At 57.1% G+C, this 42,389-nt stretch carries 57 protein-coding genes and 1 tRNA gene; 44 read left to right on the plus strand and 14 right to left on the minus strand.

The annotated features are described in order from the left end of the window. Positions 1 to 66: 66 nt before the first annotated feature. The 3 genes from JHD62_RS12445 to JHD62_RS12455 form a co-directional block, all read right to left on the minus strand. Positions 67 to 663 (minus strand): ATP-dependent Clp protease proteolytic subunit, encoded by a 597-nt coding sequence (locus JHD62_RS12445; RefSeq protein ID WP_233160900.1) that lies wholly within the window; start codon positions 661 to 663, stop codon positions 67 to 69. A gap of 24 nt (positions 664 to 687) precedes the next feature. Continuing rightward, the gene (gene tig / locus JHD62_RS12450) at positions 688 to 1,995 is read right to left on the minus strand and encodes a trigger factor (RefSeq protein ID WP_199103167.1); all 1,308 of its coding nucleotides are present in this window, start codon (positions 1,993 to 1,995) and stop codon (positions 688 to 690) included. A gap of 863 nt (positions 1,996 to 2,858) precedes the next feature. Continuing rightward, positions 2,859 to 4,097 (minus strand): HEPN domain-containing protein, encoded by a 1,239-nt coding sequence (locus JHD62_RS12455; RefSeq protein WP_199103168.1) that lies wholly within the window; start codon positions 4,095 to 4,097, stop codon positions 2,859 to 2,861. Between the two features lie 517 nt (positions 4,098 to 4,614). Between JHD62_RS12455 and JHD62_RS12460 the strand changes: the two genes are divergently transcribed. Beyond that, entirely contained in the window at positions 4,615 to 4,986 is a 372-nt protein-coding gene (locus tag JHD62_RS12460; protein WP_199103169.1) for a hypothetical protein, read from the plus strand. 42 nt (positions 4,987 to 5,028) lie between these two features. Here the strand turns inward: JHD62_RS12460 and JHD62_RS12465 are convergent, their stop codons facing one another. The 3 genes from JHD62_RS12465 to JHD62_RS12475 are packed head-to-tail and all read right to left on the minus strand — an operon-like array spanning position 5,029 to position 8,354. Beyond that, positions 5,029 to 5,568 carry a hypothetical protein gene (locus JHD62_RS12465; protein ID WP_199103170.1) on the minus strand — a complete coding sequence of 180 codons (540 nt, stop codon included), beginning with the start codon at positions 5,566 to 5,568 and terminating at the stop codon, positions 5,029 to 5,031. 39 nt (positions 5,569 to 5,607) lie between these two features. After that, on the minus strand, positions 5,608 to 6,672 hold the full coding sequence (locus tag JHD62_RS12470; RefSeq protein WP_233160902.1) for a phage portal protein: 1,065 nt from the start codon (positions 6,670 to 6,672) through the stop codon (positions 5,608 to 5,610). Further along, a complete protein-coding gene (locus tag JHD62_RS12475; RefSeq protein ID WP_199103171.1) occupies positions 6,591 to 8,354 on the minus strand; it encodes a terminase ATPase subunit family protein in 1,764 nt (587 codons plus the stop codon). Before JHD62_RS12475 ends, JHD62_RS12470 begins: the two co-directional genes overlap by 82 nt. A 162-nt stretch (positions 8,355 to 8,516) precedes the next feature. Between JHD62_RS12475 and JHD62_RS12480 the strand changes: the two genes are divergently transcribed. From JHD62_RS12480 to JHD62_RS12565, 18 genes are all read left to right on the plus strand, one after another. Next, the gene (locus JHD62_RS12480) at positions 8,517 to 9,314 is read left to right on the plus strand and encodes a GPO family capsid scaffolding protein (RefSeq protein ID WP_199103172.1); all 798 of its coding nucleotides are present in this window, start codon (positions 8,517 to 8,519) and stop codon (positions 9,312 to 9,314) included. A 54-nt stretch (positions 9,315 to 9,368) separates the two neighbouring features. Further along, positions 9,369 to 10,382 (plus strand): phage major capsid protein, P2 family, encoded by a 1,014-nt coding sequence (locus JHD62_RS12485; protein ID WP_199103173.1) that lies wholly within the window; start codon positions 9,369 to 9,371, stop codon positions 10,380 to 10,382. Beyond that, positions 10,382 to 11,050, plus strand: a complete 669-nt coding sequence (locus JHD62_RS12490) for a terminase endonuclease subunit (protein ID WP_199103174.1) — start codon at positions 10,382 to 10,384, stop codon at positions 11,048 to 11,050. The genes JHD62_RS12485 and JHD62_RS12490 overlap by 1 nt, the downstream gene beginning before the upstream one ends. Positions 11,051 to 11,144: 94 nt before the next feature. Then, the gene (locus JHD62_RS12495; RefSeq protein ID WP_199103175.1) at positions 11,145 to 11,615 is read left to right on the plus strand and encodes a head completion/stabilization protein; all 471 of its coding nucleotides are present in this window, start codon (positions 11,145 to 11,147) and stop codon (positions 11,613 to 11,615) included. Further along, positions 11,615 to 11,830: a tail protein X gene (locus JHD62_RS12500; protein WP_199103176.1), complete on the plus strand. Its 216-nt coding sequence runs from the start codon at positions 11,615 to 11,617 to the stop codon at positions 11,828 to 11,830. Before JHD62_RS12495 ends, JHD62_RS12500 begins: the two co-directional genes overlap by 1 nt. Before the next feature lie 3 nt (positions 11,831 to 11,833). Further along, entirely contained in the window at positions 11,834 to 12,208 is a 375-nt protein-coding gene (locus tag JHD62_RS12505) for a phage holin family protein (protein WP_199103177.1), read from the plus strand. A gap of 2 nt (positions 12,209 to 12,210) precedes the next feature. Beyond that, positions 12,211 to 12,519: a phage holin family protein gene (locus JHD62_RS12510; protein WP_199103178.1), complete on the plus strand. Its 309-nt coding sequence runs from the start codon at positions 12,211 to 12,213 to the stop codon at positions 12,517 to 12,519. Then, positions 12,510 to 13,319: an N-acetylmuramidase family protein gene (locus JHD62_RS12515; RefSeq protein ID WP_199103179.1), complete on the plus strand. Its 810-nt coding sequence runs from the start codon at positions 12,510 to 12,512 to the stop codon at positions 13,317 to 13,319. The genes JHD62_RS12510 and JHD62_RS12515 overlap by 10 nt, the downstream gene beginning before the upstream one ends. A gap of 342 nt (positions 13,320 to 13,661) precedes the next feature. Further along, complete coding sequence (gene lysC / locus JHD62_RS23075; protein WP_370541057.1) at positions 13,662 to 13,874, plus strand: Rz1-like lysis system protein LysC; 213 nt, start codon at positions 13,662 to 13,664, stop codon at positions 13,872 to 13,874. Beyond that, entirely contained in the window at positions 13,867 to 14,079 is a 213-nt protein-coding gene (locus tag JHD62_RS12525; RefSeq protein WP_199103181.1) for a TraR/DksA family transcriptional regulator, read from the plus strand. The genes lysC and JHD62_RS12525 overlap by 8 nt, the downstream gene beginning before the upstream one ends. Next, positions 14,076 to 14,486 carry a phage tail protein gene (locus tag JHD62_RS12530; RefSeq protein WP_199103182.1) on the plus strand — a complete coding sequence of 137 codons (411 nt, stop codon included), beginning with the start codon at positions 14,076 to 14,078 and terminating at the stop codon, positions 14,484 to 14,486. Before JHD62_RS12525 ends, JHD62_RS12530 begins: the two co-directional genes overlap by 4 nt. Beyond that, the gene (locus tag JHD62_RS12535) at positions 14,483 to 14,944 is read left to right on the plus strand and encodes a phage virion morphogenesis protein (protein ID WP_199103183.1); all 462 of its coding nucleotides are present in this window, start codon (positions 14,483 to 14,485) and stop codon (positions 14,942 to 14,944) included. The genes JHD62_RS12530 and JHD62_RS12535 overlap by 4 nt, the downstream gene beginning before the upstream one ends. Positions 14,945 to 15,018: 74 nt before the next feature. Continuing rightward, positions 15,019 to 15,687 carry a phage baseplate assembly protein V gene (locus tag JHD62_RS12540; RefSeq protein ID WP_199103184.1) on the plus strand — a complete coding sequence of 223 codons (669 nt, stop codon included), beginning with the start codon at positions 15,019 to 15,021 and terminating at the stop codon, positions 15,685 to 15,687. Continuing rightward, positions 15,684 to 16,040, plus strand: a complete 357-nt coding sequence (locus JHD62_RS12545) for a GPW/gp25 family protein (protein WP_199103185.1) — start codon at positions 15,684 to 15,686, stop codon at positions 16,038 to 16,040. Before JHD62_RS12540 ends, JHD62_RS12545 begins: the two co-directional genes overlap by 4 nt. A gap of 1 nt (position 16,041) precedes the next feature. After that, on the plus strand, positions 16,042 to 16,929 hold the full coding sequence (locus JHD62_RS12550) for a baseplate J/gp47 family protein (protein WP_199103186.1): 888 nt from the start codon (positions 16,042 to 16,044) through the stop codon (positions 16,927 to 16,929). Next, positions 16,926 to 17,489, plus strand: a complete 564-nt coding sequence (locus JHD62_RS12555; protein WP_199103187.1) for a phage tail protein I — start codon at positions 16,926 to 16,928, stop codon at positions 17,487 to 17,489. The genes JHD62_RS12550 and JHD62_RS12555 overlap by 4 nt, the downstream gene beginning before the upstream one ends. Positions 17,490 to 17,504: 15 nt before the next feature. Then, the gene (locus tag JHD62_RS12560) at positions 17,505 to 18,845 is read left to right on the plus strand and encodes a hypothetical protein (protein WP_199103188.1); all 1,341 of its coding nucleotides are present in this window, start codon (positions 17,505 to 17,507) and stop codon (positions 18,843 to 18,845) included. 12 nt (positions 18,846 to 18,857) lie between these two features. Continuing rightward, positions 18,858 to 19,412 (plus strand): hypothetical protein, encoded by a 555-nt coding sequence (locus JHD62_RS12565; protein ID WP_199103189.1) that lies wholly within the window; start codon positions 18,858 to 18,860, stop codon positions 19,410 to 19,412. Positions 19,413 to 19,464: 52 nt separating this feature from the next. Here JHD62_RS12565 and JHD62_RS12570 read toward each other — a convergent pair whose 3' ends face one another. Both JHD62_RS12570 and JHD62_RS12575 read right to left on the minus strand, forming a co-directional pair. Then, entirely contained in the window at positions 19,465 to 19,683 is a 219-nt protein-coding gene (locus JHD62_RS12570; RefSeq protein WP_199103190.1) for a hypothetical protein, read from the minus strand. After that, positions 19,673 to 20,134 (minus strand): helix-turn-helix transcriptional regulator, encoded by a 462-nt coding sequence (locus tag JHD62_RS12575; protein WP_199103191.1) that lies wholly within the window; start codon positions 20,132 to 20,134, stop codon positions 19,673 to 19,675. The genes JHD62_RS12570 and JHD62_RS12575 overlap by 11 nt, the downstream gene beginning before the upstream one ends. 185 nt (positions 20,135 to 20,319) lie before the next feature. Here JHD62_RS12575 and JHD62_RS12580 point away from each other — a divergent pair, with 185 nt between their 5' ends. The 15 genes from JHD62_RS12580 (at position 20,320) to JHD62_RS12650 (ending at position 31,861) form a co-directional block, all read left to right on the plus strand. Then, entirely contained in the window at positions 20,320 to 21,492 is a 1,173-nt protein-coding gene (locus JHD62_RS12580; RefSeq protein WP_199103192.1) for a phage tail sheath protein, read from the plus strand. Between the two features lie 18 nt (positions 21,493 to 21,510). Continuing rightward, on the plus strand, positions 21,511 to 22,023 hold the full coding sequence (locus JHD62_RS12585; RefSeq protein WP_199103193.1) for a phage major tail tube protein: 513 nt from the start codon (positions 21,511 to 21,513) through the stop codon (positions 22,021 to 22,023). A gap of 61 nt (positions 22,024 to 22,084) precedes the next feature. Further along, complete coding sequence (locus JHD62_RS12590) at positions 22,085 to 22,357, plus strand: phage tail assembly protein (protein WP_233160904.1); 273 nt, start codon at positions 22,085 to 22,087, stop codon at positions 22,355 to 22,357. A 38-nt stretch (positions 22,358 to 22,395) separates the two neighbouring features. After that, a complete protein-coding gene (locus JHD62_RS22865) occupies positions 22,396 to 22,506 on the plus strand; it encodes a GpE family phage tail protein (RefSeq protein WP_370541058.1) in 111 nt (36 codons plus the stop codon). Continuing rightward, entirely contained in the window at positions 22,503 to 25,046 is a 2,544-nt protein-coding gene (locus tag JHD62_RS12600; RefSeq protein ID WP_199103195.1) for a phage tail tape measure protein, read from the plus strand. The genes JHD62_RS22865 and JHD62_RS12600 overlap by 4 nt, the downstream gene beginning before the upstream one ends. Continuing rightward, positions 25,046 to 25,489 carry a phage tail protein gene (locus tag JHD62_RS12605; RefSeq protein WP_233160905.1) on the plus strand — a complete coding sequence of 148 codons (444 nt, stop codon included), beginning with the start codon at positions 25,046 to 25,048 and terminating at the stop codon, positions 25,487 to 25,489. The genes JHD62_RS12600 and JHD62_RS12605 overlap by 1 nt, the downstream gene beginning before the upstream one ends. Then, a complete protein-coding gene (locus tag JHD62_RS12610; protein WP_233160906.1) occupies positions 25,486 to 26,673 on the plus strand; it encodes a phage late control D family protein in 1,188 nt (395 codons plus the stop codon). Before JHD62_RS12605 ends, JHD62_RS12610 begins: the two co-directional genes overlap by 4 nt. 41 nt (positions 26,674 to 26,714) lie before the next feature. Next, positions 26,715 to 27,002 (plus strand): type II toxin-antitoxin system HigB family toxin, encoded by a 288-nt coding sequence (locus JHD62_RS12615; protein ID WP_199103196.1) that lies wholly within the window; start codon positions 26,715 to 26,717, stop codon positions 27,000 to 27,002. Beyond that, the gene (locus JHD62_RS12620; protein WP_199103197.1) at positions 26,999 to 27,415 is read left to right on the plus strand and encodes a type II toxin-antitoxin system HigA family antitoxin; all 417 of its coding nucleotides are present in this window, start codon (positions 26,999 to 27,001) and stop codon (positions 27,413 to 27,415) included. Before JHD62_RS12615 ends, JHD62_RS12620 begins: the two co-directional genes overlap by 4 nt. A 10-nt stretch (positions 27,416 to 27,425) precedes the next feature. Beyond that, positions 27,426 to 27,662 carry a helix-turn-helix domain-containing protein gene (locus JHD62_RS12625; RefSeq protein ID WP_199103198.1) on the plus strand — a complete coding sequence of 79 codons (237 nt, stop codon included), beginning with the start codon at positions 27,426 to 27,428 and terminating at the stop codon, positions 27,660 to 27,662. Between the two features lie 632 nt (positions 27,663 to 28,294). Continuing rightward, entirely contained in the window at positions 28,295 to 28,642 is a 348-nt protein-coding gene (locus tag JHD62_RS12630) for a hypothetical protein (protein ID WP_199103199.1), read from the plus strand. Between the two features lie 283 nt (positions 28,643 to 28,925). Continuing rightward, positions 28,926 to 29,303: a hypothetical protein gene (locus tag JHD62_RS12635; protein WP_199103200.1), complete on the plus strand. Its 378-nt coding sequence runs from the start codon at positions 28,926 to 28,928 to the stop codon at positions 29,301 to 29,303. Positions 29,304 to 29,314: 11 nt separating this feature from the next. Next, positions 29,315 to 30,370 carry an ATP-binding protein gene (locus JHD62_RS12640; RefSeq protein ID WP_199103201.1) on the plus strand — a complete coding sequence of 352 codons (1,056 nt, stop codon included), beginning with the start codon at positions 29,315 to 29,317 and terminating at the stop codon, positions 30,368 to 30,370. 264 nt (positions 30,371 to 30,634) lie between these two features. Beyond that, positions 30,635 to 31,156 (plus strand): hypothetical protein, encoded by a 522-nt coding sequence (locus JHD62_RS12645; RefSeq protein ID WP_199103202.1) that lies wholly within the window; start codon positions 30,635 to 30,637, stop codon positions 31,154 to 31,156. 15 nt (positions 31,157 to 31,171) lie between these two features. Beyond that, positions 31,172 to 31,861 (plus strand): hypothetical protein, encoded by a 690-nt coding sequence (locus JHD62_RS12650; protein WP_199103203.1) that lies wholly within the window; start codon positions 31,172 to 31,174, stop codon positions 31,859 to 31,861. 112 nt (positions 31,862 to 31,973) lie between these two features. On the opposite strand, the gene JHD62_RS12655 is transcribed toward JHD62_RS12650, so the two are convergent. Beyond that, entirely contained in the window at positions 31,974 to 32,438 is a 465-nt protein-coding gene (locus JHD62_RS12655; protein ID WP_199103204.1) for a BRCT domain-containing protein, read from the minus strand. Between the two features lie 113 nt (positions 32,439 to 32,551). Next, complete coding sequence (locus JHD62_RS12660) at positions 32,552 to 32,872, minus strand: helix-turn-helix domain-containing protein (RefSeq protein WP_199103205.1); 321 nt, start codon at positions 32,870 to 32,872, stop codon at positions 32,552 to 32,554. An 85-nt stretch (positions 32,873 to 32,957) separates the two neighbouring features. Between JHD62_RS12660 and JHD62_RS12665 the strand changes: the two genes are divergently transcribed. From JHD62_RS12665 to JHD62_RS12710, 10 genes are all read left to right on the plus strand, one after another. Further along, positions 32,958 to 33,197 carry a hypothetical protein gene (locus tag JHD62_RS12665; RefSeq protein ID WP_199103206.1) on the plus strand — a complete coding sequence of 80 codons (240 nt, stop codon included), beginning with the start codon at positions 32,958 to 32,960 and terminating at the stop codon, positions 33,195 to 33,197. 54 nt (positions 33,198 to 33,251) lie between these two features. After that, positions 33,252 to 33,413, plus strand: a complete 162-nt coding sequence (locus JHD62_RS12670; RefSeq protein ID WP_199103207.1) for a hypothetical protein — start codon at positions 33,252 to 33,254, stop codon at positions 33,411 to 33,413. 34 nt (positions 33,414 to 33,447) lie between these two features. Then, positions 33,448 to 33,903, plus strand: a complete 456-nt coding sequence (locus JHD62_RS12675; RefSeq protein ID WP_199103208.1) for a YmfL family putative regulatory protein — start codon at positions 33,448 to 33,450, stop codon at positions 33,901 to 33,903. Beyond that, the gene (locus JHD62_RS12680; protein WP_199103209.1) at positions 33,900 to 34,190 is read left to right on the plus strand and encodes an ogr/Delta-like zinc finger family protein; all 291 of its coding nucleotides are present in this window, start codon (positions 33,900 to 33,902) and stop codon (positions 34,188 to 34,190) included. The genes JHD62_RS12675 and JHD62_RS12680 overlap by 4 nt, the downstream gene beginning before the upstream one ends. A 93-nt stretch (positions 34,191 to 34,283) precedes the next feature. Continuing rightward, positions 34,284 to 34,454: a hypothetical protein gene (locus tag JHD62_RS12685; protein ID WP_199103210.1), complete on the plus strand. Its 171-nt coding sequence runs from the start codon at positions 34,284 to 34,286 to the stop codon at positions 34,452 to 34,454. Between the two features lies 1 nt (position 34,455). Continuing rightward, the gene (locus JHD62_RS12690) at positions 34,456 to 34,881 is read left to right on the plus strand and encodes a hypothetical protein (protein WP_199103211.1); all 426 of its coding nucleotides are present in this window, start codon (positions 34,456 to 34,458) and stop codon (positions 34,879 to 34,881) included. Continuing rightward, positions 34,881 to 37,265: a replication endonuclease gene (locus JHD62_RS12695; RefSeq protein ID WP_199103212.1), complete on the plus strand. Its 2,385-nt coding sequence runs from the start codon at positions 34,881 to 34,883 to the stop codon at positions 37,263 to 37,265. The genes JHD62_RS12690 and JHD62_RS12695 overlap by 1 nt, the downstream gene beginning before the upstream one ends. 2 nt (positions 37,266 to 37,267) lie before the next feature. Then, positions 37,268 to 37,492, plus strand: a complete 225-nt coding sequence (locus JHD62_RS12700) for a hypothetical protein (RefSeq protein WP_199103213.1) — start codon at positions 37,268 to 37,270, stop codon at positions 37,490 to 37,492. Continuing rightward, a complete protein-coding gene (locus JHD62_RS12705) occupies positions 37,492 to 37,692 on the plus strand; it encodes a DUF4224 domain-containing protein (protein WP_199103214.1) in 201 nt (66 codons plus the stop codon). The genes JHD62_RS12700 and JHD62_RS12705 overlap by 1 nt, the downstream gene beginning before the upstream one ends. Positions 37,693 to 37,705: 13 nt before the next feature. Next, complete coding sequence (locus JHD62_RS12710) at positions 37,706 to 38,758, plus strand: tyrosine-type recombinase/integrase (protein ID WP_199103215.1); 1,053 nt, start codon at positions 37,706 to 37,708, stop codon at positions 38,756 to 38,758. Between the two features lie 71 nt (positions 38,759 to 38,829). Here JHD62_RS12710 and JHD62_RS12715 read toward each other — a convergent pair. From JHD62_RS12715 to JHD62_RS12730, 4 genes are all read right to left on the minus strand, one after another. After that, positions 38,830 to 38,905 (minus strand) — tRNA-Thr (locus JHD62_RS12715). Positions 38,906 to 38,949: 44 nt separating this feature from the next. After that, positions 38,950 to 39,360, minus strand: a complete 411-nt coding sequence (locus JHD62_RS12720) for a hypothetical protein (protein ID WP_199103216.1) — start codon at positions 39,358 to 39,360, stop codon at positions 38,950 to 38,952. Between the two features lie 478 nt (positions 39,361 to 39,838). Then, entirely contained in the window at positions 39,839 to 40,618 is a 780-nt protein-coding gene (locus JHD62_RS12725; protein ID WP_199103217.1) for a class I SAM-dependent methyltransferase, read from the minus strand. A gap of 230 nt (positions 40,619 to 40,848) precedes the next feature. Then, on the minus strand, positions 40,849 to 42,389 hold a 1,541-nt coding region (locus tag JHD62_RS12730; RefSeq protein WP_199103218.1), incomplete at its 5' end, for a S1 RNA-binding domain-containing protein.

The raw sequence follows: 42,389 nt of genomic DNA on the forward strand, positions 1-42,389 counted from the left end.
CCCCCCCCCCCCCCCCCCCCCCCCCCCCCCCCCCCCCCCCCCCCCCCCCCCCCCCCCCCCCCCTTTTTAATGATACCGCCACCACCGACATCTACACATCTTACTGTTCGTCGGCAGCGTCAGATGTGTATAAGAGACAGCCATGGTCTGGCCGGAATGCTTGGCCAGCAACTCATTCATCTTGGCCTTCACCTTCACCAGCTCACGGGCATGGATTTCAATATCAGTTACCTGGCCGCTCAGACCACCACCATACAGCAAGGGCTGGTGAATCATCACACGACTGTTAGTCAGCGCAAAGCGCTTGCCTTGCGTACCTGCCGACAGCAAAAAGGCGCCCATGCTGGCAGCCTGGCCAATACACAGGGTGGAGATGTCCGGCTTGATGAAATTCATCGTGTCATAGATGGACATGCCAGCGGTAATCGAACCACCTGGTGAATTGATGTAGAAGTAAATGTCCTTGTCGGGATTTTCCGACTCCAGGAACAACATCTGCGCCACAACCAGGTTGGCCGATTCGTCGGTGACGGGCCCCACCAGGAACACGATACGCTCCTTGAGCAGGCGCGAGTAGATGTCATAGGCACGTTCGCCACGACCACTCTGCTCCACCACCATGGGCACAAGGCCCAGCCCTTGCGGTTCAATCATCGATTTCATCGACCAACTCCGTTTGTATCGTTATCAGGCGTTGTTACCCATCAGGGCATCAAAGGACAGTTCTTCCACTTCAACCTTGGCCTTGGACAGAACAAATTCCACGACATTATCTTCCAGCACCATGGAGGTCGGGCCTTCCAGGCGATCCGCACTGGCGTAATACCAGCTCAGAACCTCTTCCGGATGCTCGTAGCTGTCAGCAAACTCTTCGATCATGGCCTTCACTTGTTCCGGCTTGGCTTCCAGCTTGTTCGCTTCCACCACTTCAGCCAGGATCAGACCCAGTGCCACGCGACGCTCTGCTTGCTGGGCAAACAGTTCCGGCGGGAAAGGCATGTCTTTCACGTTCATGCCGCGTTGCTGCATGTCGCGTTGTGCCTGCTCGATCAGACGACCGATTTCCAGCTGAACCAGCGCCTTCGGCAGGGTGATTTCAGTCGCATCCAGCAGCGCCTGCATCACGGCCTCCTTGGTGCGGGCTTGCAGGCGACGCTTTACTTCACGCTCAACATTCTTGCGAATTTCAGCGCGCATCTTTTCTACGTCGCCATCTGCGATACCCAGCAGCTTGGCGAACTCTTCATTCACTTCCGGCAGGGTTGCTTCAGCAACGTTCTTCACGGTGATTTCAAATACCGCGGTCTTGCCGGCCACATCCTTGCCATGATAGTCAGCCGGGAAGGACACTTCCACATTCTTGACTTCGCCTTCCTTCAGGCCAGTCACACCTGCCTCGAAGTCAGCCAGCATCTGACCCTGGCCAATGACAAAGGGGAAGTTTTCAGAAGAACCACCTTCGAACAGCACGCCATCGATGCTGCCCTTGAAGTCGATGATCACGCGATCACCTTCAGCAGCGGCACGCTCAACGCGGTTGTAGCGGGTACGTTGCTTGCGCAGGATGTCGATGGTTTTTTCGATTTCAACTTCGGTAACCGGAGTGGAAGGCTTCTTGATTTCCTTGTCGGCCAGCTCGCCAACCTTAACTTCCGGATACACTTCAAAAGTAGCGGCAAACTTGAAGTTTTCAGCATCACCTTCAGCGGCAACCGGCTCGAAGCGCGGGTAGCCAGCAACACGCAATTTCTGCTCGCTGACAGCACTGTAAAAACCTTGCTGAACCTGCTCGCCCAACACTTCTTCACGCACCTGGGCACCGTAGTTGGCTTCAACAATCTTCAGCGGAGCCTTGCCCGGGCGGAAACCTTGAATCTTGGCAGTGCGAGCCACGCGCTTCAGGCGCTCGGTCACTTGGGCATCAATGGCAGCCATCGGCAGAGCGATGTTCATGCGACGCTCAAGATTGCTCAACGTTTCCAGTTGTACTTGCATGTTCAATCCTTAAACTAGTCAGCTGAATACGAGTTCGGCTCTTGCACGAACAATTCGTATCTTGGAAAACAGGTGAAACCCTCCAGGGCTTCGGCTCTATATGGGGCCTCAAGCCCCAGCTACAAGTGCAGTTCATACACTGCCAGCGCAACAACCTTGACAGGACAGCACTACATTGCGAAGACGCGCAGTATAGCATGCGCCCTGTTTTGTATGCAGCCGAATCACTGCCACCGGCAAGCATGCTGGGCACACCAGGATGAAAAGGGAAAAATCGGCGAATACCTTACCAAGACTCAGTTCACAGGAACTTGCCATCACGTGACATGCGGGCAAATTCATCCTGGCGTATTGCATGGACTACAGCCGCAGATGATGCACATCCGCAGTGGCAACCTCGCACTTGAAATGCAATTCATAGAAAACCAAACGCAAAACGGGCCTTGTATCTCTACAAGGCCCGCAGTATTTGGTGCCGGCGGCAGGAATCGAACTCGCGACCCCCTGATTACAAGTCAACTGGACGACTCTGCAAGGACGGGGGGGGCGGTGCTGCCGATGCTTCGCAACCGGAGAGTCCGCCCTCCCCTGCGAACCGCGTCAACTCTAGGGCGTGAAAGTCGATTGCGGAGCAGCCATCCGGCTACCTCTGCCAGCCATAGATGGGTTCGACTCCCATTCTCTTCCGCCATCAGAAAGCCACGCCAAGCCACAAAAAACCAGCCGAGACCAAAGCCCTACCATGATTCCAGCCAAGTCAACTAGATACGGAGGCGGCTTCCAACGGCCTCACGCGGCGTCACAATTCGCACGAATTTCGCACAAACCACTTAAAGCCACATTGTTGGAAACCCACATTCACACTAGTTTCCATCAACATGTACAGACATTGCCCCACCTAGAACTAGCTCTTTCCAATTAGGCCAGCCATTTAAGATTATTTTTTGAGTGATATCAGCAGCCAGCGCTTCGTATTGAGGAAAAACTTCTTGGAAGTTCCCGTCATGAATACCACCATTTCTTCTTCTCGGAAGGGTTCCATTGTGTGCAACCGCACTCCGCGCACCATAAAGGTTATTTAGAAGATCATATTTATTCGCTCGATCTACCGTGTCCGCACCAAGCAACCAGCTCCCCCTGAGGCGAAATACAAGTGAAATCTGATCGTTTTTAGACTCATCTAACAGCAGCATTTCCAGCGCAATTCCTAAATCAAGAACCTTATCGGTTGCTTGGCTTCTTCTCTTAGCTTGTGATAAACGACTCAGAATCAAGCGAAGCTTTTCCTTATCTCGTTCCTCTCTGTTATCAAATGAGGCTACTAGCTGAGTGAGCACTGGGAAGGAATCTGAATTGAGCCTCCCCCAGATATCGGTCGAGACATCACTCAATGGGATAGCAGCACCACGTCCACCAAAGTGGCCTAGTGGATACTGTTCAAGCATATAGCTTGTATGGTAGTAAGGCACGCAGACAACGCCATGCAAGCAGTTAATCAGCATTGCAACATCAAAAAGCGGCTGAGATTGCTTTTGATACTCAGAAAAATAGGCACCTGCCGCCACATCGGCCTCACTCCAAAATTTTCTTATTGATATCGTTTTGGTGATAGCACATGTAGGTAGTCTCCTTTGATGTGGACCAATTCGATCTCTGCTGACCGTCAGATAGTCTTCCTTTTCGTCAGAGTCCGGCAGATCATTAATAGGCGTAATACTGATCCCATTTGGTAAATGTAACGATTGCTCCAGCTCTAACCCTACTACCCAAAGGGTATTTTGTATTTCGTGCGTATCAGTAGCAAACCACTGATCAAGCGCTTCTTGTGCAGTCTTCTCCCCATGCCTCTTCGCATACCATATGAACCACATGGCAAGCTCCATTGGTTGAGCCGCGGTCATAATGCTCCCGGCGGCGAGTAAATTACCCTCAAGTGCCTTTATACGGCAATCGTCCATCATAGTCTGGAGAATAGATTGGCCGTATTCAGTTCCTTGCAAAACACTATAATAGGCAATGTATCGCTGGTGCGAATATCTAGGACGTCCATCTTGGATTAGCATTTGAAAATTTGGAATATTGAGCTCATCAATCGTTTGCATCTTTTTCCCTATCATGTATGCAGCAATCAATGCTGCTAACTTTTAAAATATGCTTATGCAGAATAGAATAAAATTCTTCCTGACAACGTGAACCGCCGATTGACATTTTTAGTCAATTAAATGACTGCAATAGCAGAACTGGAGGCAGGTGTTGTTACAAGGAGCTTCAGCTTTGGGTCGTTTTTACATCTCTATCTGCCATCCAAGCTTGACTACCCAACAACAAAATCACCATATCAAGTCTTTCGTAAAGAAGCCATGCACAGTTCGCATGAAACCGCATGACATCAACTAGGTGACATTCCGGCGCAAAAGCCTTGCTACGGACCGTTTACGGGGCAATCATGCAGGTGCATGTTTTTCGGCACGTTAAGTGGGCGGGCGAGGCGGGGCTTCGATTGCGCGCGCTGGGGGTCCACAGGGGTGTTTTTGGGTATTTTTGGAGTTGGCTATGTGTGCCGGTATTGAGTTTGGCGGGCGGCGGATACTCTGGTCAGACGAGAACCCGCAGCTGCCCATGATGAAGAAGGACGGCAGCATCTGCTGGGCACCATGGGGCAATGCATTCCATGAAGTCCGGCGCGATATTCCTGCCGGTGGATGGGCCAGGCTGGAAAGCATCAGGGATGGGAAGTGGAAGCGGTACCATCCTGTCTCGGTGAAGATACCCGCCACCGCATTCATGGAGAAAAACGCCAAGGGTGAGGCGGTTTGGTTCCTGTTGGCATCGGGCATCATGATTCAGGGCGCGGCGATTGAAACCAAGAACCAGATCATGACTGCAGAATGGGGCGACAAAGACGTGCGTGTGTACGTTGTGACCATGCCAGCAGATGAAGCTGTCCGGCCAGTCCATGACAGAATGCCGCGCCTGATACTACAGCCGTAAAAAATGCGCCTCGCGGCGCATCAAATTACACTTCATGCAAATTTACTTAACCACAATGAAAAGCTTAGCTGGAGCATCATATAGTTCTACGCCGGCCTCTTCTGCCGCTTGAGAAATTTCAATACGAGCCGTCTCAAAACACTCTCCAACAACTGACGCCACAACTGACAAGCACTCTTCAATTTCACGCAGACCCATAGTTATGATAGATTTGTCAAAATATCTAAATCCATAATCATTATGACCAATCCGCAAATAATCAACAAACAACCCAATCCTTGCCTTTTGAGATAAACCCAATGGCAAACCTCTCAATAAACATTCACCATACAATTTATCAAGTTTGTGCCCCATACTCCTACCCGCAAGAACACTTTCAGAAACACCTTTCAATCTTAAAAATGCTTTTAAATACAACTCAACCGAATGAGAGCACAAAAACCTAACAGGAATTGAATCAATACCATCACAACTTAAATCATCAAACATACCATCAATAATAAATTTAGCCGACTTCATATAGCTATTAGCCAAATCATAAAATTTCTCATCAATAGAATATGAATTAGCATCAGCAGTCATATGCACTCCAATATTAGATAAAAATTCATTCCAACAAAATCAAACATTCGTATTGAATGACACTACATCATCTCCCACCCACTCATTGATTTCCAGTAGCTTGGCCTGCAGCGGCAGAATTTCATGGTCGTGGAAGACCTCTGCTGCTTTCGTCACATCACCGAAGCCCCCCGTATTACTGGGGATTACCCTCAGCAGCTGGGGCGGTACCCGGTGCGCAGCCAGCACGTCATCCCGCGTCACATTCTTGATGCCAAGGAATTCATCCTTTGCCGCCACTTCGCTGATCGGAATCAGCTGTATGCCGTCCTTCTTGCCATTCGGCACATGCATGAACAGATTGCGGAAGTTGCCCGGCCCCTTGCTGTCACGCAATGCCTTGCGCAGCGCGTTAACATCCTCCTCCTTTGCCGCCGGGTCTGACATATACAGGATGAACCCGGCATGACTGCCGTTCTGGTAATACTTGCGCCGGAACAGCGTGGCAGACTCATTCAGCCAGGCCGACTGCAGCGCGGCCAGGTATTCCGGCAGGCCGTAGACCTCCTGATTAATGTCATGCTCCATCAGATGGAACACGTCGCCAAGCTGCTGCTCCACGCCATAACCCGGAACCCACCAATAACTAGACAGATCAATCCCGCGCCGCACGTACTTTGCCAGCGCGGGCTGCAGCGTCAGCACACCACCAAGCCGGTTTTTCCGGGCTTCAAGGTAGGCATTGCCGAAGATCAGGAAATCCAGCACCAGGCGCGAGAAGTCGCCGCGACTCAGCAGCCTATGCGGGATGAAGTCCTTCACCAGCAGATTGCGTTTGATGGTCAGCGCACTGCCATGGTGGACACTGGCATGCCGACTGCGCGCCAGCCCTTCCCAGCTGATAGGCGGGTCATACCAACGGCCATTGCTGACACACTCCAGGTACTCCAGGATTTCCCGCCGGTCCATGACTGGGGTCGGGTCGCCAAAGGTAAACGCCTGCACATCGCTGGCAGCGGATTTTGTATCGAGGGTGTCAGTCATCAGTAAATTTCCAAAAAGCCGGAATTGGCAGTGGTAGTGCCTTCCAGTGGTTCGTGGGACAGGGCGTGCATGGTTGCCCATGCCAGGTCGGCGTGGCTGGTTTCTTCGGAGCGGCCTGCGGTGAAGGTCATGCGGCTGCCGCCAGCGGTGACGGTTTTCTTGATGGCGAGGAAGGACGCGGCAATGTCATTGCTGCCAGCGTCAAATTCCAGTCGCCCGTTGTTGATCACGTCCAGCGCTTTCAGCACCAAACGGGTTTTCACTTCCGGGCTGTACTGGAAGCCGACTGCATCAGGGCGGAACTGCTTCACCAACTGAAAAACACCGGAACCGATACCGGTTGCATCAATGCCGATGAATTCAACGTGATAGCGCTCGCACTGCTTGCGGATGAAGTCAGCCTGATCAGCAAAGTCCATGCCCTTGAACTGGGCGCGCTCCAGAATGCGGAATTTGCCACCCGGTACCGCTGGAGGGGCCAGCACCACGATGGCAGCATTGTCGCCGGTATAGCTGGGGTCATAACCAAGCCACACCGGGCGATTGCCGAAGGGGCGCTGCGCGAAGGGCTTGAAGTCGTCCCAACACTCCCATGCATCCACCATGCAGCGCTGCAGCTGCTGGAAGCCGAACACAGAAGCACCGTCATCAATGAACTGGCAGTAGAACAGCTGCAGCAATTCTTCCGGACTGTACTCCAGCCGCAGCTGCTCCAGGTCGAACAGATCACAGCCACCGGCCAGTGCGTCTTCAATCGTGACAATCTGCCGCCACTGGCCATCCGCACAGCGCATGCCATGGGCCAGTGCCTTGTGGCTGACATCCAGCCGAATGTGGTCCTTCTTCGGCCTGCCCTTGTTGAAATGCTCACCGGTCCACACCGGATAGGCTTCATGCGACATGGCCGAGGGCGTGGAAAAGTAGGTTTGCCGGTAGCGCTTCTGGCTGGACATGCCGGATGCCAGCTTGCGCAGTTCCTTGTATTTGGGAATCCAGAAATATTCGTCCAGGTACAAGTTGCCGTGCCGCCCCTGTGCGGTGCGGCTGTTGGTACCGAGAAAATTCAACTCTGCACCATTAGGCAGCTTGATCACCTCGCCTTTTAGCTCTACATCGGCCTCCTGCTTGGCAAAGTCCACGATATAGCTGCGGAACTGATGCGCTTGCGCCTTGCTGGCTGACAGAAAAATCTGATTGCGACCGGTCTGCAGCGCGTCGATGAAGGCTTCATGTGCGAAATAGTAGGTGGCACCAATCTGGCGGCTTTTGAGGATATTGCGGATGCGCTCGGTTTCACCGGCACGGTACCAGTGGCGCTGATAGCCAAACATGCGCTCTTGAAACGCAGCCACCAGCTTTATCTGCTGTTCTTCGCTGATCGCATTCTGTTCCGGCTTCTGTCGTGGCCCTGCATTGCGCTTGGCCACGTTCGGATTCAAGTCCGCTTCATTGCCGCCATTGCGATATTTGCGCACCCGCTCGGTGCGCTCCATCAGCCTGCCAAGCGCATCAAGTTCCTTGTATTCGCCGTTTCCCTTATTGGGCATTGCCACCAGCTGGATGATGCGCGCCTCAAGAGCTGCATCAACCCGGTCCAGTGGTGTGCAGTCATCCCATTTGTCCCGCTTTTTCCAGCTGTGCAGGGTGGCAGGCTTGATGTCCAGCTGTTCGCCAATGCGCGAAATCCGCCAGCCCTGGTGATACAGGGAGCGGGCAACCCGGCGCGGGTCCAGGTCTGGCGATGTGGGGAAAAGTATGTCCATGCCGGGCAGCATGCCGCCCATGCGCGTGCCATTCACTGCCGGGGAGTTGTGCCAGAAGACCATACAACACGGATTGATTGAGACAGGCCAAAGCCCCCCGCATCCTGTGCGCATCGCACCGACAACACGTCACGACGAACCAGCACAAGGACAAACCGGAACATGGCAAAAGCTAAGAAATTCATCGTAGCAACCGAGGGGGCAACCTGCGACGGTCGCACGATCAGCCGCACCGACATCGTGCAGATGGCGAAGAACTATGACCCCAAGGTCTATGGCGCACGGGTCAATCTGGAGCACATCAAGGGCTTGCTGCCGGACAGCCCGTTCAAACGCTATGGCGATGTGTTGGAACTGAGCGCAGAAGAAGTAGACGGCAAAATGCGCCTGTTTGCCGTCATCGACCCGATTGACGAACTGGTGTCGATGAACAGGGCACGTCAGAAGGTTTACACCTCCATCGAAATCAACCCGAATTTTGCCGATACCGGCGAAGCCTATCTGGTCGGCCTCGCTGTCACCGACGACCCGGCCAGTCTGGGAACCGAAATGCTGCAGTTTGCCGCCAAGGCACACATCAACCCGCTGGCCAGCCGCAAGAGCCACCCGGACAACCTGTTTACCGAAGCCATTGAATTCACCCTGGAACTGGAAGAAGACACCGGCCCGTCCATCTTCTCCCGCGTCAAGGAACTGCTGTCCATCAAGGGCAAAACCGACGCCGCCAAGTTTGCCGACCAGTCCGCCGCCATCGAGGCACTGGCCACCAATCAGCGCGAACTGCAAGAAAACATCACCGCCCTGAATTCCTTGCAGAAGACCGTGGAACAACAGGCCGCAGACCTCGCTGCACTGACTGAACAGCACGAAGCCATCGTCACCAAGCTGTCGGCAGACCCCGCCAGCCCGGCCCGCCCTGCGGCAACCGGTGGTAACGCCGAACCCGTCACCGACTGCTAATCCAAGGCCAGGGCAACACCCTGGTCAAGAACAGACCATCAAACCGGAGCCATCATGCGCAACGATACCCGACTGAAGTACAACGCCTTTGCCGCCGCCATTGCCACCCTGAACGGCGTGGAAGATGCCACCAAATCTTTCAACGTCAGCCCGTCTATCCAGCAGACACTGGAAAACCGTATTCAGTTGTCCAGCGAATTCCTCACCAAAATCAACATGGTCCCGGTGCAGGATCAAGAAGGCGAAAAGCTGGGGCTGGGCATCATCGGCACCGTGGCCGGGCGCTCTGCTGGCCAACGCCAACCGCGCTCCATGGCCGACTTCACCTCTGGCAAATACCGCTGCGTGCAAACCAACTTTGACACCGGCATCCCTTACGCCCAACTGGACGCCTGGGCCAAGTTCAAGGACTTCCAGACCCGACTGCGCGACATCATCATCAAGCAGCAAGCACTAGACCGCATGATGATCGGTTTCAACGGTACTTCTGTTGCCGATACCACCGACCGCAACGCCTACCCCCTGCTGCAAGACGTGAACAAAGGCTGGCTGCAGCTGTACCGCGACAATGCGCCGGAGCGCGTGCTGAAAGAAACCAAGGCTGGCAGCGGCAAGATTAAAGTCGGGCCGAATGTTCTCGCTGCTGACGGCTACAAGACGCTGGACGCGCTGGTCTATGAAGCAATCAATGGCATGGTCCATGAAGCACTGGCCGAAAGCCCGGACCTGGTTGTCATCGTGGGCCGTGACCTGCTGGCAGACAAGTATTTCCCGTTGCTGAACAAGGACCAGGCACCGAGCGAGCAAACAGCCGCCGATATGGTCATCAGTCAGAAACGCATCGGTGGCCGCCCGGCTGTCAGTGCGCCATTCTTCCCTGCCGGCAAGATGCTGATTACTCCCCTGTCCAACCTCTCCATCTACTACCAGGAAGGTGCGCGCCGCCGCTACCTGCGCGAAGAACCGGACTGGAACCGCGTCGCCAACTACGAATCGAGCAATGACGCTTACGTGGTTGAAGCCTATGAAGCGGGTTGCCTGATCGAAAACATCGAGATGGTGGCGTAATGAACCACGCTCGCGCCCACTTCATGCGCGAATCCGCTGCCAAGGCATCGGCAGTGGATTCCGGCCTGGAAAACTGCAACGCCTATGAACTGATGCTGATGAAGATGGCGGAAGACCGCCGCCGCCTGAAACAGATTCAGTCCGTCGAAAACAAGGCCGTGGTAAAGCGCGAAATTCTGCCGGATTACGCGCCATGGGTGGATGGTGTGCTGGCTGCCGGTAAAGGTGGTCAGGACGATGTGCTGGTGACGGTCATGCTGTGGCGTATCGACGCCGGGGATTATTCCGGTGCGCTGGATATTGCCGAGTATGCCTTGGCCCATAGCCTAACCATGCCGGACCGATTCGGGCGCACCACCGCCACGGTGGTGGCCGAGGAAATTGCCGACGCCGCCAAGCGCACCCGCGATGCTGGCCAGCCATTCGACCTTCCCACCATCAGCTATGTCATCGAGCTGACCGCCAAGGCAGACATGCACGACCAGGTGCGCGCCAAGCTGCATAAGGAAGCTGGCTTGTTGCTTTCCGCCAGCGACCCGGTTGCCGCAGTGGAACACCTGCGGCGTGCCCAGCAGTTGCATGACGGCGCGGGCGTGAAAAAGCAGATCGAGAAACTGGACCGCACCATCAAGAACATGGCCACACCGCCCGACAGCGGCACGGCCTGACCGAGCGACCCCGCGCGACTGACGGCAGGGGGTGGAAGCCAGGCGCAAGCCAGCGGCGGAACCCCCCTCCACCGTCACCCCACAAGGAGCACGCATGTTTGTCAGCAGCCAGACCACCCCGGCAGAAGAAAACAGCCCGGCCATCAAGGCCGGACACTTCTGGCCGGAAATCAACCCGGCCACCGCCCGCGAAGCCATGCGCCTGAATGGCACGGTGACCGGCATGCGCCTGCGCCATGCGCTGGTGGAAGCCATTGCCAGCGTCAACAGCGAACTGGCCGACTGGCGGGTGCGACAAGTGGCCACCGGCTATTCCAGCCTGCAAGCCGTGCCTGCCGAGGAAGTGGATAGCCAGTCAATTCTGGTAGCGCGCTGGGTGCGTGCTGTCTACGCCACGGCGGCGGCTGATCTGTATGAGCGCTATCGCGGGTTTGATACCACCGGCAAGGCTGAAAAGCGGGCGGATGAAGAAGACTGCGCCGCTGATGACTTGCGGCGGGATGCCCGGCTGGCCATCCGCGCCATTCTCGGTGTGACCGGCGGTGCCGTCGTGGAACTGATCTGATGCGCGTCATCACTGCCCACCAGCGCGACACCGTGGACGCCATTGCATGGCGCTACTACGGCAAGACTGCCGGGGTGGTGGAAGCCATCCTGCAGACCAATCCGGGGCTGGCCGACCACGGTCCGCTGCTGGCCCTGGGCACCGCCGTCACGCTTCCAGACCTGACCACTGCCGAAGCCACCACCAAAAAAACACTGATCAATCTATGGGACTGAACCATGGCTGAACCTGTTAGCTCCACTGCCACCACTGCCAGCCTGCTGGCCGTGGCGCTGCTTACCCTGTTCCCCGGCATGGACCCGGACGTCGTACTGGGTGCCTTCGCCGGTGCCTCGGTCTTTGTCATCAGCGCCACCGACCTGCCGCTATTCAAACGCTTTACCTTTTTCATCCTCTCCTTCACCGCAGGTCTGCTCGCCGCCCGCATGGTGGCCGGCATCATCGACACCGCCCTGCCCGCTGAAATCGAAGTAGCGGAAAGCGTTGGTGCCATGGCGGCCTCCGCGCTGGCCATCAAGCTGTTGCTCTGGCTGATCCAACTGGCCGAAGACCCCGCCAAAGCTGTGCGTGACATCAAAAAAGGAGGCTCCTGACCATGCTGCAACTCCTCAATATCAGCATCTGCCTGCTGATGGCCTTCACCCTGCTCTGCTTCCGCCGCCAGGGCGCTGCTTACCGGCCATTCGCCAGCCTGCTGGCCTACCTGCTACTGCTCAGCACCACCAGCATTGCCCTGCTGCAACTGCTGGGCCTGCCCGAGCACAGCAAGCTGCCGCAGCTCTTTATCAATCTGGTTCTGCTGCTGGCGCTGCTGGCCCAGCGCGGCAACGTGGCCGAAGTGTTCCGTAATAGCAGCCGGGAAAGTCGGCTGGCCAACTGGCTGAGGAAAGAAAAATGGATCTGATATTGAAATCCGGCGCACATGGACTGCCGGTGCAAGAACTACAAGGCCTGCTGACAGCCGCAGGCTTCAAGGTAGTGGTCGATGGCTGGTTTGGCGCTGCCACTGCCGCAGCCGTCATGGCAGCACAGCGCCGCTTCGGCCTGGTGGTCGATGGCGTGGCAGGCCCCAAAACCATGGCCGCACTACGTGGCCAGGATACCGGCCACTGCCTGCGCGAAGCCGACCTGCAGGCCGCCGCCGACAAGCTGGACCTGCCGCTGGCCAGCATCAAGGCCGTCAACGCGGTGGAGTCTATCGGTTGCGGCCTGTTGCCGGATGGCCGCCCGAAAATCCTGCTGGAACGTCATGTAGCGTACCGGCTGGCCAAAGAAGCCGGGATGGATGCCGATGCACTGGCAGAACGCTTCCCGGCCATCATCAACAAAGCCAGGGGCGGCTATGCCGGTGGTGCCAGCGAGTGGGTGCGCTTTGACAGCCTGCGCGGCATCACCAGCCAGGCTGTGGCTGTCGGTGCATGTAGCTGGGGACTGTTCCAGATCATGGGCTATCACTGGCAGGAACTGGGCTACCCGGCAGCCGAAGAGTTCCAGATGGCCATGTTTGCCAGTGAAGGCAATCAACTGGATGCCTTTGTCCGCTACGTGCAGAACGACCAGGCATTGCTGAAAGCCCTGCGCGCCCGTAAGTGGGCCGACTTCGCCCGCCTCTACAACGGCCCGGCCTACGCGGAAAACAGCTATGACGCCAAGCTGGCCGCAGCCTATGTGCGCTTCGCACCGGCAGAAAAGGCCGCCGCATGATTCCGACCTTGTTTGGCCGCATCGTCAGGGCCACATTGCTGGCCGTCGCGCTGGCTGCTGGCTTCACGGTCTGGCAGCAGCATGGCCAGTTGCAGACAGCAACCACCCGGCTGGATGAATTCACCCAGGCCAATGCATCGCTGAACACCGCCAACCAACTGCAAGCCAGACAACTGGTGGCCATGCAGCGCAATGCGGACAACCAGGCCGCTGCCACTCTGCAGCTGGCCGACCGGCTGGACCGCCTCGACCGCCAATCCTCTGCAACTGCCGTAAAACTGGAAGCCGCCATCCATGCCACGCCCGCCGCTATCGCTTGGGGCAGCACTGCTATTCCTGCTGATGTTGCCCGCCTGCTCGACACCACCACCGACCGCACAGCCAGTGCGCCCGCTGGTCAGCAGCCCATGCCCGCCGGTATCAGCCTGCCGCCTGCCGGAACTGGCACCGAAGACCAACAAACAGCTGGCGGAAAGCCTGCTGCAGCACCGGGCAGCATTGGAGCGCTGCGCGGCGCAGATCGACAGCATCAGGAGTTGCCAGCGCCATGACTGATTTTTACGACCGCGCCCAGGAACTGGAGCAGAAGCAACGGGACGCCGCCCTGCGCCATCAGGAAGCCGCCAGCCGTCCGCTGGGTGCCAGCCTGACCCACTGCGATGACTGCGGCAAAGCCATCCCGCAAAAGCGCCGTGAAGCCTCACCGGGCTGCACCCGCTGCATCAGCTGCCAAACCCTTGCCGAAAGACACCGCCGATGAACAAGCCCGCCAGCCTGCGCGCCGCGCTGGAAAACGCCCTGCCGGAACTGCGCGACAACCCGGATCGCCTGCTGATGTTCATCGAGCAGGGAAATCTGGCCGCCCGGCCCGGCAGCTTGTCGTTTTCCTACGGCTATACCCTGTCCATCGTTGTGCTGGACTTTGCTGGTCACCCGGACAGCATCATGGTGCCGGTGCTGGACTGGGTGCAGGTCAATGAACCGCCACTGATGCAGAACGCCGACCGGCTGGCCGATGGTCTGAAATTCGAGGCCGAAATCCTGAGCACCAGCAGCTGGGATTTCCGCCTGACCATCAAGCTGACCGAGCGCGTCAGCGTGCAGAAACAGGATGATGGCAGCGTCAGCCTTGCCCACCTGCCGGAACCGAAAGCGGATTGGGAATGAGCCGCGAACCACTGGCCCAGCTTGAAACAGAACTGGCCGGGCTGCTGGACAGCATGGACAGCAAGGCTCGCCGCACGCTAGCCCGCCAGATCGCCAAACAGCTGCAAGCCAGCCAGCAGCAGCGCATCCGCGACCAGCTGAACCCGGACGGTACCGCCTTTGCACCACGCAAGCCCCAGATGCGCGCCCAGAAGGGACGCTTACGCCGCCAGATGTTCACCAAGCTGCGCCAAGCCAAGTGGCTGAAAACAGAAGTCAGCCCGGACACTGCCGCCGTCCAGTTTGTCGCCCAGGTCGAGCGCATTGCTGCCGTGCACCAGTACGGCCTGCGCGACAAGGTGGGAGGCCGCAGCAAGGCCGAAGCCAGCTACCCTGCCCGCGAACTGCTGGGCTTCACGGTCGAGGACATCAACCAGGTGCGCGCCAAGCTGGTGGACCACATTGCCGGTTCACGTTGACCGGATGTTGTCCGACTTCGCCTTACAACAGCCACCGCACCACAAGCCAACTTCCCACCGGCACACTGCCAGCCATGGATGAATACGCCGAACACAACCGCTTGATTGAATCGCTGCTGCGCCTTGGGACCATCGCCCAGGTACAGGCGAAGCCGCCGCGTGTGCGCGTCCAGTCGGGCCAACTCACCACCGACTGGCGGCCATGGTTTTCCGTGCGCGCTGGCACCACCAGCGAGTGGAACCCGCCCAGCGAGGGCGAACAGTGCCTGCTGCTGTGCTGCAGTGGCGACCCGGCCACCGGCTTTGTGCTGCTGGGCATTCCGTCCGACCAGTTCCCGCCGCCATCTGAAAACCTTGATGAACACGTCCGCCGCTACCCGGACGGCGCAACCATCACCTACAACCACGCCACCGGGGCGCTGTCCGCCGTGGGCATCAAGACGGCGCTGCTGCAAGCCGCCGACAAAGTGACCGTGGATTGCCCGCTGACCGAGCTGACCGGAGACGTCCACATCATGGGCGATCTGACGGTGAACGGTGAAGCGCTGATCAAGTCGCTGCTCACTTACATGGCAGGCATGTCCGGCCAGGGCGGCGCGTCCGGCAAGACAGTGATTCGTGGCGACATCCAGCATGTCGGCGCATTCGCCCATACCGGCGGTGCCTTCACATCAGATTCCATCCTGCAGGATGGCCACCACCACCAGGACAGTCTGGGCGGCATGACAACGGAACCGAAATGACCCGCTACCGTGGACTCTCCAGCAAAACAGGCCAGACGCTGACCGATGACGCACACATCAGCGCCAGCATGGAAAACATCCTGACTACCCCCAAGGGCAGCCGCATCGCCCGGCGCGAGTACGGCAGCGACCTGCCGGACATGATCGACAAGCCGCTTAACGGCAAGACCCGTATGCAGTGCATGGCAGCCAGCGTCATTGCACTGGCGCGCTGGGAACCCCGCGTAGACATCAGCAAGGTGCAGATGCAGGTGGGAACCGGCGAACAGGCAGGCGCGCTGGCCATTGAAATCACCGGTACCAAGCGGGATGGAACCGGTAACTATGACCAATCAATCACTCTGAGGGGCTGACATGATCGACCTTGCCACCCTGCCAGCACCGGCCATTGTGGAAGTGCTGGACTATGAAGACATTCTGGCCAGCACCAAGGCCCAGCTGCTGGCGCTGGTTCCTGCCGACATGCAGGCCAGTATTGCCACCACCGTGCAACTGGAATCCGAACCACTGACCATGCTGCTGCAGCTGTGCAGTTACCGCGAACTGCTGCTGCGCCAGCGCATCAACGAGGCGGCAAAAGCCAGCCTGCTGGCCTACGCCGAAAAAGAAGACCTGGACAACAAGGCGGCTGACTATGGCGTCAGTCGTCTGCTGATTACCCCCGCCGACCCGACAGCCACGCCCCCGGTCGAGGCGGTATGGGAATCCGACAGCCGCGTGCGCACCCGCTGCCAGCTGGCACTGGAGGGCATGACAGTTGCCGGGCCGCGTGGTGCATACCGCTTCCATGCGCTCAGTGCCAGCGCCAATGTGCTGGACGTCAAGGTGACATCACCGCAGCCGGGGACGGTGCGGGTGTATGTGATGGATGCCCGCAGCAATGGCGTACCAGACCAGCCGCTGCTGGATGCCGTGCAGGCCTACCTGTCGGATGAAACCCGCATCCCGCTGTGCGACAGCGTGGAAGTACAGGCCGGGCAGCCGCGCACCTGCACCATCACCGCCCGGCTGGAGCGCGATGCCGATCTGTTTGCCGCATCTGGTGGCCTCACCGAAGCGCGCCGCCGACTGGATACCATGCTGGAAACCCGCCGCCGCTTGGGTGAACTGCTGTCACTGGATGACATCATTGCCGCCATCAAGCTGCCGGGCGTGCGACGCATCAGCCTGCCCGCGCCTGTGACAGACATTGTCTGTGCAGACGGTGAATTCCCGCTGTGCATCGGGGTGGACCTGCAATGAGCCATGACCTGCTGCCACCCAATGCCACCGCGCTGGACAGTGCACTGGCCACCGCTACGGATATTGATCTGCCCACGTTCGGCCTGCGGGGCATCGGCGCATCCACCACCTGCCCGGCACCGGCACTGCCATGGCTGGCGTGGGAACGCTCGGTAGAAAACTTTGACGCGGCAGCCACCGAAGACAAGCAGCGGGCGCTGATACGGTCATCCCTGTTTGTGCATCAGCACAAGGGAACGGTGGCGGCGGTGCGGGAAGTATTCCGCCTGCTGGGACTGGGAGAAGTGACGATTGAGGCAGGCCGCTCTGGCTTCAAGCGTGACGGAAGCCGCCGCCGCGCCGACTTCTACAAGCGCGGTACCCGGTCCGACAACTGGGCGGAATACCGCGTCATCTGTTACAGCCTGCTCACCGTGCAACAGGCCACCATCGCCCGCCAACTACTGGCCGACATTGCCCCCACCAGCCGCCACCTGCACAGCATTGATTTCAGCCATGCGGCACTGGTGCGCAATGGCTATGGCAAGCGCAACGGCAGCTATTCACGCGGCAAGAATTAACCGGAGAAATCACCAATGGGAAACCTGAACGAAACTGCAAACTGGGAACCAGGCGTCCCCTACTTTGCCGCCGACGCCATCCTGACCGGCGGGCCGGACTGCCCGGACAATATCCCCATCCAGGCACTGACCAACCGCACCGCCTTCCTGAAAAAGCAGATCGACGATGCCGTGTCTGGTGCGCTGGTCACCATGACAGCCAAAAAACTGCAGACCGCCCGCGACATCACGATGACCGGAGACGGGGCTTGGGTCGTGTCATTCGATGGGTCGGGTAATGCCACCGCTGCCATGGCGCTGGCAGACAGCGGTGTGGTGGCAGGAACTTATCCGGTGGTAACGGTGGACAGCAAGGGTCGTGTCACCGCCGCGCGCGCACTGCAATCCTCCGATCTACCAACAAATGTCGTGCTAAGTGGGGCACCAATCGCACCAACTGCAGAACCGGGTACAAACACCCTGCAGATCGCAAATACCGCTTACGTGCAAGCCGCTATAGCTGCACTGGTGGCATCATCTCCTGCTGCGCTCGACACGCTGAACGAGCTGGCCGCAGCACTCGGCAACGACCCGAACTTTGCCACCACGATGACCAACTTGCTGGCACAGAAGGCGCCATTGGCATCACCAGCGCTGACTGGAAATCCTACTGCTCCAACACAAGCACAGTTTGATAATGACACGTCGATTGCGACGACAGAGTTTGTACAGCGCGCATTGGGTAATTACGCTGGCAGCATTACCTATGCAGCAACCGGGAACATCTCAGCCACGGCTGCAGGCAAGATTATCGCCTTCGATTCTACTTCGCCGATTACGATGACTATTCCTTCTGCTGCAACAGTTCCTGACGGTGCAAGTTTTTTCATGCTGAATGGCAACTCAGGGGCAGTGACGCTTCAGGCTTCCGCCGGAGAGTCAATTTTCTATCTTGGCGACGGTACAGCTAAAACACCGGTACTGGCTGCAGGTGGATCGCTGCTTCTGCGACGCCTTTCCGCTGTGTCGTGGCAAGTTTTTGGCGGAACAGACCAACTCGGGTTTTCCGCAAACTTTGGCTCTCTGCTATCTGCCACCGGCTATCAAAAACTTCCGAGCGGGATCATTCTTCAGTGGGGTCGTGCGGTGAATGGGACAGTAGGGCCCATTACCATCACCCTCCCAATTGCATTCCCAACTGCCAATTTGATTGCACTGGCATTTCCAATTATCGGTACTCCTACTGGATGGGACTCTGCAACACACACCGGATCAAATAGTTTGACTCAGGTAGCATTTAATCGCCGATCCGGGAACGGGACGACCATAAGTGCAACGTCGAATTTTGATGTGTACTGGCTCGCCATCGGTCACTAAGGAATCCAAAGAATGACTAAATTCGCATCGAAATCGACATGTGGTTTCTACACCGCAGAAATTCACGGCAGCAATATGCCGGATGACGTTGTGGAAATCACAGATGAGCAGCATGCTTATCTGATGGATGGACAGTCATCTGGAAAGCTTATCGACTGGACTGGAGGTATGCCGGTTTTAGTTGATAGTGCGCCGCGTACTGCTGTTGAGCGACGAGCGCAACGACTGTCAGAAGTTAATGCTTATGCAGCCATTCGGCTGGGGAAACTTTCTGCGGCATATCCGGAAGGCGAGGTACAAAGCTGGTCACAGCAAACCCACGAGGCAGAAGCACTGACTAACGATCCCACCGCACCATCTCCCTTGCTGACCTCTATCGCCACCGCACGTGGCGTCCCGCTTTCCGCACTAGCCTCACGAGTACGTGCCAAGGTAGCTGCCTACGCTGTAGCAAGCGGCCAGATCATCGGCCAGCGCCAGGCACTGGTAGATGCGCTCATGGCCATCGATCTGCAAGCACCGAATGCCGCTGAACAAATAGCCGCCATTACATGGCCCGATGAATAGAGCAATCAAAGGCGCAATACAAAAAAGCCCCACTTCGGTGGGGCTTTTGTCATCAGCGCGGGCTGATCTGCTGTATGCCTTGCGTCAGCCTTCTGGATTCATACTCCAGCGCAGCCGCGCAGCTACGGGTGAAAAATCCGATGCTTGGATCATCGTAGTTTTCGGCCAGCGTGCCGCCCAGCTTGTGCAGGCAGATGCACAGGTTTTCCAGCGTTTCCCTGCTGTCAGCACCTATCAATGGGTTAAGCGCTGCAGCTTGTTCATGGCTCATCATCAGCAGTCCCTTCCCCGGCATTCATCCGGCTGTCATGGTGGCCCGATTGTGCGGGGAAAACACTGGCCCGCGCATCGGCGGATCCGCCGATCCCTGTGCCAAAGTCCAGCCCGAACACCCGCGCCACCAACTGGCGGGTATCCACATGCGTCTGCCCCGGTGGCGGCAGCAAACCCAGCTTGTCCTTGCAGCTGCCCAGGTGCTGGCGCAAGGTGCGCTGGCTGATGCCCAGGCGCTGGGCGGCGTCCCGGTAACTCAGCCCGGCAGCCATCAGCAACAGCACTTCAACTTCCCGCCCGGTCAGCCGGTCCAGCACCGCCTGGCGTATCTGCTCCCGCGCCACGTTATCAGCCAGCCACTGCCGCAGCTCGGCCAACAAGGCCGGCTTGTCTTCAACCGGAATATCCCGTTGTGCCGTGCTCGACAACACATCCAACAACGACAGCATATCCCCGGTGTCCGTTTGCTCCAGATACTGCTGGAACAAAGACATCAGGCGCTGCGACATGCCGGAATAACCACAAAATACAAAGGGGCCACATGCTATGTTGTGCCGGCCCGCCCTACAACAGACCAGCGCAGACCCACGCCCCACCACAAGGCAACATGCTCGGAACCTCACAGGAGAAAAGCATGGCGCAAGATTTTCATCACGGCGTCCGGGTACTCGAAATCACGGAAGGTGCCCGTTCGATTCGCACCGTATCCACTGCCATCATCGGCATGGTATGCACCGCTGACGATGCCGACCCGGTAGCCTTTCCGCTGGACACCCCCGTCCTGATTACCGATGTTGACGCGGCAATTGGCAAGGCCGGTGTCACCGGCACGCTGGCCAAGTGTCTGGATGCCATTGCCGACCAGTGCAAGCCGGTCATTGTGGTGGTGCGCGTCAAGAAAGGCGCAACCGAGGCCGAGCAAAACGGCCTGGTCATCGGCACCACCAATGCCGCAGGCCGCTTGACCGGCCTGAAAGCACTGCGTACAGCAGAAAACAAGCTGGGCGTGAAGCCGCGCATTATCGGCGCGCCCGGCCTCGATACACTGCCCGTCACCACCGAACTGGCCGCCACCGCCATCAAGCTGCGCGCCTTTTCCTATGCCTATGCCTGGAACTGCAAGACGGTGGCGGATTGCCTGACCTACCGGTTGAACTTCGGCCAGCGCGAACTGATGCTGATTTGGCCGGACTTCATGGCATGGGATACCACCGCCAACGCCGACGTCATCACCTGGTCAACTGCCCGCGCACTGGGCCTGCGCGCCTATCTGGATGAAGCCCAAGGCTGGCACAAAACCCTGTCCAACGTGCCGGTACAGGGCGTGGATGGCATCAGTATCGACGTGACTTGGGATTTGCAGGACCCGGCCACCGATGCGGGCATGCTCAATGCCAAGGAAATCACCACCCTGATACGCCGCGACGGCTTCCGCTTCTGGGGCAACCGCACCTGCAGTGCTGACCCGCAGTTTGCTTTCGAGTCTTACACCCGCACCGCCCAGGTGCTGGAAGACACCATGGCCGAAGGCCAGTTTTGGGCCATGGACAAACCCATGTCGCCAACCCTCATTCGTGATGTGGTGGAAACCATCAAGGCCAAGGGCAAGAGCATGGTCACCCAGGGCTATCTGCTGGGCTTCAATTGCTGGTTCAACGCTGCCGACAACGACCCGCAGACGCTGGCCGCTGGCAAGGCATGGATTGACTACGACTACACCCCCGTCCCGCCGCTGGAAAACCTGATGCTGCGCCAGCGCATCACCAGCCGTTACCTGCTGGACTTCGCGGCCCAGGTCAACAGCTAACCATCTGGAGACAGAACCATGGCAGCACTGCCGCGCACTCTGCGCAAATACAACACCTTCCTGGACGGTGTCAGCTTCATTGGCGAATGCCTGGAATTGAAGCTGCCCAAGATCGCCATGAAGACCGATGAATACCGGGGGGCCGGAATGATTGGCCCGGTGAAACTGCTCAAGGGCCTGGAAGCCCTCGAAATGGAAAGCACCTACAACGGCCCCATCAAGGAAATCTTTGCCAGCTTTGGCGCTGAACAGCACGATGCCGCGCTGATTCGCTGGATGGGCAGCTACTCCCGCGAAGATACCGGCGAAACCCAGGCCATCGAAATCACCTGCCGTGGCCGTCACAACGAAATGGACTTGGGTGATGCCAAGGCTGGTGACAACGGCAGTTTCAAGGTCAAACACGATCTGACCTATTTCAAGCTGGTGGTGGATGGCACCGTCTGGCTGGAAATCGACGTGGTCCACGACGTCTTCATTGTCATGGGCGTGGACCGTAACGCAGCCCACCGCGCCAACGTCGGCCTGTAACACCCAACCCTACCCAGCCCGCCGCACCGGGCTGGTTTCTCACGCATAAGGAATGACCACCATGTCCACCACCATCCCCCTGCAAACCCCGCTGACCCGTGGCGAAACCGAAATCACGGAAGTCACCCTGCGCAAGCCCGGTTCCGGCGAACTGCGCGGCCTCCACCTGACAGACCTGCTGCAAATGAACGTGAACGCGTTGCACAAGGTACTGCCGCGTATCAGCAGCCCCAGCCTGACCGAAGCGGATGTGGCCAGGCTGGACCCGGCAGACCTGACCGACATGGCCAGCGAGGTGGCCGCTTTTTTGCTGAAGAAATCGCCGGAAGCGTAAACCCGCTGCCGGGTAGCGTAGAGGACGCCATTGCGGACATCGCCCTGGTATTCCACTGGCCGCCCTCTGCCTACGAAAACATGCCACTGGCCGAACTGGCCGACTGGCGGGAGCAAGCCCGCCGCCGCTGGGAAACCGAAGACACATGAGCAACAAGCTAAGACTGGAAGTGGTGCTTGCAGCCGTCGATAAGATGACGCGCCCGTTGAAAGACGCCATGGCCGGAAGCAAGGGGCTGGCCGCCACGGTCAAGGCTACCCGCGAGCAGCTGTCTGCCCTGAACAAGACTCAGGGCAGCATCAGCGCATGGCGCAAGCTGTCCAGCGAAAGCAAGGACATCAAGAAAAATCTGGAAGGTGCCAAGCAGAAGCTGGAAGAAGTCCGCGCCCAGATGGAAAAAGACGGGCAGTCCAGCGAGAAGCTGGCCCGCCAGTTCGCCAAGGCGGAAAAGGCGGTGGAAACCCTGACCATGGCCCACCGCAAAAAGCTGCAGGCCACGCGGGAGGCCAGCGCCGCGCTGGATAAGGAAGGCATCAGCACCAGCAATCTGGCCAGTCACGAAACCGACCTGAAAAACCGCATTGCCGCCACCAATGCCGTGCTGAAAACACAGGAAGAGGAACTGGCCAAGGTCGGGCGACGCCAGCAGCAGCTGGTGGCAGCAAAAGCCAAGTACAGCAAGAGCATGGAGGCCCGCGACAAGGTGGCCGGGGCCGGGGCAAGTTCACTGGCTGCCGGTGGTGCGGCAGGTGCCGCGCTGGCAGCGCCGGTCGGTGCCTACGCCCAGGCAGAGAACGCCGCCATGCAGCTGCGCGTGGCCATGATGGGCAAGGGTGGCAAGGTAAGTGCCGACTTTGAAAAGATCAATGCACTGGCTGAGAAGCTGGGCAACAAGCTGCCAGGTACCACCGCCGAACTGCAAGACATGATGACCATGCTGTCCCGCCAGGGCATGAGCAGCATGGCCATTCTGGGCGGTGTCGGTGAAGCCGCCGCCTACATGGGCGTACAGCTGAAACTGCCATACCAGACCGCTGCCGAATATGCCGCCAAGCTGCAGGATGCAACCGGGGCGCTGGAATCGGACATGATGGGCGTGATGGATACCATCCAGCGCACCTATCAAGTGGGCGTGGACCCGTCCAACATGGTGGCGGCATTCGCCAAGTTGTCGCCAGTACTCGACATGATCAAGCAGAAGGGACTGAGCGGAGCCAAGGCCATGGCCCCACTGCTGGCCATGGCGGACCAGTCCAGCTTGGTGGGAGAGTCTGCTGGTAATGCTTTCCGTAAGGTATTTGACCGAAGTATTGATGCCAAGAAAGTAGCCAAGGCAAACAAGATGATTGCCAAGGAAGGTATCAAGCTGGACTTTACCAATGGTAAAGGGGACTTTGGCTCTATCGAGCAATTGTTTGCCCAGGTGGCAAAGCTGAAAAAACTGAATGCCCAGCAATTCAAGAAAGTTGTGTCAGAAATCTGGGGCGACGATGCAGAAACCCTGCAAGCACTGAACAACGTAATTCTGAAAAATGGCATTGAGGGCTACCGCGAGATGCAGCAGAAGATGGAAGCCCAGGCTTCGCTGCAAGAGCGCGTCAACGCCCAGCTGGGGACACTGGCCAACTTGTGGGATGCCGCCAGCGGTACCTTTACCAATGGCCTGGTCAAGTTTGGCGAAGCCATTGCGCCGGAACTGAAAGAGCTTACGCAGTGGATTACTGACGTTTCTGAGAGCATGGGCAAGTGGGCCACGGAAAACCCTCGTCTGGCCAATGTGCTGATGAAGGTGGTAGGCATTGCCGCCATTGGACTGACTGCCTTCGGTGGGCTGGCGCTGGCCATTGCCGGGGTAATGGGGCCATTCATCATGATGCGTCTTGCAGCGGCTTCGCTGGGCATCAAGCTGACCAGTGGCATCGGCATTCTGGGCAAGCTTGGCACAGTGCTGGGCTGGATTGGCCGTGTCATTGCCTTTGTCGGTCGCCTGTTCCTGTTCAACCCGATTAGCCTGGTCATTACTGCGATTGCGACAGGGGCCTATCTGATATGGCGCAATTGGGACACGCTGGGGCCGAAGTTCGCCGCCATGTGGGAAGCCATCAAGGCCGCATTTGCCTCGGGCTGGGAGTGGGTCAAGTCATCTACCAGCGCCGCGCTGCAGTGGTTCTTCAATCTGCCAGCCCGCTTTGTCGAGTTGGGCAGCCAGATCATGCAGGGCATGGTGCGCGGCATTGAAACCGGGCTGGGCAAGGTCAAGGACGCCATCACCGGGGCTGGTGACGCCACCATCACCTGGTTCAAGGAAAAGCTGGGCATCCATTCACCATCCCGCGTGTTTGCCCAGTTGGGCAGCTTCACCATGGCCGGGCTGCAACAAGGCATTGCCGGTGGGCAGGATGGTCCGTTGTCTGCCGTGCTGGGCGTGGCCAAGCGGCTGACTACTGCCGGGGCCATCACTCTGGGGATGGCCGGGACAGCCATGGCCATGCAACTCGACCAGCGCGGGCCGATGCGCGCCACGCCACCCGCTGCAGCCGTAGCCGCACCTGCGCCAATCAGCATTGTCATTCACGCCGCACCGGGCATGGATGAAAAAGCACTGGCCCAGGCCGTGGCGCGGGAACTGGCGAAACAGCAAAACCAACAGGCGGCAAACCGCCGCAGCCGCTGGGGGGATAGTGACTGATGCTTGGCATGCCGATGTTGGCCTTTGGCCTGTTCGTGTTTCACATGGAAACCCTGCCCTACCAGGAATTCAAACAGCGTTATGGCTGGCGCTGGGCCAGCAACTCCCGCGTGGGATTGCGCCCGGCCTACCAGTTTCTGGGCAAGGACGAAGAAGCCTTCACGCTGTCCGGGGTACTGATGCCGGAACTGACCGGCGGCGATACCGCGTTGGACCTGCTGCGCCTGCAGGCCGACCAGGGCAAGGCATGGCCGCTGCTGGAAGGCACCGGCACCATGTATGGCTTTTTTGTGATGGATGGGCTGGACGTAGGCCGGTCTGAATTTTTCAGCGACGGCAAGGCGCGGCGCATTGAATTCACCATCACGCTGAAACGGGTGGACATCAGCATGGTGGACCTGTTGGGCACCATCACCCGCAGCATTCTGGAGTTGGCGCAATGATGGACAACATCACTGACAGCATGATGACATCCACCAGTGCAGTGCTGAATCAGGCAGGCCAGATGCAGGATACCCTGCAAGCCTTCACCCAGCCCAAGCAGCCCGCCTTCACCATCACGCTGGATGGCAAGAACATCAGCAGCACGCTGGCAGACCGGCTGATCAGCCTGACCCTGACTGACAACCGGGGCTTTGATGCCGACCAACTGGACATCGTGCTGGATGACGCGGACGGCATGCTGGATATTCCGCCGCGTGGCGTCACCATCAAGCTGGCACTGGGCTGGGATGGCCAGCAGCTAGTAGACAAGGGCAGCTATATCGTGGACGAGGTAGAACATACCGGCGCACCGGACACGCTCACCCTGCGCGCCCGCGCCACCGACCTGCGCGCCGGGCTGGCAGCCAAGCGGGAAAAGTCATGGCATGCCACCACGCTGGGCGTCATCGTGCGCGCCATCGCCAAGGCCAATAATCTGACCGCCGCCATCCCGGACTGGATCGCCCGCCAGAAGGTGGAACACATCGACCAGACCAACGAGAGCGACGCCAACCTGCTAAACCGGCTGGCCCGCCGGTTTGATCTGGTGGCCACGGTGAAGCATGGCAAGCTGATTGTCTGCAAGGCCGGGGATGCAGAAAGCGTCAGCGGCAAGCCCTTCCCCACTTGCCTGATTACCCGCGCCAGCGGCGACCAGCACCGCTTCAACGTGGCAGACCGCAATGCCTACACCGCCGTCAAGGCACAGTGGCAGGACATCCAGCGGGCAAAGCGCGGCGAAGTCATCGTGGACGCCAACACCCGCTTTGAACGCCGGGCCACCGTCACCAAACTGGGGAAAAAGAGCAAGCGCACCAAGCTGGCCGCCATCCAGCAAAAGGGCATCGAGCCGAGCGCCAGCAACGTGAAGGTGCTGCGCCATGTCTATGCCAGCGAGGCCACCGCCCTGCAAGGGGCCAAGGCCGCATGGCAGAAGCTGCAACGCGGTGCGGCGGAATTCAGCATCAAGCTGGCCGAAGGCAGGCCGGAACTGTTCACCGAACTACCGGCCAAGGTGGTGGGCTTCAAGCCCGTCATCGACAGCCAGGCGTGGGTCATCAACAAGCTGACCCACACGCTGGGGGATGGTGGCCTGGTCACGGATATTGAACTGGAAATGAAGCTGGACGAACTTGGTAGTTAGCCTGCGTTGACATTATCTCAATTTGAGATAATACTTGGTCAATGAAACTCATCAGCAATCGTGCCTTGCGCGAATTTTCTGCCATCCACCCTACCGCAGACCAGCCCTTGCAAGACTGGCGGCGCATTATTGAAAAGAATGCCTTCGAGCATTTTTCCGCGCTCAAGCAGGCATTCAATAGTGTGGACAAGGTAGGCGAACTGATGGTGTTCAATATCGGTGGCAACAAATACCGCCTGGTGGCGTATGTGCAGTTTCCCCGCCAGCTGGTTTATGTAAAAGCCGTACTCACCCACACCCAGTACGACAAAGGAGACTGGAAATCATGAATGCCCGAATTGATGCAGCCACCCTGCTGCCTGCATGGCAGGCATTTAGCCAGGCTACCGACATCCGCCCCATCCGCGATGCAGCACACTACGACCGCATGTGCGAACTGCTGGACGCCCTGTGGGAAAGCACCGAAGGTGACGACCAGCACCCGCTGTGGGAGCTGAGCGAACTGGTGGGCGACCTGGTACACGACTACGAAGCCCAGCACCACCCGCAGCCGGAAGCCAGCGGCGTGGATGCCCTGCGTTATCTGATGCAGGAACACGGCCTGCGCCAGGGCGACTTGCCGGAAATCGGCAGCCAGGGCGTGCTATCCGAAATCCTCACCGGCAAACGCGAACTCAATCTGCGCCAGGTTAAAGTCCTGTCCCAGCGCTTTGGCGTCAGCCCGGCCACCTTCATCGGCTGAGCGGCCAGCCATGTCACCGTACAACAGCACACTACCCCACGCTGTCATGCAGGCCGTGGTCGAGGGGGCTACCCCGGCAAAAGCCTGGCGTGAACACCTGGGCATCAGCCAGGCAGGCGTGGCTGCGCGTCTGGAAATATCCCAATCGGCCTACAGCCAGCAGGAAAGCAGCGACAAGCCGAGTCCGGACAGTCTGCAGCACATTGCCAACACGCTGGGACTGACGCTGGAGCAGCTGGACTTCTGAATAGACCAGGCCACCTTACAAAACAAAAGCGCCTAGTTGGGCGCTTGAGCCATTCAAGAAACGCAGCTTAATCCTGTGGCTGGCAAGTATAGCCAGGAGGACATGCCACCGGCTTGACCGGTGTGCAACGATAACCGGGAGGACAGGCTGATACAGAAGCAGGCTGCTCCTGCATGACGACCACAGGCTGTTTACACTGGATAGTCATGGACGCACGCAACATGAAGCTGCCAGGTTCAGAGTTGATAATGTTGTAGCCATGCGGGCACTGCCTGGATGCCTCCTGATAGATCAAACCCTGGCTATCACCAAACACTGTTTTAGCCGGCTGACCGTTTGGACCTGCTTGTACAGGTATTGTCACAGCACAACCAGCAAGGCTGGCTGACAATGCAGATACCCCTGCCAACAACCAAAATCTAGAGCGAAACATACACAACCCCAATAACATTAAATTCCAAAAAAATATAACACTTATGCATATTTTTAATCCAGCTACATCACCATGCAAGCAATAAAAAAGCGCCCCACCCGGGCGCTTTCTGTTTGTACCACCACCGCACACAACCACCCTGCGACCTCACACCCCGCCACGCGTCCTACAGTAAGGCTTTACCCGGAAAGCCCGCGCCATGTCCCTTGCTACCCACCTTGCACTGACAGACGAAGCCCTGAACGAAGCCATCGCCAGCTACTTTTGGCAGATACCGGCCAGCAGCCGCGACGCGCCGTGGTTTCACCACCCGGACTACTGCCACAACTGGTTCGAGGCCGCCAAAATCGTCAGCCACATCAGCCTGAATGGCAGCCCCACCCTGCAAGCCGCCTTCAACGCCGCCCTACACCAACTCACCAGCCCGGACGCCCGCCCGGCAGACATCCTGCTGATTTGCGGTCCACGCGAGATCTGCGCCGCGGCAATGACAGCGTGGGACTATGCGGAAAAATGTGCCGCCAGCAGCAACATCATCGGGTCGTAAAGCGGCCGCCCTCGCCCACGCTTGAGCGGCTGCAATAAGTGCGGATGGCTCTGCTGCAATGCATTGATAAAACTCTGAACATCAACCCGCCGGCGTTGCGCCGGCGGCCTCTCCAACCACAAGGCCACAATGGCCGGTGTTACCTCTGCAATGGTGGTCAATCCTGACCCTCCTAAGCTGGAAATGAAAATTGAAGAAATCAGCGGACCGTATGGTAATTAAGCAATTGCTGCAATAACATTGTCATCAATAATGCATGTCTGAACAAGCCATAAGGATGACAATGGACGATCTGGACCCCAGCCACCATACCCTGCACGCGTGTGCGCATTGCAAGGGCACCGGCACCTGCAACAGCGGGCCAGATGGTGCCAGCTGCATGGTATGCGAGAAGAAAAACGAACTGAAGAAAGGCCCATACCACGGGCTGGCCTGCGGCACCTGCGGTGGACTCGGCAAAACCGACACCATGACCTACCGCATGACCCACCGCACCCAACCCCTGCTGTCCATCAGCCTGGTATTCGGCTCCTTGTTCCTGATTCTCCTGTTCGGCTTCACTGGCAGCCCTTACTTTCACGAAGTGCTGACTTTTTGCACCACGCTATTAGGCAGTGTGATTGGATATTATTTTTCCAATAGTCAAAAAAATAACCAATAAAGATCATTCAAATGAAAAATATACTTTACAAAGCAATTTGGACAACATCAGCCAGCAACTACGATTCTGAATATAATATTAATGACAACCCATACATCCCATGCAAAAAAGTTAACTTATTCATCGGGCAAAATAACACCGGAAAGAGTAGATTTATTCGATACCTATTCAGTTCAACCAAGGATGCATTAATAACGCTATCTGAAAAAACCAAAAGCCCACACAAAGAATTTATCGAAGAAATATTATCAACAATAAACGGGGAAATTGACGGAATAAACAAATCATACCTAGCAAGTCTACTAAATGATCAATTAAACACAATTTCCGTAAACAATAAAAGATTTGAACAGTTTAACGAATTCACTAAATCACTTAATAGCGCAACATCAAAAAGTGGAAATCAAGCCACTCAAAACTGGATGATATGCAAACAAATATTTCAAAAACACATGGCATCTCTGCACCCTATTAATGATCAAGCCACCTTGCATAAGTCATTCTACATTCCGACGCTAAGAGGATTGAGGCCAATAGGTGAAGCGGCAGGTAGTGATTTGTTAAAATCCAGAACGTACAAAGACTACTTTGACGCAAACACAGACGAAAAAAGAATAATAACAGGGCTGGATCTATACGAGCTATTCCAAAGAAACTTACTTGGAACTCCGCAACAAAGAGCACTTGTCAAACAATATGAAAAACTCCTTTCCGATCACTTCTTCGAGCATAAGGAAGTCACTATCATTCCAGAATACGGCAAGGACACACTAGCCGTAAAAATTGGAGACGAAGATCAATTTCCAATTTACCAATTAGGTGACGGACTACAGCAAATAATCATCATCACATCATCTGCATTCCTAAATAGGGATAGTAGTTTGTTTTACATTGAAGAGCCAGAAACTCATCTTCACCCAGGAATGCTAAGAACATTGATAAATTTTTTATCAAATCATACCAGTCATCAGTACTTCATAACTACTCATTCAAATCACCTTCTTGATTTATCAGAAGAAGACAGCGGAATTTCAATATTCAAATTACGGAAAGAGGTTGAATTATAAGGAGCGACTTTCAAAATAGAAGACGCATCAAAGGATAATGCCCTTCTTTGCGAACTTGGTGTAAGACCTTCTTCCGTATATCTCAGCAATAGCACCATCTGGGTTGAAGGCATTACAGACCGTCTCTATCTAAATGCTTATATTAGAAAATATCTAGATTATCTCAAAACTACTGATAAAAATCTATATGATAAATACATCAACTTCAAACAAAACTATCACTACACATTTATAGAATACCAAGGTGGGACGCTTGGCCATTGGGTGTTTGACCAAAAAAATGTAGACAGCAATAACAATAACGGTCTAAATGCACTGAAAACATGCGCATCCGCATTTCTTATTGCAGATGGAGATATCCGCACCAAAGGAGAACGGGCGAAAGAAATTGCCAGACAACTGCCAGACAGGCACTACATAACAAACGGAAAAGAAATTGAAAACACCTTGCCATTATCAATTATATTGAGCACCGTCAAGCAATTATTTAAATCAAAACATGGAAAAGAAGAAGTACAGATCGATTTAATAGAAAATCTCAAGTACGAAGAATATAACAAAGATACAAAAAAAGGCCTTGGCTACTGGATAGACAAGACGCTTGGCTTAAGAAAAAAGGGAGAAGAAATATACTTTTTCGGCGAACCCAGCGGCACCGTTAAAGATAAAGTGAAGTTCTGCACAATTGCTACACATATCATGAATACTCATGACTGGGAAATTACTGATGAAATAATAGAGCTATGCTCTGCAATCTTTGCTCACATTAAAAATTGCAACCAATAACTTTCGCATACCCTGATGATACATATTGAAAAAATTGAAGCTGCATTTAAAAATCACAAAAACGCAGGATACTGCAGGAGGGCTGCATGGCCTTTATTTGAAGATCGTTTAAGTGCAATATTCTCTGAACAACTCAAGAACAAAGCACAATCACTTTCATTTTACCTGATAACATCCAAAAAGAACGATGAAAAATACTTCAAACATTATCTATACCGATTCAATATCATGAATTCGGCGCAGATCACCTCTGGCCAACACAGCCTTGGGGTTTGGCATAATATCGAAAGAGGAGAGCCATTAAACAGTGCCGAGCATGCAACCGAAGAGGGCGCAACTTTAATATTCTCACAAAGCATTACCGGGAAAATAATGGTATTAATTACTCCATACAAATCAAAACTCCAAAAAATAAATGAAGACGATATAATACTTGCTATAAACAAAAATCCTCGAGATTTGACCAACAAGAAAATTAAAAAATTCATTAATATTTATTTAAAATACTGCCTAGCAACTAGCATGATCTCTAGCGACACAAAATCACTATACTTATTTCGACTGAAACTAAAATTTCTTGATTTCAGGAACAGAAAACACCAACTAAAAATAGGCGCGCAAATAATATTACAACTCGTTACGATTCTTATCGGAATTGGAGGAATTGTAGCAACAATACTCACCGCCTCAAACAGCACCCATTGAAATTAATTTCATTTTTCTATGAATTTAATTTTCAGTTTCATTATTATAAAGAAATACAGCTCAAGGTAAGCTGACTGCTTATGTGTAAATTAACCTAAAACTGGCAATACATTTATTCTACTTTGTCTTGCAACTCTCCAGTTTCGATCAGGACAGACAAGTCATGCTCACTGAGAATCCATGCTCCTGACAATCTGGCTTTTTCAACTTTAGTTGGCCCCGCATTGGGGCCGCAGCACAGATAATCCAGCTGTTGGGTTGGCGACTTCACCACCTGAAAACCAGACGCAAGCGCATAGGATTCCAGCTGCCTGCGTTGTGCCGCAGCAAAGCCGGTAAACAGGATTTCAGGCCGACGTGGCGCGTGTTGCACCACCGGTGGCGGTGGCACAAACGGCTGCCGCAATGCGTGCTCGCAACCCTCCTGGTAGGCCACCACCCGGTCCTTACGGTAGGTACGTGGCTGGCCTGCCTCCGGATTGAACCCCAGCAAATAGCGTCCGTCTTCACGCCAGTTGATGAGAACGGCATCCACTTCCTCACCGTTCGGTTTGCGGTAGCGAAAGCGTAATTCCATGGCATGGCTCCTGTATTGGTTTGGAGCAAAGTGCCATGCGGTTCGGTTGTGTAACACAGTCAAAAAGCCCAGCTACATGGCTGGGCTTTTGGTGTTTCAGGCGAGAGTGCGAATCAGAGCTTGGTCTGTGCCAATGCTTGCAAGCTGGCCTGTACGGCCGGGCGCAGCCTTTCGTCGATCTGGCCATACAGGCCAAGCAGCGCGGTTTGCTCGCCACTGAGTGCGCTGTTGTTTCGTGTACCTGTCACTACGTACAGGATGTCAAAGCCTGAGCCTGCCCAACTGGCCAGCGCCTCAGCATTCGGACATCGCTCGCCAGCTTCATAGGTCTGGTACGTCGAAAACCCTATCCCAGCTGCCTTTGCCGCCTCTGTCTGGTTCAAACCAAGGCGATTTCTCTCTTCTCTGAGGCGGTCACCAATGCCTAATTTCATAGGTACTCACGTTTGACTTTCCTAGCTTTCGAGGAAAGAATTTGCTTGTATCACACACAGAGAAACATCCTACACGGAGGTATTCATGTCCGTCAGCAAAGAAGCACGTCGCCGCGCACCGGCGGGCGTCGATCACCGTCAGATTGCCATGCGGCTGTTGCCGGCAGAGCGCGCACAGCTGGACAGCCTGGCGAGAGATTACGGCATTACCCATGGCGCGCTGTCGCGCGAGATTTACCTTGCCGGCCTGCCGGTGTGGCTGGAGAAGGTGTGCCACCCGTCCACCCGCTATGTCAGCCCGGCAGAAGGCGCGGCAGTGGCTTGATCCACTGTAGTCCATGACCACCCCACGCAACACCACCACTCAGGAGGATTTCCGGTGAACCACGCCCACACCATGCAGTACGCCCTCAAATACGTGCAACGCCACCGGCGGCAGGCCCTGCCCCATGTGGCCAAGTACTTCGCCAAGTGCAGTAGCGCGATGCAGCGCGGGCTGGCGCTGGCGCAGTTGTCGCACTGGCTTGATGCAAAAGCCTGATCGTTTCGCATTGTGTCACACAGGTAAATCGGAAATGGATGATCTTCGCCACTGCTTTCAGCAGATGTGCCGCGCCATGCCGGGCGGCTGGGCGGCCATGGCCGCCGCCATGGGCCTGAGTAAAGACGGCCTGGAAAACCGCGTGTACGAGCGCAAGGGCCAGCGGGTGGATGTGCACGAGGCCTTGCAGATGCAGGCCTTTAGCAGCACTACCCTGTTTGCAGAGGCGGTAGCGGCGGAGTCCGGCGGGGTGTTCATCCCCTTGCCTGCCGTAGATGGCGTGGACGTGGAGGAGATCCACACCGTTTACATGGAGCTGGTAGACCAGGTGGGCAAGCTGGCGCGCGAGTGGCGCGAGGCCACCCGCGATGGCGAGGTGGACCCGAAGGAACGCCAGCGGCTGGAGGCGGTACGCCACGGCATTTGCACCAAAGTCACCCAGATGAACCACCTCACCTTTCAGGTGTTTTGCAAGGAGGCTGTGCAATGACCGCCCCCACCTGCCCGGCCTGCGGCGAGTCCGCGCTGATTACCCGTACCAGTCGCGCCCAGTCCGCCGCCACCCGCGAGGTGTATGCCCAGTGCAAGGTATGTGGTGTGCAGCTGCACGGCTGGATTGAATGGACTTCCAGACTGGCAGATGGCCTGCTGCCGCCAGACATGCACAGGGCGAAGCTGCCGATGTCCCCGGCGGCAGAGCGCCAGCGCGCTTTCAACATGCATCGCGCACAACGCCGCAGCGAACCTGATAAGCAGCTGCAGTTGGGTATCGACTAAGCCACACCACCGCTAACAACCCGCCCCTTTTCAAAGTGAGCCTGCGCGGCCCACGGGGCCCTGCTACGTCCAAAAAACCGAGGAGGCCTTGCCATGTCCTTACGCCGAGTGGATTTACACGATGGAAGCCGCTGCTACAGCCCGGCACCGCAGCCTGCGCCGCCGTCGCCCACAGCAAGTGGGGAATGGCAGGCGCTGGGCTGGGTGGCGCTGCTGTTGCTGGCGCTGGTGCTGTTGCAGCTGTTTTTGCCGACGGGAGCGTGACATGGACGGTTATGCACAGTTTCAGCTGGCCAAGCAGGCGCTGGCGCAGCAGGTGGCGGCCCGGCAAGCAACACAGCCGGAGAGTCTGACAGCAGCCCGGCCACCGGCATCGCCAGCGCTGCACAGTACGGCAGCCTTGCAGGCCCAGGTATTGCGCCCGCATCAGCTGGAGGCGATAGCGCAGCTGGGCGCGGCTCTGCACAGCCTGGTGCCGCTGCTGGCCACCATCGACACCCAGTTGGTGTTGCATGGCATCAAGGCCAGCAATATGGCGCTGGCGCAGATTGCCGCCGGGCGGCTGTATCACGAGCTGGCGGAGACGGTGGCGCTGTCGCGCTGGGCCAGCCATCGCCTGCAGGCGGGTGCGGTACCGGCTACGCCCACCGTGGCAGCGGCTGAGAACCTACCGGCGCAGAGGGTGGCGTGATGCAACAGGCGCTGATGCAGGGCGTGTTACGCCACGATGATTTGCAGGCCATCAAGTACCCCTTGCTGCCGAATGCCACATGGCTGCCGGACAGCCAGGCGCGGCATTACTTTGGCCACTTTCCCCGTCATCTGGCGCGGGCCATCCGCCGCACCTGGCTGGCCATGCGCAATGACAAGTCCAAGCGCGGTTGCTTCTGGGAGCCTGTCGACCAGCGCCATGACACAGCCAATGCCTGGGCGGCGCGACTGGTGGAGCTGTTTCCGGCGGAGGCGCTGGCCATGAGCGCCAGTGAAGTGGATCTGGTGGACTTTGCCAAGGCGCGGGCGGCAGAGGCGGACCGCCTGCTACTGGATGGGGCGGACCGGGGCCGACTGGAGGCCTTTTTCCAGCGCTACGGCCTGCCCCTGCCTGACGGGCGGACGGATGACGGCATTGCCCGCCGCGCGGCCTGCAGCCTGTGGTGGCGGCGTAACCTGCGCCGGGTGAATGGCCGCAGAGTGGAGGCGCTGTCCATCTCGCTGGGGCTGGTGCAGCGTCACCGTGCCTTGTATTGCAGCCACGACAGCGTGCAACGCCGCCAGATGCAAAAGCGCCGCAACCGTGCCTTGCTGGAGGCGCTGACCGCCATCAACGAGCTGGGCGAGTCGTTCACGCTGGCGGACGTAGCAGACATGGGCATGGCCAACCCGGCCATCCGCCGCGCCGAACTGATGGTGCGCATTGCCGGGTTCGAGCATATCGCCGTGGGGCTGGGCTATGCCGGGGAGTTCATTACCGTAACCGCGCCCAGCCATTTCCACCCCTTCCGCGCCAAGTCCGGCAGCAAGAACCCCAACTACGACGGCCACAGCACCCCGCGTGATGCAGCCCAGTACCTGGGCGGGGTATGGGGCCGAATCATGGCGGCGCTGGACCGGGCCGGGATCAAGATTTTCGGTTTTCGCGTGGCAGAGCCACACCACGACGGCACCCCTCACTATCACGGCCTGTTCTTCATGCACCCGGACCATGTAGCCGGTTTCCGCAGCATTGTTGCCCGCTATGCCGTGCGCGAATGCCGCGAGGAACTGGGGCTGGACTATGTGCAGACCAAGGCCGAGGCCCGCGCCGTGGCCAGGCAGCGCAAGGACGCGGGCCAGGCTGGCACGCTGACCGATATTGCCGCCGCCATTCAGACCGAGGCCGGTTTCTGGAGCAGGCCGGGCCGTGGCGTGTGGCAGCAGGTTTCTGCGCGGGTGCATTTCAAGGCGATTGACTGGAGTAAAGGGACTGCCGCCGGTTACATCGCCAAGTACATCAGCAAGAACATCGACGGCGCGCGCCAGGACGGCCACAGCGTGGGCGAGGACTACGAGACCGCCGAGGATGCCAAGGGGCGCGATGCCCGGCTGACAGCCCAGCGGGTGGATGCCTGGGCAGCAACGTGGGGTATTCGCCAGTTCCAGCAGGTGGGTGGCCCGCCGGTGGGCGTGTGGCGCGAGCTGCGCCGTTTCGACTACCAGCAGCAAGGTGCCGAAGACGTGCTGATGCTGGCGGCCAGTGCGGCCGATACCGGTAACTGGCGGCGCTTTGTCGAGGTGATGGGTGGCCACGAAATGCGCCGCGCCGACATGCCCTTGCAAATGGCCAAGGACAGCGCGCCGGCAACCAACCGCTACGGCGAGCCGGGCCAGCGCCGGGCTTTTGGTGTTGTTGAGGTTTCCAGCGGCCAATTGGCGGTAACACGTATGCATGAATGGACCATCAAACGCGGCGAGACGGTGTCAGGGCGCGACAGCGCCCCTTGGACTGGTGTCAATAACTCTACGGAATTGCAAATCCCGGCCAATACCGCGCCGGAGGCCACCGAGGAAGACCACCTGCGGTGGATGGAAGAAATGGACGCTTCCGACTGCGCCGCCGCCATCCGCCCGATAGATGACAGCTACCTGCCGCCAGCACAGCTGAAAGAGCGCCAGGACAAGGAGCGTTGGCGCATGGCCAATGGTGAAGCGGTACTGCGCCGCATCCGTCAGGCACGCGATGCAGACCTTACCGGCTTCATGGCATCGGTAAATGCCTGGGTGAAAGAAGCCTGCATCGAGGCCCAGCAGGTCCGCGCCGCCACCCTGCAAAAGCTGGCGCTGAAAGCCAGCCAGAAGCGTGTAGCCAAACGCTTTGCCGAAGTTGCCGCCCAGCCGGGCGTTGAACAGATCACCGACATCAAAGCCGCTGCGCTGGGTAAACCGCCACGCCGCGAACGACCGAATGCCAGCCGCACATGGAAAGCACCAGGCGGCAGCAGCAAGAGCATTGCCGAACAACTGGCCGCAGCCGCAGCCGCGGCTGACCAGTGGACGGCATCCGTGAACAGCATCAGCCGCACTGGCGGCAGGGGGTGAGCATGCAACAGCAAGAGTTTGGCCCGGACCGCCGGGCGCTGATGGCGATGGTGTTTGAGGAGATTGGCGAGTGCCGACGCAAGGCAACGGTCGCGGCAGTGTTGGTGTGTGACTGCCTGACCAACCGATGGAAATACAAGGAAAAGCTGGAGCAGTTCCAGCAGTTGGATAACCGGTACCACGCGATGTATGAGCGCTGGGATCAACTGAAACAAGGATGTGAGTAATGACGCCCTTATTCCTGACCACCGAGGAGGTGGCGCAACTGACTGGCTACACCATCAAGCGCAAGCAGGTGGAAGCGCTGCGCAGCATGGGCGTGGTTTTCCGGGTGAACCCGGCAGGGACGCCGATCGTGACCCGCGCGGCGGTGGAAGGCCATGGCGCGGGTGAGGCATCGAAACAGAAATGGCAGCCTGCCATCTGAATGGAACTGAACAATGGGACGCAAACCGACCGTTAACCTGAACCTGCCAAAGGGCATGCGCGCCCGCCGGCAGCGTAGCGGCAAGATTTACTACTACTTCGACCTGGGCGGCAAACCACGCAAGGAAATGCCGCTGGGCTCTGATTACGTGCTGGCCGTGCAACGATGGGCCGAACTGGAGGCCAGCAAGATACCGGCCTGCGCTCGCCCCACCATCAAGGACTTGGCCGAGCGCTATGCGCGGGAGGTGATTCCGCTCAAGGCACACAAGACCCAGGAAGAAAACCTGCGCCAGCTGAAAAACCTGTTGGCTTTCTTTTGCAGCCCCACCCCGGCACCCCTGGAGGACATCGACCCGGTGCATGTGCGCATGTATATGGACCGCCGCAGCAAGGAAGCGCGGGTGGGTGCCAATCGCGAGAAAGCCCTGCTCTCCCATATGTGGAACATGGCGCGCCAGTGGGGCTATACCGACCGGGCCAACCCTTGCGCCGGGGTGGATGGTAATTCCGAGCGAGGCCGGGATGTTTACATCGAGGACAATGTTTATCTGGCGGTATACAACGCCGGGGATCAGGCCTTGAAGGATGCCATGGACTTGGCTTACCTGATTGGCCAGCGGCCAAGTGACACCATCGCCCTTTCCGAGCATGACATCAAGGAGGGAGCTATCTGGCTGACCCAGGAGAAAACCGGGAAGAAGCTGCGCATTTCCATCGAGGGGGAGTTAGCCGCCCTGCTCGCTCGCATTGCCCGGAGCAAGGCCGGTTACAAATTCCATTCGCTGAAACTGATCGTGAAGGAAAACGGCCAACCGTTGACGCGTGGCGGACTGCGCGGGCGATTTGAGAAAGCGCGAGATTTGGCTGCCGAACTGAACCCGGAACTGAACAAGGAAATTCTGGCTTTTCAGTTTCGCGATTTGCGGGCCAAGGCAGGGACCGACAAGGCGGAATCGGCTGGTGACATCCGCCAGGCACAGAAGCAGCTGGGGCACTCGTCGGTGAAGATGACCGAGCAGTATGTTCGCAACCGCAAGGGCGACAAAGTTGGACCAACCCGGTAGCTTTGCGGAGCAAAATGGCGATTGCGAAGCAAACAAAACGGGCCTTGTATCTCTACAAGGCCCGCAGTATTTGGTGCCGGCGGCAGGAATCGAACTCGCGACCCCCTGATTACAAGTCAGGTGCTCTACCAACTGAGCTACACCGGCGAAGGGCTGCAATATAGCGTTCTACCTTCTAATTGGCAAGAGGCTCAGTGCATTTTTTTACTCTTCTTTTTTGTGCTCTTATTTATATTATTGTTTTTACTTGGTTTATGCGATTTGCATTTCTTGGCATGCGATGAATGGGCTGGAGTGTGCTTAGTCAAAACTTTGGCCTTATGCACATTGACGGCCCCGCCATCACCCCTGCGCAGCTTCACGGCTTTGCGTTTGGCATGAGTATGGCCATTTCGTTTGGCGTGCTTTGCCAACCGACGCTCTGCACCAGCGCGCTTTTCCACCCCTCCCGCACGCTCATGACGAGTCGATGACTTTATCGTCTTGACTGGTGCATTTTGCACATCACCCGGCAAAGGAATATCTTCCGTTTCAGCATGCGCAACACCAGACAGCAACAACGCACCCAACAGCAGGGCACGCCCAATAATGGAATGATTCATAATCAAGTCAGAGCCCTTATGGTTTACCTAATTCAGTCAGGTTTGAGGAAAGGGGAACAAACCAGCGATCTTAGCACGGCTTGCTGATACACACGCAGTCATGCCTTCCTGGGAAGATCTCATCCATCAAGAGTCCAAGCCGGGAAAACATCCAACGGCCCCATCCAGCGAGACCTCTGCACGATGGAAGCGATGACAGATGGATCAAGCCCCTTCAATTGATGAAGATGCGCAAATGCATCCAATGGAAAAGTCGCAGCTTGAATTTGAAGCAGATGGAAATATATAGAGAAAACAGAAAACAATATAAAACTGTTAATCCATCTGGTGGTGCGAGCGGAGAGACTCGGAAAGCCTTCAAAATCAGTAAGATCAGGCGATCTGGGACAGCTTTGGGACTAGCACCATGGCGGAATGCTCACTCGACGCACCCACACTGATCGAGGAGCAGCGTTGCCTCACCCTGCCCCAGCAGCAGCTACTGGCAATGAGCCTCCGCAATCAACTCCCTGCTCGATGGCGTCAATGCAGCGCCGGACCAATCGCCACACCACTCCACACGGCCAAACCCAGCCAGTGCCAAATGCCTGGCAATCTGCGCCTGTGACATGAAGCGCAACACACTACGACTCACCAGCTCCGTGCCTGATTGCGCAAAGTGATAATGCGTAGCGAAAGCAAGCAACTCCCCATCCGACCGATCTCCCTCCAGTGCGTGATACAGCGACACCGACTCCCCCGCTGGGGACTGCACGACGCGCCGTGAGCAGTCTGGCGACCACTGCCGCCAAGGGGCGCAATCCGGATTGCGGCTTTCAAACATGAACCTACCACCCGGTGCCAGCCGTGCGCGAATGGCCTGCAAGGTATCCTGCACAACATCATCCGTCAGCAAGCACTGAAACGCATGGCCAGTCATCACAGCCACATCGCACTTCATTTCAGGCGGCAGCTGAGAAGCAACACCCGGCAACCACTGCACCAGGTCGCCACCATCGCGCAACCGCGCCACAGACAGCATGGCCTCTGCCGGATCAATACCACACACCCGATGGCCCAGCCTGGCCAGCCGCACGGCAAACACCCCCGTCCCGCAGCCCACATCCACCACCGAAACCGGACGAGGGCCAATCAGGCGCTCATAAAACAAATAGTCTGCATCGCCTGCGTTCAACACATCGTACAAAGCAATCAGGCGTGGGTCGCAGTACTGCGCATTTTCGCTATCAGCCAATATCATCCCCAGATGTAAAGTCACGCCCCAGCCCGCGCCCAGAACATAATTTTTAGACGGTAGTGACCATCAGAAAAGTACGAACACCGTCACATGTGAGACTAACCTCTAGTCACTTATTACAATGACAGGCAGAAACTCGGCCAAAGCGGCCGTAGACTCAACTGGTTATCAATGACCGCTTCGTGTTGCAAAGGGGTCATCATTCCAAATCCACATAAAGCGCAATTCGCTACCGTCATTGGCTGCGCGCACTACGCTGCAGAAGCTGGCAGTGCAAATGAAATTTTTCCATCCCCCTGAATATGAATCACCTGAACTGCAAGCTGTTGACCAAGCGAATACTGTTTCGGAATATCAGTATTGGGCGGTAGCTGGCTGATATGAAGCAATCCACTATAAGCGCCGACTCGCAGAAAGACGCCGTAATTTTGAAGGCCTGTTACGCAAGCATCGTAAATATCCCCAACTGCCAGGCCAGGTTCAGCATTCAGTTTTGAGCCGGCATAGCGCAATACTGGCCCCTTATCGTTAAAGGCAAGAATCTCGACATTAATCTGACTACCAACCGGGAACGCTCTGGCAAGGCTTGCCCAGTCATGACAATGACTCTGATGGAGTAATCCGGTCTGCCCTGCGACGTTGACAAGCAGACCAAACTTCTGTTGCTTAACGACACACCCTTGGTAAATCTGATTTACTTGAAGCGTGACTGGTTTTTCAGTGCAGACGATGACGCGATCCTTGTCTGGTACTAGTTGCCGTACAAAAAAAGAACGTTCAAGTCCCTTAGTTCGCTGAATACCATCGCGATCAGAAGGCCAAACCGCTACCAGGCCAATGTCCAGTTCGACGGTGGTTCCCTTATCGTGGACTGCGATTACTCGCCCCTCGACCGGCAACCCTTCATCCCGACAACGCCGCGCCTCAGCCCAAGCCGGCAATTCCTTGCGCGCATGCAAGGTCTGCAACCAGTCCCGCACTTCCGATTGAAACTCGATTTTGGTTGGCAAAGCGCCTACCAGATTGGCCGTTTTGAACCAGTGCGAATTGTTTGCACAGGCCTTGATACGCGCCACCAGATCCCGTGCAAACTCAGCCGAAGCAGCATGCAGAGGCGCAGCAACAATGAACTTGGCGGCCAGCAACGGCCACTCGGGCTTGGCGCCGGTGTGCTTCAACCATGCGGCGGCCCGTTCAATAAAGGCATCCGCCTGAAATTGCTGATCCAGCAGTGCTTCACAGATAAACCCCCACTCCTCCGTATCTTCGCGCCCGGCCAGCCATTGCGCGCCAAGGCGCAAGAGTTCGCTGAGCGTCAGCCCCTCCGGCAGGGCATCGCGCTGCGCCAGCAAGTCTTGCCAGACATGCGCCCATTCGGCCCGGTCTTCGCGCCCGGCCAGCCATTGTGCGCCAAGGCGTAAGAGATCACCAAGCGTCAGCCCTTCGGGCAGGGCATCGCGCTGCGCCAGCAAGTCATTCCAGACATGCGCCCACTCGGCCCGGTCTTCGCGCCCGGCCAGCCATTGCGCGCCAAGGCGCAAGAGATCGCCGAACGTCAGCCCTTCGGGCAGGGCCTCGCGCTGCGCCAGCAAAGCTTGCCAGACGTAGTTCCACTCGGCCCGGTCTTCGCGCCCGGCCAGCCATTGCGCGCCAAGGCGCAAGAGTTCGCCGAACGTCAGCCCTTCGGGCAGGGCCTCGCGCTGCGCCAGCAAAGCTTGCCAGACGTAGTTCCACTCGGCCCGGTCTTCGCGCCCGGCCAGCCATTGCGCGCCAAGGCGCAAGAGTTCGCCGA

It is taken from the genome of Aquitalea sp. ASV11 (assembly GCF_016429185.1).
In the GTDB taxonomy this organism is placed as follows: domain Bacteria; phylum Pseudomonadota; class Gammaproteobacteria; order Burkholderiales; family Chromobacteriaceae; genus Aquitalea; species Aquitalea pelogenes.

Bases quoted from the DNA above. Each gene is read 5' to 3' on its own strand.
- JHD62_RS12445 (WP_233160900.1), bottom strand. From the start codon at position 663: ATGAAATCGATGATTGAACCGCAAGGGCTGGGCCTTGTGCCCATGGTG.
- tig (WP_199103167.1), bottom strand. From the start codon at position 1,995: ATGCAAGTACAACTGGAAACGTTGAGCAATCTTGAGCGTCGCATGAAC.
- JHD62_RS12455 (WP_199103168.1), bottom strand. From the start codon at position 4,097: ATGCAAACGATTGATGAGCTCAATATTCCAAATTTTCAAATGCTAATC.
- JHD62_RS12460 (WP_199103169.1), top strand. From the start codon at position 4,615: ATGATGAAGAAGGACGGCAGCATCTGCTGGGCACCATGGGGCAATGCA.
- JHD62_RS12465 (WP_199103170.1), bottom strand. From the start codon at position 5,568: ATGACTGCTGATGCTAATTCATATTCTATTGATGAGAAATTTTATGAT.
- JHD62_RS12470 (WP_233160902.1), bottom strand. From the start codon at position 6,672: ATGGGCAACCATGCACGCCCTGTCCCACGAACCACTGGAAGGCACTAC.
- JHD62_RS12475 (WP_199103171.1), bottom strand. From the start codon at position 8,354: ATGGACATACTTTTCCCCACATCGCCAGACCTGGACCCGCGCCGGGTT.
- JHD62_RS12480 (WP_199103172.1), top strand. From the start codon at position 8,517: ATGGCAAAAGCTAAGAAATTCATCGTAGCAACCGAGGGGGCAACCTGC.
- JHD62_RS12485 (WP_199103173.1), top strand. From the start codon at position 9,369: ATGCGCAACGATACCCGACTGAAGTACAACGCCTTTGCCGCCGCCATT.
- JHD62_RS12490 (WP_199103174.1), top strand. From the start codon at position 10,382: ATGAACCACGCTCGCGCCCACTTCATGCGCGAATCCGCTGCCAAGGCA.
- JHD62_RS12495 (WP_199103175.1), top strand. From the start codon at position 11,145: ATGTTTGTCAGCAGCCAGACCACCCCGGCAGAAGAAAACAGCCCGGCC.
- JHD62_RS12500 (WP_199103176.1), top strand. From the start codon at position 11,615: ATGCGCGTCATCACTGCCCACCAGCGCGACACCGTGGACGCCATTGCA.
- JHD62_RS12505 (WP_199103177.1), top strand. From the start codon at position 11,834: ATGGCTGAACCTGTTAGCTCCACTGCCACCACTGCCAGCCTGCTGGCC.
- JHD62_RS12510 (WP_199103178.1), top strand. From the start codon at position 12,211: ATGCTGCAACTCCTCAATATCAGCATCTGCCTGCTGATGGCCTTCACC.
- JHD62_RS12515 (WP_199103179.1), top strand. From the start codon at position 12,510: ATGGATCTGATATTGAAATCCGGCGCACATGGACTGCCGGTGCAAGAA.
- lysC (WP_370541057.1), top strand. From the start codon at position 13,662: ATGTTGCCCGCCTGCTCGACACCACCACCGACCGCACAGCCAGTGCGC.
- JHD62_RS12525 (WP_199103181.1), top strand. From the start codon at position 13,867: ATGACTGATTTTTACGACCGCGCCCAGGAACTGGAGCAGAAGCAACGG.
- JHD62_RS12530 (WP_199103182.1), top strand. From the start codon at position 14,076: ATGAACAAGCCCGCCAGCCTGCGCGCCGCGCTGGAAAACGCCCTGCCG.
- JHD62_RS12535 (WP_199103183.1), top strand. From the start codon at position 14,483: ATGAGCCGCGAACCACTGGCCCAGCTTGAAACAGAACTGGCCGGGCTG.
- JHD62_RS12540 (WP_199103184.1), top strand. From the start codon at position 15,019: ATGGATGAATACGCCGAACACAACCGCTTGATTGAATCGCTGCTGCGC.
- JHD62_RS12545 (WP_199103185.1), top strand. From the start codon at position 15,684: ATGACCCGCTACCGTGGACTCTCCAGCAAAACAGGCCAGACGCTGACC.
- JHD62_RS12550 (WP_199103186.1), top strand. From the start codon at position 16,042: ATGATCGACCTTGCCACCCTGCCAGCACCGGCCATTGTGGAAGTGCTG.
- JHD62_RS12555 (WP_199103187.1), top strand. From the start codon at position 16,926: ATGAGCCATGACCTGCTGCCACCCAATGCCACCGCGCTGGACAGTGCA.
- JHD62_RS12560 (WP_199103188.1), top strand. From the start codon at position 17,505: ATGGGAAACCTGAACGAAACTGCAAACTGGGAACCAGGCGTCCCCTAC.
- JHD62_RS12565 (WP_199103189.1), top strand. From the start codon at position 18,858: ATGACTAAATTCGCATCGAAATCGACATGTGGTTTCTACACCGCAGAA.
- JHD62_RS12570 (WP_199103190.1), bottom strand. From the start codon at position 19,683: ATGAGCCATGAACAAGCTGCAGCGCTTAACCCATTGATAGGTGCTGAC.
- JHD62_RS12575 (WP_199103191.1), bottom strand. From the start codon at position 20,134: ATGCTGTCGTTGTTGGATGTGTTGTCGAGCACGGCACAACGGGATATT.
- JHD62_RS12580 (WP_199103192.1), top strand. From the start codon at position 20,320: ATGGCGCAAGATTTTCATCACGGCGTCCGGGTACTCGAAATCACGGAA.
- JHD62_RS12585 (WP_199103193.1), top strand. From the start codon at position 21,511: ATGGCAGCACTGCCGCGCACTCTGCGCAAATACAACACCTTCCTGGAC.
- JHD62_RS12590 (WP_233160904.1), top strand. From the start codon at position 22,085: ATGTCCACCACCATCCCCCTGCAAACCCCGCTGACCCGTGGCGAAACC.
- JHD62_RS12600 (WP_199103195.1), top strand. From the start codon at position 22,503: ATGAGCAACAAGCTAAGACTGGAAGTGGTGCTTGCAGCCGTCGATAAG.
- JHD62_RS12605 (WP_233160905.1), top strand. From the start codon at position 25,046: ATGCTTGGCATGCCGATGTTGGCCTTTGGCCTGTTCGTGTTTCACATG.
- JHD62_RS12610 (WP_233160906.1), top strand. From the start codon at position 25,486: ATGATGGACAACATCACTGACAGCATGATGACATCCACCAGTGCAGTG.
- JHD62_RS12615 (WP_199103196.1), top strand. From the start codon at position 26,715: ATGAAACTCATCAGCAATCGTGCCTTGCGCGAATTTTCTGCCATCCAC.
- JHD62_RS12620 (WP_199103197.1), top strand. From the start codon at position 26,999: ATGAATGCCCGAATTGATGCAGCCACCCTGCTGCCTGCATGGCAGGCA.
- JHD62_RS12625 (WP_199103198.1), top strand. From the start codon at position 27,426: ATGTCACCGTACAACAGCACACTACCCCACGCTGTCATGCAGGCCGTG.
- JHD62_RS12630 (WP_199103199.1), top strand. From the start codon at position 28,295: ATGTCCCTTGCTACCCACCTTGCACTGACAGACGAAGCCCTGAACGAA.
- JHD62_RS12635 (WP_199103200.1), top strand. From the start codon at position 28,926: ATGGACGATCTGGACCCCAGCCACCATACCCTGCACGCGTGTGCGCAT.
- JHD62_RS12640 (WP_199103201.1), top strand. From the start codon at position 29,315: ATGAAAAATATACTTTACAAAGCAATTTGGACAACATCAGCCAGCAAC.
- JHD62_RS12650 (WP_199103203.1), top strand. From the start codon at position 31,172: ATGATACATATTGAAAAAATTGAAGCTGCATTTAAAAATCACAAAAAC.
- JHD62_RS12655 (WP_199103204.1), bottom strand. From the start codon at position 32,438: ATGGAATTACGCTTTCGCTACCGCAAACCGAACGGTGAGGAAGTGGAT.
- JHD62_RS12660 (WP_199103205.1), bottom strand. From the start codon at position 32,872: ATGAAATTAGGCATTGGTGACCGCCTCAGAGAAGAGAGAAATCGCCTT.
- JHD62_RS12665 (WP_199103206.1), top strand. From the start codon at position 32,958: ATGTCCGTCAGCAAAGAAGCACGTCGCCGCGCACCGGCGGGCGTCGAT.
- JHD62_RS12675 (WP_199103208.1), top strand. From the start codon at position 33,448: ATGGATGATCTTCGCCACTGCTTTCAGCAGATGTGCCGCGCCATGCCG.
- JHD62_RS12680 (WP_199103209.1), top strand. From the start codon at position 33,900: ATGACCGCCCCCACCTGCCCGGCCTGCGGCGAGTCCGCGCTGATTACC.
- JHD62_RS12685 (WP_199103210.1), top strand. From the start codon at position 34,284: ATGTCCTTACGCCGAGTGGATTTACACGATGGAAGCCGCTGCTACAGC.
- JHD62_RS12690 (WP_199103211.1), top strand. From the start codon at position 34,456: ATGGACGGTTATGCACAGTTTCAGCTGGCCAAGCAGGCGCTGGCGCAG.
- JHD62_RS12695 (WP_199103212.1), top strand. From the start codon at position 34,881: ATGCAACAGGCGCTGATGCAGGGCGTGTTACGCCACGATGATTTGCAG.
- JHD62_RS12700 (WP_199103213.1), top strand. From the start codon at position 37,268: ATGCAACAGCAAGAGTTTGGCCCGGACCGCCGGGCGCTGATGGCGATG.
- JHD62_RS12705 (WP_199103214.1), top strand. From the start codon at position 37,492: ATGACGCCCTTATTCCTGACCACCGAGGAGGTGGCGCAACTGACTGGC.
- JHD62_RS12710 (WP_199103215.1), top strand. From the start codon at position 37,706: ATGGGACGCAAACCGACCGTTAACCTGAACCTGCCAAAGGGCATGCGC.
- JHD62_RS12720 (WP_199103216.1), bottom strand. From the start codon at position 39,360: ATGAATCATTCCATTATTGGGCGTGCCCTGCTGTTGGGTGCGTTGTTG.